Below are 57671 nucleotides of genomic sequence, written 5' to 3'. Positions count from 1 at the left end.
CGGATGCGGAATAGCGATTCCATTGTTATAGACGGTGGACAAGACCTCCTCACGCTGTTTCACCGAGGCCGCATAGCCATCCTCGCAATAGCCCTCCTGCTCCAGCCTGTTAGCCATAATTTGAACCATACTCTCATAGTCTCCTGTATGAAAGATATGGAAGGCATTTTTGCGAAACAAAGAGGTAAATGTTCGCTCCTGCAGCGTAAGGGAGGCATCGGTTTCCAGCAGATTTTTGATTTTTTGAATATCCGCATCATCCAGCAGCTCCTTAATGAGCACAATGGGAACATCAAATGCCTCATCCAGCGACTTAATGGTGAAGATAATATCCGGTTCATATGCTCTTACCTCCTCCATTTCCAGAAGTGAGAAGGTCTGAATATCGCTGGAGGAGAAAATCGTCTCCAGCTTCAGCTTGATCAGGAAGGCACTGCCTCCCCCGCTGGAGCATATGATGGCAATACGGTGATACAGGTTCAGCTTGTGATGCAGCTCCTTTTCCATATGCGCCGCAAAATGTGTGGCGATAAATCCGATTTCATCCTGCGTGGTCTTTACATGGTATTTCTCCTCCAGCATACCGGCAAAACGGATACAGATATTAAAGATTACCGGATATTTTACGCTGATTTCATGGACGAGCGGGTTAGAGAAGGATATACTCTGATGCAGACGGTCAAGCAAGAGAGAGACATGCGCAAGCAGACTCTTTTTAAATTCCGCATCGGTATTGAACTGTGTATGATACTGTTCATCCGCCTCCTGCAGGAATGTCTCGATATCAACAATCAGTCCCTCATCATACAAAAATACATCGCTCGGCTTTGTTTTCTGCTTGAGATAATTGGCGATATCATACTTGTCATATTCACTCAGCTGTACCTGACAGATCGACTGCATTCCCTCTGCGAGCGCATTCGCCATATGTCTGTGAACAGAGCTGTCTGGAATGGTACCCTTTGTTGAGGTGATTCCCTTTTCTGCCAGCAGCACCGTTACCTTTATAAACAGGTCAATTTTCTTTAACTCAACATAATTCGTATTGAGACGGTGCTGCTTTAACAGGGTAATCAGCTGCTTCTCCAGATGCTGTATATGCTGCTGGGAAAGCTGCTGCTCCATGATTTTTTTCACATAGGGATTATCCTTTTCCTGCAGCTCCAGCAGATACAGCTTGCGCAGCATCCCCTCACACTCTAATGTGATTCCATAATGCGCCTTTTTAATAAGGGAAATGCTATGTTCAAACAACGCCCGTTCCACCTTTGCCATATCCACCTTAATGATGGATTTGCTGACCTGCAGCATGTCCGCCATCGTTTCCTGCGTAATGAAATCCTTTTGCAGCAGAAGCAGGGCGATGATGGTATCAACGCGCTCCTTGCTGCTAAGTGCCACGCTGTCCTGATCCGTATGCATGTACTGCTTGAACGCCTCATGATCGATGATTTCCAGATAGTAGCCTGAACGCCGTTTGAGATGGATACGAAAGCCATACCGCTCACCGTCCTGCATGAGATATTTGATATCGTTGCTGATGGTTCTTGTTGACACCTGCAGCTGCTTGGAGAAGTATTCCAGACTGCAGTACTGCTTGCTGTTCATCAATTCTTCCAGTATTCGTTTTTCTCTCATATGCCTCCTCCTTTCTTTTCTATTTGTATTGCTGACAACCAGGTGAAAGCGTTATCAGCTTGCATGGTTAGTATATCGAAAGTTTTAAAAAATAAAAAGATTAACAATTTCACAGGAAACATGAAAAATTTATCCATAAACTGGAAACTGCCGAAAAAAAGCGGTAAATAAGCGCTTTTGCGTCTATTTACCGTCTGAATTTTTGTATCTGCTTTTGTAAAAGGAACGATTTTCCAATGCAAATACCCGCTGTGTGAACCCTCCATCCCGCACCGGCTCCAAAGCCTTGGACAGGGTATTCATGCGTGCATCAATATTGTCAATCATATGCAGCATCTCTGCTTCCGGCACCATCGGCAATACGGGAGACCCGTATTCGTATACCCCGTGATGCGACAGGATCATATGGCGAAGCAGCATCGTCTCCTCGCTGTCCTCAACACCCAGCTCCTTCGCTTTTGCCAGAACCTCAGCCTGCATGATGGAAATATGTCCCAGCAGCTTCCCCTGTGTCGTGTATTCACTGACAATGGCACCGCTCAGCTCCACGGTTTTCCCAACGTCATGCAGAATCACACCGCTGTACAGCAAATCCTTATCCAGCAGCGGATATAAATGACACAGCTGCTCTGCCAGCTGCAGCATTCCCAGCACATGCGTCGCAAGTCCGGAAAAGAAATCATGGTGATTTCGGGTTGCGGCCGGATATTCAAAGAAATCCTTCTCATGATCCTGCAGGATACCGCATACCAGCTGCTTCATTACCGTGTTGGTAATATCATCGATATACAGCTGGATATTTTCACGCAGCTCCTGCTGGGAAACAGGGCCTTCCTTGACATAATCAGCCACATCGGCAGTCTCATCCAGCTCCTTCATTTGCTGTACGCGAAACTGCAGCTGCTTTTGGTGGCACAGCACATCTCCGCTCATCACCACCAGCATCCCCGGCTCAAATCTGTGCAGCAGCTCCTCGCTCACATTCCAATATTTCGCATCGATACTGCCGCTTTTATCCTGAAATACAAAGGAAAGATACGGTGCACCCTTGGCTGTTACGCCACGGTTCACGCTGATGATCATCGCCTTCAGCTCCCCCTTGTATCCGTCGTATAGTTCTTTTATTTTACTGCTCATCACGCCACTCCATTTCGTTTAGACGGTTCATGATATCCTCATGCAGAAAGCCCTTCTGCATACAATAGACCAGAACCTTATTTTTCAGCGGCTGTCCGCTCAGCTTGCGGCTGTTGCTGCGAATTGCCTTCGCAATCGTCTTATTCAGCGCCTCGCTGTCATCCTCTTCTTCAAAATTCAAGCGCTCTGATGTACTTCTTGCTATATCACTGTCAAAGCCCAGGGATATCAGCTTCTGTACAATCGTCTGCTTTTTCATTTTCCTAGATTTATCCTTGATCGTCGCCATCAGCTTTTCCGCCATTTTCAGGGCGCGCAGACGCTCCTCCTCATCATCCAGCATGGACAATGCCTGATCGACATCCTCCGCAGGCAGTCCCTTATTGATCAGGGTCCGCCGAATATTGCCCTTTCCACTTAGGGAAAACTGCATTTTTTCAATTTTCTGCTGCATATACAAAGCATCGTTGATATAGCCCTTTTCCTCCAGCTCGGAAAGAATGCTTTCCACATCCTCCACGGATAAGCCCGGCTGACGATGCAGCCATGTCCCCATTTCCTTGCGGGTATAATCACGCATCCGCAGCTTGCGAATCGCTCCGCGATAAGCCTCGAGTACGATTTCCTTCTTCTGAAAATGGGCAACTGTATAGCGATCCAGCATCGTATGCAGCCGTATTTTATACGTAAAATAATCGTCCAGATCAATAAGCAGCTTTTGCGGCTGATCCTCTTTATCATTCTGCACATAGATACGCACATAATCATCCAGCGTTTTGATTTTGATAACCTCATAGGCGTCCTCAAAATCATTGATTGCCTGATAATACACACTGAGTACCTTGGAATAGAATACCTTGGAATCATATTTCACAATTTTCTCCAATGCCCGCTTGGAAAAGGCCTTGCGTTCCTCATCACTTCGGTGCATAAAATCCGTCAGCTTATCCGCAAACTCCTGCCCTGTTTCAAACAGAAAGCCGCTGTCCTCTTCAATCACGAGATCCTTTAATACATCATCATAACGGGCAAACACCGGCAGACCGCAGGCAAGCGCCTCGATATAGGTCATCCCCTGCGTTTCTGTCAGGGATGCGGATACAAAGCAGTCTGCACATGCATAATAGGCAGGAACCTCCTCCGGCAGCTTCTTGTCAGTGAAAATGACCTGCTGCTCCAGGTGATAGCGTTTCACCATCTCCTGCAGCTCCTCCAGCTGCGGACCGCCGCCAACGATCATCAGCTTGATTTTCGGATCTTTTACATAACGAAAGCCCTCAATGGGAATCTCGATGCTTTTTTCCTGTGCGATGCGCCCGACAAACACGATCAGCCGTTCATCCTCATGGATACCATACTGCTCGCGGATTGCCTGTACCTGCTGTGGATCAATATTATCCGGATGGAATTTATCAAAATTCAAGCCGGTCGGAATGACATAGATCGGTGTTTTCACACCGTATTTTAACAGTGTTTCCTTTGTCTTTTCACTGGGAGAAATCACCGCCTGCGCACTGTCGGAAATAGAGCGGGAAAACGTGGAAACCACCTTTTTCGTCACCTTGTCCACCTCGTCGATTTCAAAGCGGTTGACATAATGGGTATAGTCCTCATACATCGTATGATACGTGGTCACCACCGGTATATTCAGATATTTCGCTACAATGCGGCCAAACATCCCTACTCCGAATTCGGTGTGTACGTGAATCACATCCAGATGCATGTTTTTGATTTCATCCCTGGCACTGAAATGATACGGAGTTGACAGCTTATAGCCGTACAGCCATTTCAGCTCCAGCCCAGGCAGACGTAAAACGTTGCCTTCCTTTTTCATTGTCATCGCCTTATGATTGGTAATGACATAAACGTCATGTCCGTTTTTCTCCAGCTCCCTTTGCAGTGTTACAATACTGGAGACAACACCGTTGATATCCGGTGTATACGTATCGGTAAACAGCCCAATTCTCATGAATCCACCTCCCTGATATTCTTCGGTTTCTTCCTTCTGTATTTTTCATCATCATATTTCCGTTTCAGATGCAGGAATACGAATGCTCCCACAAGAATGACGATATGATAGGTGGAGAATCTCCACAAGATCATAATACCGCTTGCCTTCAGGCCACCGACCAGAAACCGGAACAGCTGAACAAATACCAGCTCGGTACCGCCACTTGCGCCAGGAATCGGAATAAAGGCATTGGTCATCAGCACAAAGCTTGCCAGTGCCAGACAGTCCACAAACTTATCCGGCCCAAGCTGTATCCCTAGGGCACGAGCGATGAAGAATGGAAGTGAAAACTGCACGGTCATACGAACCACATTCCACAGCACGGTCTTAACGATGATTTTCTTTTCATGCTTCATTTCATTGATTTCTTTGGTAAAGCCCTCCACCTGAATCGTCCAGGCGGCAAGTGTTTTTTCCTTATTTTTCACGATATGCAGCTTAGCCAAAAGGGTCACCGCATGCCCGCTTAATTTCACATAAACACGCGGAAACAACGCCATTGTCCACAGAATACTGATAACGCAGACATTTACGATATAACCAATCAGAATAGCCAGAAACCAGGTGCCGATAATGGACATATAATGGGTATAACGCAAAAAGAACAGAATCGTAACATACACCATCATGGTTGTCTGATATACGATAAAATCCGCCCACAAAATGCTTGCCCCGTCACTGTACTTGATTCCCTGCTTTTTAAACACATACGCCTGTCCAAACTGACCACCGGTGGCACTTGGTGTAATACCGCTGAAAAACGTTCCGACAAGTGCGTTGCTCAATCCCTGCCGGTAGGTGTAATTTTTTTGATACCGCCGGGCAAAAATCGTGATGATCTGCCCCAGCACCATGACATACATCATCCCCCACAGGAAAATGATAACCAGCCAGTACCAGGAGATACTGCTGATGAGATGCATGATTTCGTGATAGTTATCCTTCAGCGCAAACCACAGGGAAACAGCGGTCAGTCCGATGATGACTACAAAATTTAAAATATAATTCCGCAATGAATTTTTCATGAACCCTCAACTGCCTTCCTGCTCAAGCGCGGATTCTACGCACGTCCCTCTTTTTGCTTACGTTCCTGCAGCTCCTCGTACACCCGTGTATAAAATTCCTTCCAGATGCTCAGCACATTTTCCTTGGAATAATATTCACTGATATAGGCACTGTCTTCTGCACAGCGCTCATAATAGGCCCGATCCTCATGCAGCTTGCGAATCAGCCCGGCAAAGCTGTCATTGTCATCTGCCATCTGATATTTTTTAAACAGAATATCCTCGTACAGCTCCAAGGAACGAAGCACCATCGGTCTATGCAGATTCACAGCCTCTAGAATCGCCATCGGAAACAGCTCATTGTAGGATGGCATAAACAGTACATCCGCCATGTTATATACATCGTTCATATCACTGCGTGGAATGATTCCCGGAAACTGCACATTTTCCGGCGGATTTTCCACAACCTTTTTCAATTCCTCATAGCCGTCTGTAATTTTTCCAAACGAAAAGCCTCCGCACCAGACAAAGCGCACCTCTGGCAGCTTTTTCGCAACATCGACAAAATCCAGCACGCCCTTGCGTGTCTGTACCTGTCCCACGCCAATCACAACGAATTCATCCTCTTTGATTCCATAGCGTTCCCGTATGGCCTTACGTTCACTATCCGGCTTTACATAAAACTGTTCCTTGGATACATAGTTTGGAATATAGATCATTTTTTCTCTTGCTATTCCGTATTTCTCCAGCTCCTTCATAAAAATCGGATTTACAACAATCAAATAATCCGCTGTTTTATAAAAGCTGATTACATATTTTTTAAATACCGAAAACAGTGCCTTGGGAAGCTGAATACTTCCGTTCAGTGTATCCGGCAGAAAATGCACATAGCATACATTGGCATTTTTATTGTTCTTCATTTTCAGATAATTCTGCGGATCAATGGTATGAGAATGAATGATATCGGCTTTTTTACTGCTGTTGATTTCAACGGTAAACAAATCATCCGCTCCCTCCTTCACAAGATTCACCTGTTCCAGATAGGCACTCCCCACACCCTGTCCTTCCACCTTGTCGGCACTGGACAGCATATTGATTACGATTTTCTTATCCAAATCCATTCCTCCGCTTCCTGTTCACATGGTTTTCATAACCACCTTAAAATATTATACCATAAACCCAGGGGTGTTGTAACTCATATTGCAAGTATTACAAGTTTGTAACTAAGTGTGTGTAAGCAATACTTCCTGATGCAAAAGCACCGCCAGATGCAAACAGGCACGTCGCAGGCGTCTGTTTAATGTGCTTTCCACGATGTCTCCCTGATGGCGCAGCACCAGGCTTCGCTCCAGCCCGCGCACATACAAATCCAGTAAAAGCTCCTTTTCCAAATCCTTTAATTGCAGGATTCCCTGTAACAGCACATAGGCTTTCTGATCCTGCTTCTGCACCCTTTCCCTGGCCCTTCGCTGACGCTCCATCGCTTCCAGCACCGGATCCTTATGTACATAGCTGCTGTTTTTTGAAGTCTGTACAATGCTGCGTGTATAGTTCAGATAATCACTGAGCTCATCCTCGACCTGTAGCTGGACACTTTCCTCTCCATACAGCGCACTGTGCAGACGCAGGGAAGCCGTATACTGCTTTAAGAACAGCAGCTGTCTTTTCATATTATGAACCGTCTGATTCTCATCCACACACGGCTCATAAAAAAATTCAGTCTCCTTCATCCATTTACCTCCTATATACACTTATATACGAATGAAAAGTACCGAATTCCTAAATTTTTTTAAAATATTTTATTTTTTTCAAACAAACTGAAGACAATTTCCTTCTGTCGGCCATGTGATGCCCAGCCTGTCTCATTCCCACAATAGTCATAAGCATGCCCGTGTTCCATCTTGGACAGCACTGCTCCCAGCAGTATATCACGGATATTTCGGGTATCGGAGAAGTAAGCGAGGGCTTCCCCTTTCATACATGCCAGAATCGCATCAGGACAGCCCAGCTCCTTTGTACTGTCATCTATAACCTCAAAGCCGCGTGACTGCAGCTGCTGCACGAGATCCGCTGACAAGCGGCTGTTTTTGTATATGACTGAGGGAGCCTTTTCATAGCGGTTGTTCAGAATTTCACCATCCTCAACCTTGCTTAGCTTCAGCTGATGATATACTCTGCTTTCCTTCCCCTCCACATACGTATACATAATATCCCGTTTCGGAAAATATACGATTGCCAGGCGCACATCATGTTCATGAATGATGGCACTGCAGATTGACCAGGTATCCTTTTGGTGCAGATAATCCAGTGTGCCGTCAATCGGATCCAGAACCAGCGTATAGGCATAATCCTGTTTTGAAAAGCAGGTACGGCTTCCTGTTTCCTCTTCTACATCCAGACTCAGCACATCCTGATATTCGGGAAGCAGCGCCTGTAATAAAATTTCCTGAACGATTTCGTCCGCCCTGGTTTTTGCCTCACGCATGCGCTTATGACGTTCATCCTCACCATCCACCGTTTCCACCTGCTTGCCCTCATTGATAATCGTTGCCTGCATCATATCCGCAACGATTCCCGCTGTTTTGCTTGCGATAAACAGGCGTTCGTATATCTCCTGATAATCCATGCCACTGTTCCCTCCTAACAATTTTGTATTCCTGCAGCTATCTTTGTTTCATCATGCAGCTGTTATATTTTTAATCATTTCATGGTTTCTTTCCATACCATTTCCACATCCTTACCGCTGTGTGCAAGTGCGATATAGATTACATTCCCGCTAATCGCAATATCGTATCGATTCGCTTCTATCTGTTCAACAGCCTCTTTGCATTTTTCCTGTAGTAGCTCCGGTCGCTTTTCATATTCCTCTTTCTTCAGATATTTCAGCTCTATGATATACGATGGATATTTGTTCGTTTTACATTGCAGGATGATATCATATCTTCCTTTTCCCGCCTCCTGATTGCTTTTTACCTCATAATCTGCGTACAGACATGCACACATCCCCAATAACAGGGTGTGATAGCTGTTCTCATTGATCAGGTCATGGTAGCTTGTGGTTTTTAAGAGGAATTTTCTATAATTTTCCAAAAACATTTGCGGATTCTTACGTGTCAATCCCCGCATCATTTTTGTGAATCCGTCTGGGTCCTTTTTCATATAGTCAAGGGTCAGCGTTTTAAATGCCTCCATCACTTCCTCATTTGGTACAACCAAGGAGTACAAGCCATCATCCACACCTGTAATCGTCAAGTATCCGGCATTCACAAAAAGCCCCCACAGGCTGGCATTGCTGGAATACTCATAAAAGGATGTCTGCAGATCAACGACCGTTTCTAATTTTCTCGTCCTGATCAGTGTCTCATATTGTGCATGAAATTCCGCATCCGCTTCCTCCATTGCCTTTTTTATCATTCCCGATGAGCTGACATTCACCCAATAGGGAGCCAGTTGTTTCTCACTAACATAGTTAATAACTGACCATGGATTATAGATATCCTCATCACCGATATGATAACCGTCATACATCGCCTTTACTGCATCGCTATAAGGTAAGCCATAGTATTCCAGCATAGCTTTTACTTCTTCTTCCACAAAGCCAAAATAGCTAGCGTAATTACTACTGGCTACCGTATGCACTTTCAGATTATTTAATCCTAAAAATAGGCTAAAGTCCGCCTGTGGTGTATTTTCCTTCGCAACACGCTGAATCCCTGTCAGCATCGCATACTGCAAATAAGGGTTATCCTTCAATGCACTGCTCAGCATCCCTGCCAAAGCTCCATGCAATTCATCATAACAGTTATTTACATGTGCTTCGATAAACGGCGTGTCGTATTCATCTATAAACAGCATAATGCGCCTACCAGAAATCTTATATAATAACTCACACATTAGCATAATGCTAAATTGTACACGTGCAAAATCTTCCTCTTTTGCCAAGGAATCGTAAATCATCTGATAACGATTTACAAAGTCCTTATCAAGCTTTACATTATCTAGTAATGCCAAATATTCTCCCATTTTTTTTCGTAATACATAATAAATATTTATTTTTATATTTTCTTCATTACCCTTGCAATTCGCAAAGCTCAAAAAGATAGTAGGGTACTGATTTATCTCATTTGCATATGCTGTCTGCGTAATAGCTGTATCTTCAAATATCATTCTGGAATCCTTAGTATAATCGAAAAATTCTGCCAGCATACTCATATTTAATGTTTTTCCAAAACGGCGCGGACGTGTGATCAGTGTTACCTTCGCACCGCTATCCAAAAATTCTTTAATCATCAAGGATTTATCTACCACATAATACTTCTCTGTCTTCATTTCCTGATAATTGGATAAACCAACTGGTATTTTTTTCTTCTTTTGTTCCATGGCTTTCTCCTTTCCAAGAGTTTTATTATTATTATTTATTTTCATTCCATACCATTTCCACATCTTTCCCGCTGTGTGCCAGTGCGATATAGATTACATTCCCGCTAATCGCAATATCATATTGATTCGCTTCTATCTGTCTGACAGCCTCTTTGCATTTTTCCTGTAATAGCTCCGGTCGCTTTTCATATACCTCTTTCTTCAGATATTTCAGCTCTATGATATACGATGGATATTTGTTCGTTTTACATTGCAGGATGATATCATATCTTCCTTTTCCCGCCTCCTGATTGCTTTTTACCTCATAATCTGCATACAGACATGCACACATCCCCAACAACAGGGTGTGATAGCTGTTCTCATTGATCAGGTCATGATAGCTTGTGGTTTTTAAGAGAAATTTTCTATAGTTCTCCAAAAACATTTGCGGATTCTTACGTGTCAGTCCCCGCATCATTTTTGTGAATCCGTCTGGATCCTTTTTCATATAGTCAAGGGTCAGCGTTTTAAATGCCTCCATCACTTCCTCATTTGGTACAACCAAGGAGTACAAGCCATCATCCACACCTGTAATCGTCAAGTATCCGGCATTCACAAAAAGCCCCCACAGGCTGGCATTGCTGGAATACTCATAAAAGGATGTCTGTAGATCAACGACCGTTTCTAATTTTCTCGTCCTGATCAGTGTCTCATATTGTGCATGAAATTCCGCATCCGCTTCCTCCATCGCCTTTTTTATCATTCCCGATGAGCTGACATTCACCCAATAGGGAGCCAGTTGTTTCTCACTTACATAGTTAATAACTGACCATGGATTATAGATATCCTCATCACCGATATGATAACCGTCATACATCGCCTTTACTGCATCGCTATAAGGTAAGCCATAGTATTCCAGCATAGCTTTTACTTCTTCTTCCACAAAGCCAAAATAGCTAGCATAATTACTACTGGCTACCGTATGCACTTTCAGATTATTTAATCCTGAGAAAATGTTCTCTTTCGCAACACGCTGAATCCCTGTCAGCATCGCATACTGCAAATAAGGGTTATCCTTCAATGCACTGCTCAGCATCCCTGCCAAAGCTCCATGCAATTCATCATAACAGTTATTTACATGTGCTTCGATAAACGGCGTGTCGCACCAAAGGCGGGCTTTAGCCTATTCATCTATAAACAGCATAACGCGTTTTCCATAATACCGATAGCTTTTCTCGGTTAAGAAACTGATTGCATTCACTACCATATTCAATGATCCATCCTGCAGATTATTAAGTCCCTTCATAATCATATCAAAGCTCGGCTTTTCAAACATATCAATTTCATCGAAAATCTGTTTGAATTTTCTATATTCTTTCAATAATTGCATTTTTATCTGCATAACGATGTTTGTTTTATTTCCTTTTGCATTTGCAAAGCTCAGAAAAACAGTAGGATACTTATTTATTTCACTGGCATTTTCTGTTTTCATAATTTTCGTATCTTCAAAAATCGTCCTGGAATCCTTTGATAGGTCGAAAAATTCAGCCAGCATACTCATATTCAGTGTTTTTCCCGCTACTAGCGCGCCTCTTGTCGGATACCAAAGGTATCGACACTATTTCGGTGAAAACGGCGCGGACGTGTAATCAGTGTTACCTTCGCACCGCTATCCAGAAATTCTTTAATCATCAAGGATTTATCTACCACATAGTACTTCTCTGTCTTCATTTCCTGATAATTGGATAAACCAACTGGTATTTTTTTCTTCTTTTGCTCCATGTTATTCTCCTTTCCCATAGATATGTATCCTCCTTAATCTATTATTCCTTTATATTTTCATGATAAAACCTGTTTATATGCTTATTGAGCGGGAAACCTGATATTTATTTTTGAACTTCTCTTAATTATCCCAATATTCATATATTTCATCATGTTAATCACCTCTACCCTTATTTGCGTGTGGTATTGGCAACTAATGACACATTGTTTGTTTCATTATACCATACCGCGGCATGAGACTACATACAAATTAAAACAGATATTATAAGAATTCTTTCATTCACAAATGACCTTCCTTTGATGAAAAATAGCAGATGAACCAATCATATGCATACTTAGTAAAAAGCCTATAACTGATAAATACTTTCCTATTAAATCGCTGAAAACAGATACATAAATAAAATGCAGGATAAGCTTTCGAAGTCTCTAAAAAAAGCAAGGAATTGCAACCTTGCTTTGACTTCGTATATATAGGCAATATAATAGATCTATTTAATCTTTTATCAATCTGTCAGCACCTGTTTCATTTGTAATACTCATTGGCAAGCGCATGCTCCGCATCCAGATGCCGCAAAATATATATACTAACTGCAATTACAACGAAAAAGGAAATAATATCCGCAAGCGGCGCAGAATATAAGGTTCCTTCAACACCAAACATATTTGGCAGCAGTAACACAAAGGGAACACTTAACACAAAATCACGTAAAAGCGACAGGCCGATGGACAATACCGGCTTTCCCAGCGATTGCAGAAAGATACTGGTTGCCTTCTGTACGCAGCATAAAACAATCGTTCCCAGATATAACCGGAATGCCAGCACGGCAAATTCATTATACAAATCGTTCTCACTGCCGAAAATCTGGATAATCTGTAATGGGAAAAATTCAAAACAGACCATAGCGACAAGACCTACTGCTACCTCGGCAAGAAGCATCGTACGAAACAGCTTTTTCACGCGCTGCATCTGCTGTGCGCCATAGTTGTATCCAACAATAGGCTGTGCCCCTGCCGCAATTCCAACCACAAAGGAAATGACGATTTGAAAGACCTTCATAACGATGCCAACCACAGTCAACGGGATATCCGCACCATATTTTGACTGCGCACCGAAAATGACCAATACATTGTTCATAACCCCCATAATGACAACGATGGATATCTGTGTCAGAAAGCTGCTGATGCCCAGTGGCAGGATTTGCTTCAGCAATGAAAAGCGTAAGTGAAAGCTGCTTTTTGTAAGGGTGACGGATTTTAAATGCTTCACATAATACAATGCCAGTATAGCGGTGACAATCTGTCCGATGATCGTCGCAAGTGCGGCTCCCATCATACCCCAGCCTAATACAAAGATTGCAAGGGGGTCCAATATGACATTGATTAAGCAGCCTGCCAGTGTTGACAGCATTGCGAACTGCGGGCTTCCATCCGCACGAATTATGGAATTCATCATATTCGCAAACATAAAGAATGGGATACCGATCACAATATATGTGAAATATTCATCCGCATAGGCCAGGGTGTTCTCTGTTGCGCCAAAGCCCAGTAATACTTGATTCTTCATGAGGATGAAAAAGATTGTCAATACAATAGATACAAGTATTGTAAATAGAATGGCATTCCCCACACTGCGGTGTGCATTTTCATCATCCTTTTTTCCCTGACAGATGCTTAAAAAAGCAGCACAGCCATCTCCGATCAGTAGTGCCAGGGATAATGCAATGATCGTGATTGGAAACACAACATTGGTTGCCCCGTTTCCTAAATATCCTACACCTCTGCCGATAAATATCTGATCGACGATATTGTATAAAGCAGATACAAGCAGTGACATAATGCAGGGAATGGAAAATTTCAGCATCAGCCTTCCAATCGGCTCCTCCGCCAGATAACGATTAACATTTTGTTTCATAATAGCCTCCATTTCTGTTTTCGCATAATAAAAAGACCATAGCTGTAGCTTGCCACGCGATTGACCTTCACGTGTAAGCTACAGTCACAGTCTTTTACGTCCGTAAGTATAGCACAATAAAAAAATTCATGTAAGTGAAAATTTCAATTTATTTCAATCTCGTATATTTTTCCCTTACCCTCTGTACAGCCTTATAAAAGGTTGAGTTTTTCATTCCGATAAGCTCTTTATACGGACGTAGTGCCTCATGATTCTGCAATCGTTTTACGACCTCTGTTTCAAAATCAGGTGGTAGTGTGATGCGGGGTCTTCCATAGGCGCCCTCTCCTCTTTGCTTTCGTTCAAGAGCCTTCGCTATTCCCTGCTTCTGCCCCTTTTTCACCTGAAGCTGTCTTTTTTTCAATATCAGCTTATGTACTTCCAGCATCCACTGTGTATCCACAACTTTCCCTAAAACCTTTACCTGGATATTTCGCTTCTGACACAGGGTCAGTACCTGGTGAAAATCCATCTCCGTATAATCCAGATAACAGGATAACTCTATTTCATTTCCCTGCATGGCAGCGTCCCTAAGAATTGCTGCTTCCTCTACCTCAACATCATTTTTCATACCTGTCTCCTCGTATGTAACAAATTCAATAAAAGAGCAGGAGGAAACGTGCTGTACCTCCTTCCCTCCTGCTTTCTTTCATGAAATTCTCTGGATTCTCCTTTCCCCTATCATTCTTTTGTAGTCAATTGCTGAGATACTGTGTTGTTTTCCTTATCCATTTGTACCATCTGATCTATGGTATTGTCTGCGGCAGTATCCCTCTGCTTATTTTCATCATCCTCCTCAATGTCTTTTTTTATTTCAACATCGCTTTCTTTTGGAAGTGTCTGATCCTCCTTCGTATTGCTTACAGGCTGCTTTTGGGCAGTATCCTCTGGATCCGTTACCTTTACCTGTACATGCACACTGCTCTCTACAAGCTGCTTGGATGCATTGATTTTTGCATTCAGCAGATTCGTGCTTGTTGCCGCAGGTTTTGGAACCGGTGTAACTTTTCCATCAGGATTTTTTATTGCATCATAGAAATTATATTCTACAGGATTCTTTAACGCTTCCTGGATCACAGAATTGCTAGGATCATAATACATGACAATTGGTGTATAATACCCTGGCTGGTTCGTCGTAGCCTCGCTCCCTGCTAATCTGAATATTCCTCGCATTTCAGTTATTGTAGATGGCAGAGAAACAGTACCAGATAAGCTTGAACATTCCGCAAACATAGACTCTATATCAGTTACACCCTCGGGAATAATCAAATTGATATTTTTTAAAGAGCTGCAACCACTAAAGAAATATCTAGCGCCTAATTCCCCCTTCGGGTTACCGAAAAGATCTGTAGGAATAGTTTCTAATGAAATACACCCTAAAAACAATGAGCCTGCATCTGTAATATTCTCTGATAGCTGAAAGCCTTCCTCTATCATTGTAAGCTTTTCACATTGTGAAAATGAAGACAGTACAGTAGTCGCATTTTCAGGAAATCTATAGCTTGCAGGTATTTTTTCAATACCTGATCTAGTGAAAAGATAGGAAGCATTTACTATTTGTTCTCTAACCTTATCCGGTATGATGGCATCTTCAGGGGATTTAAGATTTTTTAAATCACTGAATGCATCCTCAAAGCTCGTCCAGTTATTACCATCTGTATCAGGACCTTCCTCATCAAACAATAACGTTTCAACTGTTGTTTTATCTAATTCAAAAAATTCATCAGTCATACGCTTTTCTCGGGAAATATATACATTTTTATAGCCATTTACCCTGGACATATTATTCTGCGTAATATACACATAAGGCGTTATGTTTTCATTCGTAAAGGTGATATCTGCCGGATCGCTGCTGCTCTCATAATCCTTGAATATAAGATTAACAGCCTGAGAAGTATTATCGAATATCGTCGCTTCAATACTATCTGCGGAGATTTCCTTTGGTATAAGTAATTGTCGGATGGATTGAACTCCCTCAAACATCTTATAGGTGCTCGTTATATCCTGACCAAGCAATTTCTTGTCCGGAGTTAAATGCTTCTCAAGATCTAAATCTGTTTCATCCCCGATATAATGTATATAATACGCACCCTTTCCACCATCGTAAGGTGCCCCTGTTTCATATACTTTTTTAAATTTCGAATTACATGCTGTAACTTTTCCATTTTCATTGGACATACTGTTATAAATATTAAAAAATTCCGGATCTTTTAATGCATCTTGAACAGCATTATTATCGATATCATATTCCATTACGATCGGTGTTGCGTAATCCTCATAGCATTCAGAAGCTGTTTCTCCAGTATTAGAAAAAGCATTGTGCATACTGATTAGAGAAGCAGGCATTCTTATTCTTCCCACCGCATCACTACAATCACTTAAAAATGAATTCATATTATCCACACTATCCGGAATCCTCATATCAATAGTTTTGATTCCTGAACTCATAAACATACCACCGATATCAGTTAAATGCCCCGTCTTTGGTAAGGTAAAGGTTGCTGTAGAAAAAGAGGAGCTGGAAAATGCATATGCTAGTGTTTCAACATTGTCTGCATATTCAAAAATATCTGTTGGTACATTTGTAAGCGTTGATGTTACTTCAAACAAGGCACTGCCGTCTTTTACACTTGCAGGTATAACGAAGCCATCTTCTATTGTTGTTAGTTCGCCGCATTCTGAAAACAAACCACTAATATCTTCAACATTTTCCGGCAGATAAAAATCACCATTTATTTTTTCAATCGATGAACCTGAAAAAGCACCAAACAAATTAAGAATATTATTTGATTTTTCAAATAAGTCTGCTGGTATATTCTTCAAGCCTGTATAGCTAAATATATAAGAGGCATTTACAACCGCTGGTGGTATTTGAAAGCCTTCCTCGATAGTTTCAAGACTATTACAGTCATAAAATATATTATCTATCGCTGTCACATTTTCCGGTAATGAAAATGATGCAGGTATACTCGTAATCCCGGTACCGGCAAAGGTAGAATCCATAGATGTGATATGCTCTGAGATTTCTGCGGGGATAATGATATCATCAAGGGATGTAATTCCCTGACAATAAGCAAAAGTACCGTCAAAAATCGCCCACTCCTCTCCGTTTTTTTCATATCCCGTTTCATCCACATACACCTTTTTTAAATTACTGAAATCACTACATCCATAAGCAGGTGCAGAATATTCGTTGGAAATAAATACATGCTTACACTCCCTTACATCATCTCGATTATCATCACTCAGATAGGCATACGGCACAACATCTCCAGCTAGTTCAAACTGCTTGTCTGAAATATCGTTTTTTACATCCTTGAATATCAGCTGTATATTCTGTGAGGTATTGATAAAGGTATTTAATTCAATCTTGGAAGTAGGTATGCTTTCCGGTACGACAACCCGTTTGATTTGTGATGCACTATCAAACATTTTGTATGTATTTGTAATCTCTGTCCCGTAAGTAACCATCTGGTTTTTCATTTCTTCCTCCAAATCTAACGTGTCATAGGAAGCAACATAATGCAGATAGTAATTTTCACCTTCTTCATTTACATAAGGAGCGTCTTCTTCATACACCTTGCTAAACTTCAGTTCCACTGGTGTTACACGTCCATCCGGATATTTCTCTGTATGTAAGTTGTTAAATGCATTAGCATACTCTATTTCCCTTTTGACCGTATCACTGTAATAGTACGTCATAACAAGAGGAGTACCATAGCCTTCATAAGCTTCATCAGTATCCGTACCGGCAAATTCAAATGTAGTATCCATCGAAGTGATACTCGAAGGAATTTCCAGTTTACCTCTTGCCTGATTACAGTATCGAAACATATTACTGATATTCTGGATGCCTTCTGGTAAAGTCATATCAATTAGTTTTAGAGAATCACAATATTCAAACATCCTTGATAAATTCACAAGATTTTTGGAAACAGGAAATTTAAATGTAGCTTCTTCTATACCTGAGTATTGGAAAGCTTCATTTAAATCTGTCAGACTGACAGCGTTATCAAACATTGTATTTGGAGCTGTGGCTAAAGAACTACAGCCATAAAAAATTTCACTTGCATCTGTAACTGATGCAGGTACTTTAAAATCAGCCGGTATGCTTTCAAGATCCTCACAATCTCCGAATATATTTTGAATCGTTGTTACGTTTTCAGGAAATTGAAAGGTTGAAGGAATTTCCTTGATTCCCGTACCAGAAAATGTATTTTTCATATTTGTTATAGTCTTATACATATTCGGTGAGAATATGATATTATCGAGACTTGTAATCGTCTTACATCCATAGAAAGCACTCTGTAAATTTGTCCATGTGCCTTTCTCATCAAACAAAACCTTTTCAACACTGTAATTTTCCATAAACAAATCATCTATCGTTTCCATAGATGAGGAAACAAATATATTTTTAAAGCCGTCGTAACTATCATATCCATAATCTATCATATTTACATAGGGTGTCACATGCGCATTGGTGAACACGCGATCAGATATATCGGTACTACCCTCATCCCCGTAAATAAGCTGTATCTCACTTGAAGGCTTTGCATTTTTGGCGTTTTGAAACGTATTTGTCTGAATTACATCAGAATTGATTTCAGACGGCATCAGAACACGTTCCAGCGTCTGATTTCCTTCGAATAATTTATATGTAGTTGTGAGCTTCGTTTTGGTTGTACCGATGACACCCTTTGCATCAAGGTCATTCGTCATATCCAGATATGTTCTGCTTTCCCCGCTTTTTTCTCCAATATAATGCACATAATAGTTTCCAAAACCGTCAGATTCCTCATAGGGAGCTGCTGTATCTCCATACACTCTTTCATAATCTGATACAGCTACCACCACTCTAGGCCCAGACTGATTCCTGCTCAATACATATTTTCCAAGCGTAAAGGCGCCTGCTGCTATAGCAACAAAGAATACCAATGCTCCCAATATGAAATACAGCTTCTGTTTGTTTATATTCTTCCATTCCATCTGCATTCCTCCTGTACTAATCCTTCTGCTCCGCTGTCACCTTTACCTGAAATCCGAATTCCCCGCTCTTGCTTGGATAAAATTTCAATAGATAATAATCAGTCTGTTCCTCTGTATGCTTTAATTCCATTCTGTTATCACTGATATTTGTAATTCCCGGTGTTTGATTCACTGCAACTTGTGCCTTTGTTTCATCCGTTGTAACCATACCGTCTGCGGCAATGTATTTTCCATCCTTATCACAGTGATACAAACTATACCGAACGGTCCCGGTATATCCGCTGTCTGTAAGTACTGTAATCCTGTACTTCATTGTGACATTGGATATGTCATCCCCTTCCTTATTCGTAACAGCAAACTGATAACTGCCAACCTGCCCATGATCGATTTCAATCTTTGAGCCTCCGGTAACAAGTGCTGTTTTAGGCTCGGCAATCTGTGCATAGGCAGTCCCTCCAAGTGTTGTACTATACTTTCCAAAGGTCACAAACAGCACGACAATGATCAGTGTCATTGCCGCCAATATGATTTTTGTTTTTCTTTCCATTGTTAATCCCTTATTCATCACTTTCATCCTCCTTCTTATCCGGCCACAGCGCAATCAGCATGGCTCCACCTGCCACACATGCCATCCCTGCAGGACTTTTCAGCTTCTGAATCAGTGTCCCTGCATAAGGGATTACAAACATGATTTTTCCTTCAATCATTTCCTGTGTGATCGGTTCATCCATACGGTTATTCGCATCTCCCTTCACAAGGATAACTTCTGCTTTTTTCTCTACGATGCGATGCGTAATCAGTGAGTTGTTTTTTCGATAGGTGATAATGTCCCCAACCTTGTAGGTTTTCTGCTCCTGTAAAAACGCCATACTTCCAGTTTCTATTGCCGGACTCATGCTTCCGGATAGAAAGATTACCTCCCCCCATCCGAAAAGCTTTGGTAACCGGGTGGACTTTGTTGTCTGTACTGCGAGATACAGCTGTGAAAAATACAGAATCAGCAAAATCCCCGGTATTACAAGCTTCAGAGGTTTTCTGATTCGCTTATTCATGCTTTTCTTTCTTCCTGCTTGCAGCTACAAGCATCAGAATTCCGATACTGAACAGGAACAGCGCCCCGTATAACAGGATATCGGAAGCATCCCCGGTATTTACAAAATCGGTATCTGCAGCATCCTCTGTGGGAATGACATAAGCTTCCTGTTTGCCAATTTGTCCGTTCTTATCGTTATTTTCAGATGCTGGAGGATCGGATGGCGCTGCAGGCTCGTTTTTATCGTTCTGTGAAGGGGTTTCTTCACTTCCAGGCGGTTGCGTAGCTCCGTTATCCTCAGGCTTTTCATGATCCGAAGGCTTCTGTATATCGTCATCCCCCTCGTCTTTTGGATCATCTGGATTCTCTGGCTTCTCAGGTGCTTCATCTATTTGTTCACCATCAATGCGCAGGTGCATGGTATAGGCTGCGCCGTCAGGAATATCCGCATAGCTTTTTCCTTCAGGAGACCATCGCCATTTTAAATGCAATTCCTCCTGTTCCTCTACCCCCAGTAATGCTCTGGTATATTGCAGCGGTGTTTCTGCTGTTTTCCATTCCCTTGTATCACCAATCAGATACTCTCCTTTGCTGTTCAGCAACTGATATTCCATTGGAATACCCTCCGCATTCGTTTCACTCAGGGTGAACAGATATGTCGATGTAAAATCCGCAGAATTATAAACAGTAAAGACATATTCGCCTTCTGCATCTGCCATAATCCGTTTTCTTCCATTCAGCAGTGTAAAGATATCCAGCGTACTGTTCTGCTTCCATTCTGTTTTTTCATCATATACCCTGATACTGGATTCCTTTTTCTGTGCATTCACCTTTAAAGGAAGTGCCAGTACAAACATGACTGCAGCAATCATGCATAGCATACTTCCTCTTTTCCGTAGCTTTCTTTTCCTGTCCATGATATCCTCCCTTAGCTTCTTTTTTCTATCCTTGTCAAAAGGCTTCATCTAACAGAAGCCCTTTGATAGAGACAGAAATCCATCTCTATTTTTGAAGCCTAATCTTTTTGTGAAAGCACAGCCTTAACAGTCAGCTTAGGACTTAGCGTCGTTGCATTTTCTGCTATACTGTTATCTTTTGAAATGCTGGCATCATCCTCGCCAAAAGCCCATCTCCAGTGTACATAGATTTTTTTCTTATTCGATCCAGAGCTCCAGTCCAGACTGGTAAGTGCATAGCTTTCCGGTGTTGGGGCATCAGCTGCTGTCCACTCGGAACTACTTGGTAACGTATCACTTTCTGTGATTGCCAGCTCGATTGGTACGGATGTATTTTCCATTTTTGCAGTAATCGTTCCTTCGACAGTCACCTCGGATGTATTCTCGATTTCGATTTCCTTTACACCAGCTGTTCCCGGTGCGATTTTATTTGTGGCTACATCGGCTTCTGCATTGGTACCGTCACTATCTTTTGGATTCTTAAATATACTTAAATCCGCGTTTAAATCTTTATTCAAATCTCCCGCTTTTACCTCAAATTTGGCGACAGAAGCAGTGTCTGTCCCCCCCAGCTCCGTCTGATACTTTGCGATTGTTCCTGCTGCCGCACATGTCAGCAGCAATGCGCCGGCCAGTGCCAGTCCTCCAATTTTGTTCTTCTTACTCATTTTCATTTCCTCCTTCTTTCCTTGTATGTCATGAGTTTCTTAAATCATCCATTCCCCCTATGTCCATGGGCTTCATCATTTGGATCCTTTTCATGCTTTCTCAATACACTTAAGTTTTTAAAATGCTTCCTGCATTCATATGCAGCAATCAGGATACAGCCGGCCCCTGCAATATGGAAGCCCTGCTCTGAAAGAAACACCAGTATTCCTGCGACTCTGGGTATCGTACATACAGAGACACTCCGTATTTGAGCGGGTGTAATATATCGCTTACCTGTATCATTTTCTATTTGATACCACGTTTTTCCCTGTTTTTTTATACAGCCAACCTGTAGCGAATCCCCATCCGAATAGATGATTACGTCCTGTTTCTGAAGGATGCCCGATGGCATATGTGCAATCATCAGGTCATCCTTATGCAATCCACAATATCGATCACCGCTTCCAATCAGATACGGTGTCCATCCAACGATGTTTGCCGGCTGGTTCGGTTGTGCAAGTCTGCTGATAATCAATGTGATATCCATCATCATCCATATGATCAGCAATATCCAAAGAAGCCGCTTTACATGCCGCATGGTTGCTTACCCACTCCCCCTATATGCTTTGAAGGTTCCCTTTCTTGCTCTCATCTTCCGGCTTCCTTTCCCTTCTTTGCCTGTGCCTGAAAGCATGCGACCTGCGCATCCGCCTCCTTACGACTGATCTGCTTTCCTTTGTAATAAAATTCTTCTACCTCATCCTGTAGCAATAAATGCGCAATACCCGCCATACGGTACTCCTGATGTGTATATTGTGTATCGTCTTTTCCAGTCTCCCGCATTATCTCTGCACCCACTCTCTGATTTCATTGTAATGCTGTTTTGATACCGGAACATGGTGGTTCCCCCTGATTGTAAGCTCATATCGTTTTAATGAAAGTACGTGATAACGGTTTACCAAATAGCTTTTATGGATCCTGCAGAACATTCCGTTCCCCTTCTCTTTCAGCTGCTCCTCCAGCTCGACCAATGTTATCCTCGCAAATATATCATTTTTCATATGAAGGATACTGTTCATATTGAATGCCTCACAATAAAGGATGTCACTGACCTGTACCACATGATAACGATTTTGTTGATCCTTCACAGTTATCGTTCCTTTTTTCTCTACCTCCCTGTTGACAAGCATATCCAGATATTCCTTCGTATAGGAAGCAAGCTGATTGGGAAACGCCTCTCCCTTGACTACATTGTTTAAGGGATTTGAAACATGCATATGAATTACAGAAAGTTTTCCTTTTTCCTCTTTCCACACAAAGGTTACCCTCTGCATATCGCGATATATTTCTCCGCTGGCTGCACTGGTCACCCCGATATAGCGCCCCATGATAATACATTCATGCGTATCATGACTTGCACACATATATTCCTGTGAGGTGAGCTGTATATGCGGAAGCTTCTCTGCATCTCTTTTCAACACGGCGATAATACTGTCCTTCCCCTGATAAAACTCATCCGCATTCGATCCGATCCACATACAGTTTTTATGAAGCTGCTCCGCTACAAAAGCAAGATTTCCCTGATAATGCCGATTCATAATTTCCTTTGTCAGCTCAATACAGCTATTGATCTGTTCCTTCTTCATCCCTACTACCGTCCCTTTACTGTAATACAACATAATTGATATTATGTTGTATTACTCTTTTTTATCGAAATAAAAAGCATGTAAAAGGATTACATGCTGAGATGTATATTTTTATATATAGTTCATATCATTGCCAGAGGCTCATGATATATTTTCAGTATGCTCGTACCTTTATAAATAGCAGGTAACCCTCCTAAACATCACACATAAATCACACAGAATATAGAAATCTGACTATTCACCAATATATTTTCCCATTCACAAATAAATGTTGAGTATTGCTTTCTGAAATGCTACTATAAGTCCATAAAACATAATATAATTATTTACATAGCTGATAGAAATCGTTTTTTTATTACATGAAGGTATAAAAAAAACACTGAATTTATCAGTTCACAAACATCTAACAACATAATATCAATTATGTTGTTGCTTTCCTTGTATGATATCCAATCGAAAATAACGCCATACGGTCAATCATTTTCTGACATGCCTGAATACTTGTCTTTGTATAGATTCTTGTTGTTTCAATACTCGAATGTCCCAATAGATCCGCAAGGCGTACAAGATCCTTTTCCATACGGTAAAAGGTATAGGCAAATAAATGACGTAGATTGTGGGGAAATACCTTTTCGGGATCAACGCTGGCATATGCACACAGGTTCTTCATCATTCTCCAAACATTGCTTCGATCCAGATGATTTCCCTGACTGGTCAAAAAGACAGCCCCATTTATGATATCCCTGTCTCTGCAATATCGAATCAGTGTCTGTTTCAGCTTCGCAGGAAACAGGATTTCTCTTATTTTACCTTTATTTCTAATCACTGCACTGCCCTTCTTTAACGCTTCCACCGTGATAAACCGGATTTCACTGACTCTGATTCCGGTAGAACAAATGGTCTGAAGCAGCATCACCAGCTGATCGTTCCCTTTCTTTTTCGCAGCCACAAGCAGGCGCTCATATTCCTTTCTTGTCAGATTGTGTTTATCGTCGTGAAAGATTTTTTTCTGAAGCTTATGGAGTTTGACTCTGCAATCTGCAAGTCCAATAGAGGAAAGCAGCAGATTCACAGATACCAGCATGCTATTTGCACTCGCCGGTTTGTAGGTATCCAGCAGGGATTGCTTATACAGCATGACAGCTTCCTTAGTGACAGCCTGTTCCTGGGGAAGATATTCATAAAAGCGACGGACATCGCGCATATACTTTTCAATCGTAGCCTTACTTTTTTCTTCCTGTATCAACTTTTTATGGAATCTGTTCAAATGATGTAATGTCAATATCGTTCTTTTCATAAATGGCGACCTCTTTTCATTATAGCAATAATAGCACAGTTATCTCTCTTAGCTATATGGTAAATATTGGTTATGATTATACAGCCTTCTTCAATGACTCATTAGAATTAAATTTATCTAGGTATTTTTATTTTGATACCAAGAAAAAAGCGAATGCATATCCTGGCAGATCGTTCATTCGCTTTTTCTGTAATATTATTTTATTTTATGAGGGTGTGCTAGGACTAGCTGCTGATACGGTAACGCTTCAAAAACTCTTTGGTACGCTCCTGCTTTGGATGCTCAAACAGCTGCTGCGGTGTACCCTCCTCAGCGATAACCCCCTTGTCCATAAATACGACACGGGTGCTGATATCATGGGCAAACTGCATTTCATGGGTAACGACGATCATGGTCAAACCCTCACTGGCCAGATCCTTCATGACATCCAGAACATCACCGACCATTTCTGGATCTAATGCACTCGTCGGCTCATCGAACAGCAGAACCTCCGGCTCCATGCACAGGGCACGGGCAATAGCCACACGCTGCTTCTGTCCGCCGGATAGCTGCATGGCACTCGCATTCGCAAAGGATTCCATACCGACCTTTTTCAGATACAGCATCGCCTTTTCCTTTGCATCTGCCTTGCTTCGCTTTAATACCTTGACCTGTCCGATCATACAATTTTCAAGCACACTTTTGTTGTTAAAGAGATTAAAGGACTGAAATACCATACCGACATGCGTACGGTGCTGATTGATATTGATTTCCCCCTTCAGGATATCCTTACCATGATACAGGATTTCTCCCGCATCCGGTGTTTCCAGCAGGTTGATACAGCGAAGCAGTGTAGACTTACCGCTGCCACTGGATCCGATAATGGTGATTACCTCCCCTTTATCGCAATGAAAATCAATGTCATTCAATACCTCCAGCGAACCGAAATGCTTTTTCAGATGTCTGATTTCTATGATCGTATTCATATTATTCACTCACCCTTTCTATCGGTACGCTCTGAGAGGACGGGCCTGACATTTTCGGCATATTCATACGTCCCTCAACAAAGGAGAGAAGCTGGGTTGCAAATGTCGTCAGCAGCAGATATAAAATTGCCGCAACGATAAACGTCGGAACATACAGCATCAGACTTCCGGCAACCGAGCTGGATTGGAAATACAGCTCAATAACACCGATGACATTCAGCATGGAGCTGTCCTTGATATTGACAATGAATTCATTTCCAATCGAAGGAAAGGAATTGCGGATTGCCTGGGGTAAAATGATACTCATCATCGTCTGCGTGGAGGTCATTCCCAGACTGCGGGCTGCCTCGTTCTGTCCCTTGTCAATTGACTGGATACCGGCACGGATGATCTCCGCCATATATGCACCTGTATTGATGGATATAATGGTAATACCTGCAGTAACCGGTGACCAGTTTAATATCGGACGAAGACCATGATAAATAATCAACGCCTGTACCATCATCGGTGTACCACGGAATATCCATACATACAGACCGACAAAGCCGTGTAATATCCGTTTTATGATGCGGGAGACTGCGGAATCGCGTTCTTCAATGCGCACAGCACGGATTCCTCCCAGCAGCAAACCAATCACCAGACCAATCAGTGTACCGCATACTGCCAGCAGCAGTGTAATTTTAATTCCATACCAGAACAAAGGAATATTGTCCTGGAAAATCCACCAGGCCTGGGCAAACATCCCATCCGGTTTTGCGGATGCTATCATCATGATTGTAATCTCCTATTCTATTCTGCTTTTGGCTGACTCTCTCTTGCTTCCTTCATCCACTGATCTCTTGTTTCCTTGGAAATACCGTCCAGTGATTTCTGTACAGCGTTGAACAGCTCAGAATCACGGCTTCCCTCCTTCAGACCGACAGATACGGAAGTATCAATATCAAAGCCCTTGCCCTTCGCAAAGTGTACGATTGTTAAATCCTTGTTTGCTTCCACGGCACCCTCGGCAACCGGAAGCTCTGCGGTGATTCCATCCACTTCTTTATTCTGCAGGGACAGGATCATTTCCGGATATGTCGCCTTCGGTGTGGCATGCTTTACACCCTTGATCTGATCGATGATCGTATCATAGTTTGTACTTTTCTGACCGATGATGGTCTTGCCCTTAAACTGCTGGATATCATTGAATTTCGCAGCCGCATCTCCTTTACGCACAATCATGACCATTTCAGACTCATAGTAAGGAGATGTGAAGTCAATTCCGTTTTCCCGTGTTTCATCCTTTGTCATACCGGCGATGATGGCATCGATTTCACCGGATTCCAGAGCCGGCTGCAAGCCGTCCCAGGATACCTTTTTGATGACGATTTCACGATCCAGATCCTTTGCAATCTGGCGTGCAACACGCACATCATAGCCGTCACAGAAACCGGCACCGCCGATGGAAACACTCGTTTTTGTCTGTTCCTTTGTCTGCCAGTTGAAGGGTGCATAGTTACACTCCATACCAACCGTAAAGGTTTCTTTTCCTGTGTTTTTTGATACATTTTTGTCATCATCACTGCTGCCGCAGCCTGCAAGTAAAAATGTCATAGCAAATGCTGCTGTTAATAATCTTTTCATAAATTTGTCCCTCTTTCCTTATATCTGGCGTATCGGATATATCTTCCCGCCATCATGCAAACAAAAAAGCCGTGCTATTACACGACTCACTCACACAAAGCAGAGTTGTTAATAGCTCCTCTTCTTAACGAAGGAGTGCCATGAGTATTTCCCATGACCCCAGAAGTGCATCCGCCAATGCAGCATCTTCGGCGATGATTACCTTTCAAAGCTATCTCCGTCTGCCGACTCCAGCTTTTACTCTGACGCATCGCTGCCTCTATACGATTTTTCTGTCCTATATACTTTAGCGTAAATTCCACTGTTTGTCAATGCTGTATGAAGAAATCAACCATATTTAACAGCTACTATGCACAGCCTTAGAAAATAAATATATGCATATGAGAGGTAACTGCCATATAATCTGTTACAGTAGCATCATATTTTATCCTTACATATCATATCACATATTGATGACTTGACTGTGCATAGTAACTTATGAATCCCACCTCTTATTTCATTGCTTTTCTTTTGCTTTATATCGGTTCTTCAGATACAGAATTAAAGCAAGCAATGCCAGTCCGATTGCCCCACCTGCGGTATCAATCAGAACATCCTTTAATTGTCCGCTTCTTCCAGGTACAAATAACTGATGAAATTCATCCGTTGCCGCATAAGCTGCTGTAGCAGCCAGAGCCAAAAGCAGCCACGGCTCTTTTTTATATCCCCGTATCGTTAATCCCAGCAAAATTGCCAGTACAGCATACTCACTCATATGTGCCGCCTTGCGTACCAGAAAGCTTGTCATATCCCGTATGATTTCATTTTTCATGATATCCAGAGAGAACAAAGCGTCAAGCAGACGCACAAAGACATCGCTCATTTCCTGGGAATCATCCGCCACCTGTGCAGAGAACCAGAAAATCACAAGCATCCACAGGATGCACAGGAGCGTATAGCAGTGTATCTTTTTCATGCTTCATCACCTGTGCATCATTATAAAATAAGATTTGTAAAAATACCAGTTTATTTTGCAGTGACAGCTTTTTTCATGCTTTCTTTGTATTATTTATCCTTTGCATCCGCAGGTATGGTATCCACTGTTTTAAAGCTGTAGCCAAGCTCCTTCATATTTTTGATAAAGGTATCCATCGCCTCATAATTCCCCTTATTGCTTGGATGAAGCAGATAGATTGCTCCCTCATGATAATGATCCATCATGGTTTTTAATGCCTCAGTGCCTGACACATCACTCGCATAATCGTAATAGGCATGACTCCAGAAATAATTGCTGTAGCCTAGATCCTTCACCAGCTTCATCGCACGCTCACTGCTTCCACCCTTTGGAAAACGGAAAACCTTTTTCATTGGCTGTCCGGTAACCTCCATATACGTCTTTTCTGTCTCGGTAATCTCTGCAACGAATGTATCAATGCTTGCGGCATTGGCCAGCGTTGTCATATCGTAATGATGCCAGCTGTGATTACCGATCACATTGCCATCCTTTACGAGCTGCCGTATGAAGTCTGCTTCTGTTTTAATATAATTTCTTGTCAGAAAATAGGTTGCCTGTACATTGTTCTTTTTCAGTACATCTGCAATCTGCTTAATATAGGTGATATCATTCCCGCCTTCGTCAAAGGTCAGATAAATCACCTTTTCTTTAGGACCCTGATAGTAGGCATCATATTTCTTTAACAGCTTTTCATCCTTGGCACCGGTTGTCCGCTGATGATCCTTGCTCTTATTGAACCACCATTCCTCCATCGTGTTGTCGTAGCTGTCATGATCGTAATATAGCTTTGTGGCCGTCGGATCGGCACATACCTGTACACTTCGCTTAACACTTGCCGCATTACCACTGTTATCCTTCACCGTATACGTCAGGGTATAGGTTCCCTGCTTCTTCATATTTACACTGCCAGTGCATTTCACCTTCTTGCTCAGATCTCCATCGTACGTATCGATTGCCTGAAATCCCGGCTCCTGATAGCTTCCGTTTTCAAACACACGAATGGAGCTTCCTCCCTTTAGCCTGATTTTTGGCGCTGTTGTATCGACAACGCGAACCTTGCGCTCTACTGTTTTCTGATATTTATCAAAGGTATAGGTCAGAGTATAGGTTCCCAGCTTCTTCATATTCAGACTTCCCTTTACCTTTACCTCATCACTGTAATCAGAGAAACGAAAGCGTGCCCTTGCACCGGGATCCTGAAAGGTTGTATGAACTTCCACCTCCATCGTTTTTGGGCCGTTTAATGCCAGCAGCGGTGTGAATAATCCACTGAAAAACAACAGCTTTATCAACAAGGCTGCCACGGCAACCCCAATCAATCCAAATATCCCGTATATAATACTTTTGCAGCGTTTGCTCACATGCATCACCTCTATCCTAACGATATGTAAAACGCCTGCAAATTATGCCGTATCCAAGAGATGGATCATCCCATAATCTCCTTTGACTGGCAAAACTTTCATACCATGTAAAGAATTATGAAAGCAGTGTAACTATGCTGCTGGATGATCTTTTACAAGGAAATCTGCAAAATTTTACTGTGTACTATCAATCCAATCTGGAAAATACGACCAGCTATTACGATCTTGTTAGTGAAAATTCATACCAGACCTATGGGCCCGCACTGCGCACGCTACTCTTAGGTATCCTCATGCCCTTAGAAAGAGCTATCATATCATCAGTAACCGCGAACAGGGACAAGGCAGATATGATATCTGTCTGGAAAGCAAAAAGCAGGAAAATCCATCCTTTCTGTTTGAATTGAAATATGCCAGAGATAAAGCTGTTGATTTAAAAAGATTAGCACAGCTTGGTTATCAACAGATCATTTCAAAGCAATATGATCAGGGCTTGCAGCCAGTCATACGCATCTATCTGGCTCATCGCGGTAAACAGGTAGAGGTATACACAAAGCAGAAACTAGGTAACTTAATAGGGTTTCTAAAATAATCTAAGGGAAGTGGAAGATCTCAAATAAGAAAAGGTGGGGAAAAAGAAACCCCCAAGAAGTTTAAATCGCAGTCCTGAATAAGGCTACATCAGAGTGTTGACAAACTATCTGTTTTGAAAAATTACCAGGAAAAGAATTTTAAAAGTTGGAAAAAACAGTCAAAAAAAGAGTGATTTTAGATATGAAAACCCTAAAATCGCTCTTTTTTTTTATCATTATGAGGAACATAAAAGGCCGTTGACAAAGTTGTTTTTCAAACCGGCTTTGTCATACAGCCTGACGCAGTTCTGAAGAAGGCTGCGTTTTTTATACACGATATGTGTACTTTTCATAATCGTGCTTATCTATGTGCAATAACTAACTGCAGGACTTCTCCTACAAAGATCAGATACAAGCTGCTTATTTCTTATATTGATACATCGCAATGATCTGTTCTGCACAGCGAATGCCATCAATCGCTGCCGATACGATTCCACCTGCATAGCCTGCCCCTTCACCACACGGATATAATCCAGAGACAGAAAGACTTTGCAGACACGCCTTATCCCGCTCCAGCCGGACTGGCGAGCTGCTTCTGGTTTCCACGCCGGTCAATACAGCATCATTCATCGCAAACCCCTTTAGTCTGCAATCCATGGCGATAATCGCCTCCTCCATTGCGGAGGTCACGTAATCTGGCAACAGCGCATGCAAATCACAGGGTGTAACACCCAACGCATAGCTTGGCTTCACACTTCCCATTGCCTGGCTTGCCTTATGCTTTAAAAAATCCTCTACCCGCTGTGCAGGGGCCCGATAGTTCCCCCCGCCCATCTGAAAGGCTTTTCTTTCCAGTGCTTCCTGATAAGCGATTCCATCGAGTGCATGTTCCCCATAATCCTCCGGGCGAATCTGTACCAGCAGGGCACTGTTGGCATTTTCCTGATCACGGGCATGCTCACTCATCCCGTTGACGACCACACCGCCCTCCATGGATGCCGAAGGAACGACACTGCCTCCCGGACACATACAGAAGGTATATACACCACGGCCGTTTGATGCTGTATGCGTTAGTCTGTATTCTGCCGCATGCAGCCGCGGATGTCCGGCATGTCCCTTATATTGTGCCTGATCGATCAATGTCTGCGGATGTTCTATTCTGGCACCGATGGCAAATGCTTTGGGATGCATCGTAACACCACGATTTTGCAGCATGCGGTAAGTATCTCTGGCACTGTGTCCGATGGAAAGAATCAGCTGCTCTGCCGGAATCTGCTCCCCATTGATAACAATACCGCATAATTCGCCCTTTTCAATAATCAAATCCTGCAGACAACTGGAAAAGCGTACCTCACCGCCCAGCGCGATAATTTCCTTACGCAGCTGTTTTACGATATCACGCAGCAAATCGGTACCGATATGCGGATGCGCCGTGTATAAGATATCCGCAGGCGCTCCAAAGCGTACCAGCTCCTCCAGCACCTTATGTACACGCAAATCCTTAGAGCGCGTCGTCAGCTTTCCATCAGAAAATGTTCCGGCACCGCCTTCTCCAAACTGCACATTGCTTTGCGGATGCAGGCTTCCGCTTTGCCAGAAATCTTCCACGCTTTTTACACGTTCCTCAACGCATTGTCCACGTTCGATGACCAATGGACAATACCCCATCTGTGCCAGCAGCAAAGCCGCAAACATACCGGCAGGGCCAAAGCCCACGACAACCGGACGATTCTGTAGTCCGACGATTCCCTTTTTCGGATATACATAATGATATTCCTGAACACGTGTGACATCCTTAATATGCTTGTTCAAGACAGCATCCTCGTGTCTGACCTTACAGTCTAGACAATATGTAAAATGCACATCCGTTTCCTTTCGGGCATCCAGACTTTCCTTATAGATTCGCCAGGAAAGAAGCTCCTCCTTCGGAATGCGAAGCTTTTTGATGAGCTTCAGCGGCAGCAGCTCCACAGATTCATCCAGCGACAGCTTAATTTGTTGTATACGCAGCATAGTACTCTCCTTTTCAGGCATACAGATGTTTTACTATATGCAGTTTTTTTGAACAAATAATAACAAGGCAGGATACAAAAAGTGTGAGTAGCATAACAAGTCCATACACAGCAAGAGAGTTCATCAGCGGCCATATACGCAAAAGCGTATTTACAAACATGATATGCATAACATAAATCAGCAGTGACAGAATACGCAGTGTTTTATATACCTTATTGTCCTTGAGATGGATACGCAGCAAGCCCAGAAACAGAAAGAACATGCACGGAAGAAGCATTGCATACATACTTGTCAAATCATGCATAAAGCCATTATCCTTCAAAGCAAAGCATTCTGCAAACAGCAGAAGCATACTCACAAGCAGACCCAGCAGCACGGTCCAGTTTTTCAGGTATAAGGTTCGCTGTGCAAAGAGCGCCCCCATAGCGACGAATATCACACCGAAGAACAGACCGTTGCGCGTCGTGGAAAACACCTGCAAATACATATGATAGACGGTTTGAATACCCGGAAGCTGCTGCAAATACCCACCGTACACATTGCCGGCCATACCAAGCAGATACAGAAGGATGCCGATGCCTATGGTTTTGGCAAGCCCCAGCTTAAAAAGAGCAAAATATACTAGTGGCACGGCAATGAGCAACGCAGGCAGAAACCAGAGATGGTAAAAGCTTCCGGTGAAAAAGAAATCACGCACATACAGCAGCATACTGTCTGCTGTAATTCCATCCTGCCCCTTTAACAGCATATAGGTAAAGGGCAGATACAAAATTGTCCATATGATATAAAGCTTACACAATCTCCATAAATAATGCTGCAGCTGTGCCTTATTCTCATAGTCATTCCATTCCCGTTTGAAATCCAGCTTTCTAAAAAACAGAAAGCCGCTTGCGACGAAAAAGAACGGTACTGCCAGTCTGGCCAGAATCTGAACCAGCACGAAGTTACCAGTGGCATTCACATCCAGCAGCGGCCCGGTATGTATACAAACCACCAGAAATGCACTGATAAATTTTGCGACATCCAGTGCGTAGTAATTCTTACGTTCCATGAAAATCAACCATCCCTTCTCTTGAAAAATAGCCACGCGATCTGTGGCTATTTATATATTCTTGGCACGCGCTGTGAAATCCAGCACAGTGTTTCGTTGTTTATGGTCTTTGCCAGTCTGCTGAGCTCATCCACCGGAAGTGTTTCTTCTCCATCGCTGCCAATCAGGGTAGCGACATCTCCTTCCTGCACAGCATCAAGCCCGGTGATATCCACCATCATCTGATCCATGCAAATATTTCCGATGATGGGAACACGTTTTCCATGCAGCAGCACGCACGCCCCCTTATTGGACACACTGCGCGGGAAACCGTCCGCATAGCCTACCGCAAGGGTAGCGACTCTTGTGCATTCCTTTGCCTTGAAGTGGCGGCCATAGCTGACTGTGACACCTGGCTGTATCTCTTTCACGAGGGAAACATTTGCCTTCCATTCCATAATTGGCTGAAACTGCGGTGCCGTACGGATTTCAACGGCATCATCGCTTGTGACCCCCATCCACAACAGCCCGGGGCGCACATAATCGTATTTCAGATTCGGATAATTTAAAATACCGTAGCTGTTTTGTAAATGCGTTGTTCCAGGATCAATGCCTGCAGCCCTTAAATCTGCCAGCACACGGTCAAACAATGCAATCTGATGATCCGTAAAGCGGCAGTTTTCCTCATCCAAACAGTCACTCACGCTGAAATGGGAAAAAATTCCGCACACAGCTATATGATCCATATGATACAGCGCCTTGATATCCTCGATATGATACGCATGCTCCTGCGCAACAATCCCGATTCTCGACATGCCGGTATCCACCTTGGCATGGCCTTTTATAACGATGTCATGCTTTCGACCGTATGCGTTCAGCTTCTGTGCATACTCCAGAGATACCAGTGTCTGTATCAGAGAAGCCTCATGCAGATAATGAAAATGAACAGGCGGTGTATAGCCAAGCACCAGAATCGGACTCTGAATGCCATGCTCACGCAGTCTAACTCCTTCATCTACACTGCTTACGCCGAAAAAATCAATGCCCTGCTGTTCCATTACCCGGGAGCATTCCACATCCCCATGCCCATAGCCGTTCGCCTTGACGATTGCCATGATTTTGCTGGTAGAGGGCAGCAGCTTCTGTACTTCTTTTATATTATGAGAGATCCTGGACAGATCGATTTCCAGCCAGGAACGCGTATTGCTCATCAGCACATTATCCACCTTCTTTGTTATTCCATTGCCAGTGCTACAAGTCTGTCAATCAGTTCCGGGAACGGAATACCGGCTTCCTTCATCATCGTCGGATAACGGGAGGTATCGGTAAAGCCCGGAATGGTATTCACTTCATTTAATATGATTTTTTCATCCGGCGTGACAAACATATCCACGCGTGTCATACCCTTGCAATTCATAGCGCGGTATGCCTTTTTTGCGATTTCGCGCGCCTGTGCAAACAGCTCCTTACTGATGCGGGCAGGACAGTAAATATGGGAATCCACCATCTCATACTTGCCCTCATAATCAAAGAACGGTGCAGCCGTTTCGATTTCATCCACACTGCCCGCAAACAATTCTTTGTTTCCCATCACCGCACAGCCGATTTCAAAGCCCTCAATGGTTGTTTCCAAAATGACCTTTCCCTTGCCATCATGATAGAATGCATCCTTCATCGCTTCCTCAAAGCCGTCAAAGGACTCCATCTTATGGATGCCAAAGCTGCTTCCGGCATTGGCTGGCTTGATAAAAATCGGCAGACCCAGCTGTTCCTTAGCATCTTCATATACTGCGCGATAATCAAGATCATCCTGCTCATAAACACATACAAACGGTGCACAGGAAATCCCGGCATGCTCCATGACAATATGTGCCATTTCCTTGTCCATGCAGATCGCACTGCTCATATGACCGCAGCCGACATAAGGAATTCCGCTGAGCTCAAACAATCCCTGAATCGTTCCATCCTCTCCGTTTTTTCCATGCAGGATCGGAAAGATGCAGTCAACCTCCATGCGTGTAAAGGTTCCATCCGCATGCAGCTTCAAAAAGCCCTTGCAGCCCTCGCTGCTGGATAGTACACAGGGTGTGCAGTGCTCGTCTTGCAGCCAGGTATCATGCTCGATTCCCTCTACATCACCATCATATGCATACCACTTTCCATCCTTGCTGATTCCGATGAAAATAAGCTCATAACGCTCCTTATTGATTTTGTGAATCAGGCTGCCTGCAGAATGCAGAGAAACCGGATATTCACTGGATTTTCCTCCAAATATAATCGCTAATTTTATTTTTTCCATATGTATGTGCTCCTTATTGTTGTTCCTGTACCAGTACATCTACAACCTCATCCAGCTTCATGCCGCGGCTTCCCTTTACCAGCAGCATGCACTCCTTATGCATGTACGGCTTCAGATAACTGATCAGCGCTTCCTTGTCTGTGAAATGACGCACCAGGGTATGCTCCATATTGTCTCTTGCCCCCTGTGCGATATAACAGGCCATATCTCCTATGGTTAAAACCTCCTGGATATGATACCTGCTGATATCCTTACCCAGTGTATAGTGAATCATATCACTCGTTTCTCCAAGCTCCAGCATATCCCCCAGTACCGCAAGCTTATACGGTATATCAAATTCCTCCATGGTATCCACAGCTGCCAGTGCACTTTGTGGATTGGATTTATAGGAATCATTCAAAATCAGACACTGATTCACTTTTACAAGCTCATTGCGCAATCCTGTTTTTTCAACACTTGCAAAGCCCTCTGCAATTTCTTCCTCGCTTAATCCCAGTGCCTTCGCTGCAATCCATGCGGCTGTGGCATTCATCGCCTGATGCTTTCCAATCATATCCAGATGATAGACCCAGTCATCCTCATTGATAGAAAAGCGCAGACCATCCTCTAGCTGATGCACATGTGACACAATAACATCATTATGCGCCTCTTTCCCAAAGGTGCGGATTTTGATATATCCGGGAATCTGCTTCTCTACTGCCGCATCGCGCAGCAGCTGCTGATCTCCGTTGTAAATCAATAAGCCGTGCTCATTGAGTCCCTCAACGATTTCCAGCTTTGCTTTTGCAATATTTTCCATGGTTCCCAGGTTTTCCAGATGTGCCGTTCCTACATTGGAGATAATAGCGATATCCGGTCGTACGATATGGGTCAGAAAGGAAAGCTCGTTCAAATTTTCCATTCCCATCTCCACAACTGCAGCTTCACAGTTTTCTGATAAGCTCAGCAGAGTTAAAGGTACACCGATTTCATTATTGAAATTCCCCAGTGTTTTCTGTGTGATAAAGTGCTTCGCCAGCACAGAGGCAAGAATATCCTTTGTGCTTGTTTTCCCATTGCTTCCGGTAATACCGACGACCTTTAAATTCAACTGATCGCGATATGCCTTTGCCAGCTGCTGTAAAGCAGTGGTGGTATCCTCCACAAGAATCACAACAACCTCATGCGGCGGATTCTGTTCTTTTCGCTCCCACAATACAGCCTTGGCCCCATGCTCGATGGCCTGCTGTACATAGGCATGTCCGTTGTTATTGACACCATGAATCGGTATGTACAGGTTTCCCTCCACTACCTTTCTGGAATCAATACAGACACCCTGAATCTTTTCTTCTATATCTGCATTTTCTATGTAATCCGCATCCAGCATGCGGATAATAGCATCAATTGACCGGATAATCATTTTGCTCATCCCTTCTGTTTCCTATTTCAACATTCCTTGTTATACTTGTGGAATGTATACACGTTAAATATTATAGCATAAGCATTAGAAGTTGAAGCAAAGAATTTCGTAAAATTCATCAGCTTATGTAAATCGTAAGAATGTAAGCCTTTTACAGAAAGCTATACTAAAAAAAACCGTAAGATATAACGGTTACTCTTACGGTCGGTGTTTAAGCTGTGAGATAAAAATCCATTCCCGTAGGATATGTGCTTTCATACAAGGGCAATGACTGTGAAAAACAGCCCCGTGTTTAGAAGTTAGCACCATGAAATTAAGTGATGAGTTTAATCTACTAGCTGATGAAAGTCCCTGTTTTAGCGGACTTTTTTTCTTTGAAATAATTTGATAAAAAAGTTTTTCTATGTTATAATAATGGTGTTACATAGTGCTATACACTTTGGAGGTTCCTATGGCTTATTTCCTTAAAAAATCTCATCTGAAGAAAGGTCTCTATCTTCAGATCTATGAAAGTTTCTATGACCACTCTAAAAAGAATACCTCTCACAAATCTTTCAGATCTCTAGGTTACGTCCATGATCTCATTGATTCCGGTATCGCTGATCCTATCTCCTTTTTTCTCTCAGGAAGTCAAAAAACTCAACGATGAGCTCAAAAGCAGGAAAGAACTTGAAAAAATCAGGCTTATCGAGGAATCCCCTGTCCGTTACCTCGGCTATTTCCCTATCAAAAATATTCTTGATGGTCTCAGGGTATCTGAACATATCAACCTGCTCCAGTATAATCGTGATTTCAGATTCTCCATCAGCGATATCATGGAGTGCCTCATCTATGCAAGATGTGTGAAGCCATGCTCCAAATACAAGACCTTTCATGAGGTGATCCCTTATCTTTATGGGGACATGACAGGTTTCAGCTATGACCAGCTGCTGACTGCACTTGGGATCATGGGTGACGAATATGAGAAGATCGTTGAGATCTTCACCAGCAGAGTTTCTGAACGTTATGGCATATCTACCTCGAAGACTTATTTTGACTGCACCAATTTCTACTTTGAAATTGATAGAGAAAGCGACATTCAGAAAAAGGGTCCCTCTAAAGAGAACCGTACTGATCCTATCATTGGTCTGGGCCTGCTTCTTGATACCAATCAGCTTCCTATCGCAATGAAACTTTATCCCGGCAATCAGTCCGAGAAGCCAGTATTAAGAAATATGATCGGGGCATTGAAGCAACAGAACAATATATCAGGAAAAACCGTTCAGGTGGCTGACAAAGGATTGAACTGCGCTGCCAATATCTATGCAGCCAGAAAAACAGGGATGGCTATATTTTTTTCGAAATCTGTAAAGTCGCTGAGTGACAGGGAACAGCAGTGGGTGCTGAATGAAAACAATCAGTTCACATGCGTGTATGATGAAAACAAAGAGCTGAAATATAAATATCTGAGCATTATCGATGAATTCAAATATGAATTCCAGGACGAGGATAAGAAGAAAAAAAAAGATTCACGGTAAAAGAAAAACGCATTCTGACATTTAATCCCTCCTTATGTGAAAAGCAACAATATGAACTGAAAAAGATGTATGAGAAAGCAAAGAAATTAAAAGCGTGTCAGGCAAAGAAAAGCGAGTATGGTGAATCATCGAGATATATGACATTCTCATCATCAGACAAGGATGGGAATGCCACAGATGAAAAGGTGATCGTCCAACTGAATGAGAAAAAATATAAAAAAAGACTGTCAATTGGCCGGATATAATATGCTGGTAACATCTGAGCTGGCAATGGATGATGAGGAAATCTATAATGTATATCATAATCTATGGCGGATAGAAGAGTCCTTTAAAATCATGAAATCCGAGCTGGATGCCCGTCCGGTTTTCTGCCGCAGCGAAAGCACGATCAAGGGGCATTTCCTGATCTGCTATCTGGCAGTGCTGCTGAGCAGAATCCTTGAGTTTAAAGTGCTGGGGAATAAGGTCTGCACTTCCAGACTCTATGAATTCATGCGAACTTATACAGTTCTGAGAGAGGAGAACAGCAGATACATCAATATTACTCCATCCTCACCGACCATCACAACACTGTCGGAACACTTCAATCTGCCGATACGGAACTTCTATTTATCACCACAACAAATAAAAATGATGCTTGATCAAGTGATTTAGCACCATTTTTTTCATTTTGCTTCTAAAGTCAGGTATTATAGCATAAGCATTAGAAGTTGAAGCAAAGAATTTCGTAAAATTCATCAGCTTATGTAAATCGTAAGAATGTAAGCCTTTTACAGAAAGCTATACTAAAAAAAACCGTAAGATATAACGGTTACTCTTACGGTCGGTGTTTAAGCTGTGAGATAAAAATCCATTCCCGTAGGATATGTGCTTTCATACAAGGGCAATGACTGTGAAAAACAGCCGTTGCTTGTATCAGCGTTTCACGATCGGCGAATAGATTTCTGTTATATTATCCTCCATGCAGGAAACCTCATCCGGATGTGTGATGTATACATCATAGGGAGGAAGCCGGTATGCATAGCCCTCCTGTTCCATCCATGCCTGATGGCGTGCATAGATAGACGGGATCTGGTGATAGGAGCCTTTGCATACTGTGCGGATACACAGCCCCGGTGAAAAATCACGGGTTCCTTTTACCCGTTCCTTTACCGGAATGGCAAATTCCATATCGAAGCCCTCCTCCTGATATTCCTTGCTGTGATACATAGACAGCGGCGCCCGGTATATAGTAAGCCGCTGCTGTTCTATCACATCAAACAGTGGTGCATAAAATTGCTGATAGCCCTTTGCGCAATCCTCCATATTTACCATACAGCGCGTGGATAATAAAAACATCATCGGCTCCTCTACCAGTTGTATATCAATGTCATCCAGATAGGACATAACATCCTTTTTATTTCGTAAGGACACCACATCCTCATCGAGCTCATGAAGCGTCTGCTGCATCCATTCGATCTGCTGCTGTAAAAGCTCTCTGCGGCTTTGCATCGCCTCACTAAGCAGCTCATGCTCCTGCAGCTCCTCCCATTTCAAAAGGGTACGGATTTCATCCAGAGAAAAGCCGTATGCTTTCATACGGTTGATGAACAGCATGCTCTTCAACTGATCAATCGTATAATACCGATAACCGCTATCCGCCTTGATACATGCCGGTTTCAAAAGATCAATCGCCTCATAATAACGCAGTGTCTTTGTTGATACCTTGCATATTTTTGAAAATTCACCTATCGTAAGCATACCAAATCCCCTTTCCTGATATTTCTTCTACGCAATCAGTTTACACTATTCCCCCAGGGACGAGTCAAGCCGTTTCTAACCCTTCATGATCCCGTATTCCGTTTTACTTTTATGAAAACAGCTTTCGTAATTGCAGTATCTATGAGCCTAACTGGCAATACAGAAATAAGAAATTCACTAGGTTGCCATAAGTGGCTTTCATGATAATTTTATATAACAGCGCTGTAAAAAATCTTATATCATAATAAAAACAGACTTAAACCATACCGAGATGATTTAAGCCATGCTTTTTTACCAGATTATACTCCAGGGAAACAGCATATGAAACATATGCCGCTTTGTAAGGCTACAAGTCGCTTAGAGTGCTTCCAGATAGGCTTTCAACAGCTGGAAGGTCGCATCAAAGGATGCCAGATCGAGTGCCTCCTGCGGTGTATGAATATCCTTCATTTTCGGCCCCATGGTTACGATGTCCATAGCTTCATCCATGGCTTTGAATACGCCGCATTCCAGGCCGCCATGCACTGCCACCAGCTGCAGCTCTTTGTTAAGAACCTTCTGGCACACCTCCTGCAGACATTCCCGCATAGGTGACTCTGCACGATAACTCCATGCCGGATAGCGTGCCTCCTGTTCACAGGAAAAGCCGAATACCTCCGCAAGTGCCTCCATTTCCATCGCCAGCGTATCTACATAGGATTCCATGGCACCACGCAGGGAAGCATTGATCAGTATCCAATCCTTTTGTGTAGCGACAACGCCAATATTGCTCGATGCCGTGCTCAATCCTTCTATATGCATGGAATGATGGCGCAGACCGTTTGGCAGTGTCATTAACAGGGTGATTACCTCCTCGCTATCCTCAATGCATAACACACCGTCAACAGCGACCTCCTGTACCTGTACATCCACACCAGCATCGCTGAATTCAAGCTCTGCCTGGAAAATCGTCTTCATTTCCTGCACACAAGCTGTCACCGTTTGCATATCCGCCTGGCAAATAAAGGCAGCAGCCGCTTCTCTTGGAATGGCGTTGTCCTTGATACCGCCATGAATCCAGCTAAGCTGTATACCGTATTTTCGATGTAAGGTATACAGTACTCTGGCAAGCAGCTTATTCGCATTTCCATGCTCCTTATCAATTTCTCCACCAGAATGTCCGCCATGCAGACCGGAAATACTGATCTGGTATCCACTACCGTTACATGGAACAAGTATACGTTCCTTTTTCATGATGACATTTACACCACCCGCACTTGTCGTACACGTTGCATTTTCTCCACCATCATCCAGATTGATCATCCGCTTTGCCTGAAAGTATTCCTTTTTCAAAGCCATCGCACCATACAGTCCAACCTCCTCCTGTACAGTGAATACACATTCCAAAGGTGGATGCTTGGCTGATGAATCCTCAAGCAGTGCAAGCATATAGGCTACACCGACTCCGTCATCAGCACCGAGTGTTGTCCCTTTCGCTTTCAAAAAGCCATCCTCTACATATAATTGCAGAGCATCCTTTTCAAAATCAAAAACCGTATCGTTGTTTTTTTCACAAACCATATCCATATGAGCCTGTAAAATGACTGGAGCATGATCCTCGTAGCCCGCTGCAGCTGCCTTATACATGATTACATTATACATATCATCCTGTATATACCTTAAATTATGCGCTTTCGCAAATTCCACCAGATAATTGCTGTATGCCTGCTCCTGATAAGAGCCGTGCGGAATTGCTGTCATTTCTTCAAAATACTTCTGATGTGCCAGTTCGTGATTCAAGATATGTTCCATTTTCATCTACCTCCATCGTTCTATGCTATTGTACCACATTTAGGAAGTTAAATCCCCCCTGCATGCTTGTAAAACGATCAGAATACAACACAAGTGAAGCGAATTGTAAAGATGTCTTTTACCATGCAGGGATAACACTCATGCATAAACAAGACTTCCAAGTAGACCGGAAAAAAGTATCAGCGTTACCGGGTTCACCTTCCATCTTCGTTCGATAATCAGAACTATCAGAAAGATGACAATCGCGGAAAGCTGCAGGGATGTCAGTGCCGCTTTCCCATTTTTGAAAAAAGCAAGGGATAATATAATTGCAGCAGCCGACATAATAAGCCCCAAGGATCCTGCCTTTAATCCTTTTAGGATCGGGTCTTTAACACTTGTAAAAATCATAGAAATCAAATTAGGCTTTAGTTAAAGTCTTTTTTTATAGATTTTTTGTCAATTTTTATGTATTTATATATAGTATTATATCGTATTCTATGATATAATATTATCAAGTAGGTGATATCATGCGTGTTACAACTTCTAAATCTAAAAACTCTGAATCCTTCTATATCAACTTCGCTTATATCGATGAAAATGGTAAGAGCACCTCTAGAATTTACAGAAAGTTAGGTACTTTGAAGGAGTTATCTCAAAAACTTGACACTGATCGTAACGGTGTCATGGCTTGGGCAAAAGAACAAGCTAGGTTAGATACCGAAAAATACAACAAGGAAAACGAGATCCTTTCTATCCCCTTTTCTCCTAATCAATTGATTGAAAAAGGCACTCAGCACTCCTTTAACTGCGGTTATCTCTTTCTTCAATCTATCCTCGCAGATCTACGCATTGACAATATGTGCAGAAATATCAAAAATCGCCATAAATATGAATTTGATCTAAAAGCTATCTTCTCTGATCTTATCTATTCTCGTATACTATATCCTTCCAGCAAACGAAGTTCTTATAACTTCGCTCAATCTCTCTTGGAGCAGCCCAAATATGATTTACACCACATTTACCGCTCTTTGCCCATCTTAGCTAGTGAATCTGATTATATTCAGGCCGAGGTATACCGCAATAGCAATTTCATCCACAAGCGGAATACAAAAATCCTCTATTATGATTGTACGAATTATTACTTTGAGATAACTCAGGAGGATGGTGATAAGAAATATGGTAAAGGGAAAGAACATCGTCCTAACCCTATCATTGCTATGGGGCTGTTCATGGATGCGGATGGTTTTCCTCTAGCCTTTGACCTTTATCCAGGAAATCAGAATGAACTAAAGACCCTAAACCCCCTTGAACAAAAGGTGATTCGTGAGTTTGGATGTAGTGAGTTCATTTACTGTTCTGATAGTGGTCTTGGATCACAAAACAATAAACTTTTAAATGATACAAATGGCAGAGCTTATATCATTACACAGTCTCTTAAGAAATTAAAGAAAGAAGTACGTTCCACTGCATTGGATCCAAATCAGTATAGAAAACTTGGCAGCAATCGGTTTATCAATCTGAACAGTCTGGATGAAACGGACAAAGAGGTGTACAATTCTATTTACTATAAATCGATACCTATCGAAGGTACCAAAATCTCAGAAACATTGATTGTGACGTATTCCCTAAATATAGGGCATATCAAGCTAAAATCAGACAAGCACAGATAGAACGTGCTATGAAAATGATCGGGAAAGGTGGTAAGCCAAAGAAGAACAGAAAAAATCCAAATGATCCAGCAAGATTCATAAGAACGACAGCAGTAACGGAGAATGGTGAAGCAGCGAGTGAAATCTTTTGTGAATTGAATCAAGAAATCATTGATCAGGAAGCGATGTATGACGGATTCTACGCAGTTACTACAGATTTAGATGGTGATGTATCTGAGATTATCGCAATCAATCAGCGAAGATGGCAGATCGAAGAATGTTTCAGGATCATGAAAACAGATTTTGAAGCTAGACCGGTATATGTTCGTTTAGAAGAATGTATCAAAGCACATTTTCTGACATGTTTCCTAGCACTTCTCGTCTATAGACTGTTAGAAAAAAAAGCTTGAGAACAAATATACGGTAGAAACAATACTAGATACCCTGAGACAAATGAATGTTTGCGAGTTAGAAGGATATGGTTATATCCCGACTTACAAGAGAACTGATCTAACAGATGAGCTACATAATCTATTCGGATTCCGCACAGATACTCAGATTATTAAGAAAACAAAAATGAGAAATATTATCAAGTGTAGTAAGATGAGAGATAAATTACGATAATTCGATACAATTAGAAAAATGTCCGAAACTCGCTTATTTAAAGCGTTTAGGGACATTTTTTTCTTTATCAAGTGTTAAAGACGGGATTGTACCACATTTAGGAAGTTAAATCCCCCCTGCATGCTTGTAAAACGATCAGAATACAACACAAGTGAAGCGAATTGTAAAGATGTCTTTTACCATGCAGGGATAACACTCATGCATAAACAAGACTTCCAAGTAGACCGGAAAAAAGTATCAGCGTTACCGGGTTCACCTTCCATCTTCGTTCGATAATCAGAACTATCAGAAAGATGACAATCGCGGAAAGCTGCAGGGATGTCAGTGCCGCTTTCCCATTTTTGAAAAAAGCAAGGGATAATATAATTGCAGCAGCCGACATAATAAGCCCCAAGGATCCTGCCTTTAATCCTTTTAGGATTTCTATAAATATTCGAGATGATGCAAAGCGTTGAAAGATATGATACAGGAAACAGGATATGAGAACTCCCATAAAAATACATCCAATGGTTGCCGCAAGAGCACCGAAAACACCAGCGACGCGCATACCAACAAAGGTTGAGGTATTGACCGCAAGTGGACCCGGTGTCATTTGTGATATGGTTATAATATCACGAAATTCCTGTACACTGAGCCAGTGATTTTGCATGACGACCTGATCACGTATCATGGGGATGATGGCATAACCGCCTCCGATACTGAATAGTCCTATCGTAAAGAAGGCATAGAACAATTTCCATAATATCATGCCGGTATCCTCCTTGTCTTCCAGTAAACGCGAAGCATACAGAACAGGGCACAAGCGATAATCAATATTGCCACATTGATTTCAAAGAAGAAATTCAACAGAAAGACACACGGTGTCATAAGTGTGAAAAAAAGCTCCTTTTCTTTCCATATCATTGCATACATATCCACAATCAAATTCACAATCAACGCAGCAACGCCTGCTTCCATACCATGCAGCGCAGCTTGAACAATCGTGTTGTCACGAATCACAGAGTACAGGGATGATACAGCAGCCAGAATTACCAACGGCGGCAGAATAGCTGCTATACAGCTAAGCAGCAGCCCGCGTTTTCCTTGAACGCGATAGCCGGCCAGGGCAGCCATGTTGATTGCGATTGCCCCTGGTGAGGATTGCGCAATCGCTGCTATTTTCATAAGCTCGTCTTCATCAAAGTACCCTTTTTTCTCCACATAATATTTTCTTATCATCGGTATAACCACATAACCGCCCCCAAAGGTAAAGGCACTGATAAACAGGTTGATACCAAACAGCCATACCAAATCGTTCTTTTTCTTCATATATATCACCTTGTTTATCATAGCATTTGACAATAGATAAATAAAATCATATTATTTTATAAGATAGATAACCATTTGGTTATGGAGGTGAATATGGATATTCGCAGATTCCGTATTTTTCAAACAGTGGCAGAAGAAAAGAGCTTTACACGTGCTGCACAGAAGCTGTTCATGACACAGCCTGCTGTTTCCAAAGCAATACAGGAGCTGGAGTTGGAGCTGCATCTTGCATTGTTTGAACGTTTTCCGAAAAAAACGATTCTAACCCCGGAGGGAGAGCAATTCCTTGACCAGGTGCAGCAGCTGTTGCAGCTGTACGATACTATGAAGCAGAAGGCTGCCATACTGCAGGAAAGCTCTGTTTTGCGAATCGGCTCCAGTATCACAATAGCAAATGAACAGCTATGTCCGCTGTTACAGCAGCTGCAAAGTAAGTATCCGCTGCTGCAGATCAGACTTTCTATAGCCAGTACCTCTGCAATTTTAGAACAGCTGCAGCAGCATGCCATCGATATTGCGTTTTTAGAAGGTGTTATTCAAAATGATCAGCTAATCGTCCAGAAAATTTCCTCTTATGAATTAAAAGCGGTCTGCAGTCCTGCATTTTACAAAGAGCACGCTGTTAATAGCTTGCAGGATATGGCGGTTCTTCCTTTGCTGTTACGGGAAAAAGGAAGTGCGATCCGGGAAACCTTCGACAGTGTCATGCTGCTGCATGATCTCTGTGTGGATGCAGCATGGACATCAACAAACTCCACTGTCCTCATGAAGGGAGCGCAGGAAGGCTTTGGTATCGCTATTCTGCCAGAGCATATGGTAAGAAAAAAGCTGTCGCAGCAGCTGTTATGTGAAATCAAGCTGCCACAATTACAGCTTATAAATGTAAATCATATTGTTTATAAGAAGCATAAGCACCTGAATGCCCCTATGCAGGAGCTGTTAAAGCTGGCAGAGAACAACGATATTTCTTGATATTTTGTTCAGGTATTCTTTTCTCTATTTAGATATCCGTATAGCCGTTCTATGCCATTATGGTATTTAAAACCTTACAAGTTCTTTCAAAAGCGTACTGCCTTTTCTTCCTTTTACATAATTTTTCACGCATATGAAGTGGTTTTATATGAGCTATCCTTTATCCTCCTATGCTTCTGATGAAGGTTACAGCAATACCGACTCACTTCCCGGCATATTCCAGCAAACATTAAAGGAGCCATCCGTATCGGACAAATTCTGTCCTGATGGTTGACTCCTTTTTTTATATTAAGTACTCAATTTCATCTTATATCATAGTGAACACAGTATTCAGATACCGCCAGCTATCAAAATTGCAGAACGGATAACAGAACCATAACTGCAACAACCATAATAACAACGATGCGGTAAATCGTCTTTTTCATGAAATCCACCTCTATTTCGCAATCTTCACCTTTGTCCAGTAATCTGAAATCAGCTTTTTCGTTTTTGCATTATATTCAAAGATTTCATCCTTTGGATAGCCGACACGCGGCAGATAAGCACTGTTGCCATAAAATTCCCCATCCTTACCGCTCAGCTCATCCAGAACCTCACCATTGCTGGAAGCATAGCCGACAAACAGTGAATTTTTCATACTCTGCTCATACTCCAGTACAAAATTGATATATTCATTCGCAAGCTTTGGATTTTTGGCATCCTTTGGAATCACCATAGCATCGCTCCATAAATTAGTACCTTCCTTCGGCATGAAATAATCCATATCCTCATTCTCTGATAAAATGAAGGCAGCATCTCCGCTGTACACGAGAGCCAAATCCTTATTGCCATTGATCATCGCATCAATAACCTCATCCGTCACAATTTCCGGATCCATGGTAGATACAGATTTCACAAGCCATTCATAGGCATCCTTTAATTCTTTTTCACTGGAGGTATTCATAGAATAGCCAAGTGCCTTCAATGCCATCATAAAGCTGTCACGCTCGGAATCGTACAGATACAGTCTTCCCTTATATTTCTGGTCCTGGAAGATGTTGAAGCCCTCTTTTTCCAGATCGGCCTTGTCCACATTCTTTTTATTATAGACAATTCCCACCGTTCCCCAGAAATACGGAGCGGAATACGTATTATCCGGATCATAGCTCAGTCCTTTCACTCCATCTGCCAGAACTGCTAGGTTGGTCACAACACTTTTATCCAGCGGCTGCAGCTTTTCTTCGCCCATCAGACGCTCAATCATATAATCACTCGGGACAATGACATCATAGCTTTCACCGCCCTGCAGCTTCGTATACATTAACTCATTGGAATCGAAGGTGTCATAAATTACCTTGACACCATACTGCTTTTCAAAGGCTGCATTGACATCCGGATCCATATATTCGCCCCAGTTATACACCTTCAGGGTATCACTGCCATACTTCGCAATCGCATCCTCTGTAGAGGTATTGCCGACACCGCCCTTTAACGCAAACAGCAGACCGCCGATTACCAGAACAAAGCACATGCCAATAATACCGCTCACCTTATAAGAGATTGGCTTGTTATTGCGGGCAGCCTTTTCCCGCACCATCGGTACAATGTTCACAATCAGCAGGGTGACCGTGATCATGATAACAATCAGCGTGGACAGAGAATTGATACTAGGATTGATCCGCTTGCTCATCGTCCATACCAGTGTGGAAATATTTTTTACACCGTTACCGGTCACAAAATAGGAAATGATGAAATCATCAAAGGACATGGTAAAGGCAATCAGTGCACCGGAAACAATGCCCGGCATGATCTGCGGTACGATGACCTTCCACATCGCCTGGGTCGGTCTTGCGCCCAAATCCATCGCCGCCTCTGCCAGATTGGGGTCTAATCCCCGCAGCTTCGGCATGACACTTAAAATCACATACGGCGTACAAAATGCAATATGTGCCAGCAGCATCGTCAAAAAGCCCTTTTCCATATGCAAAGACACATAAAACAGCATCAGTCCCACAGCCGTCACGATTTCCGGGTTCATAATCGGAAGATCATTGATCTGTTGGACAACCTCCCGCACAATGCGGCGGGATTTGCTTAAACCGATGGCAGTAATCGTTCCCACAATGGTAGAAACAAAGGTCGCCACCACTGCGGTAACGAGTGTGTAATAAATGGCCTCCATCATATTGCGGTCATTAAACATCTTGTGATACCACTGCAGGGAGAAGCCGTCAAAGCTGGTCAGGGAACGACTGCCATTAAAAGAGAAAATCAACATATATAAAATTGGGAAATAGAAGAACACCATCACCAAAGCGAGGATGACTCTTCTGGAGAGCTTGCTGTTTTTCATTGCACATTCCCTCCCCGTTTTGCACGTACGCTGTCATCTCCCTTATCCAGACGCCGCGTCACATACATACTGATCATGATGATCACTGCCATAATCATGGAAATCGCACTTCCGAAATTCCACTCACCAACGGTGATAAACTGGTTTTCAATGACATTTCCGATCATCATGTAACCACCGCCGCCCATCAGCTTGGGAATGACGAAGCTGGAAACAGAGGGCAGAAACACCAGGGTGATACCGGATATGACACCCGGCAGAGATAACGGAAAGGTGATTTTACGGAAACGCTCGAATCGGTTTGCGCCAAGATCGTTTGCCGCATCCAGCAGTGAGCGATCCATCTTAGCAAGTGAGGATTCAATTTGCAAAATCATGAACGGGATGAAATTGTACACCATTCCAAGCACCACCGCACCATCCGTATACAGCAGCTTTGCAGGCTCCATACCGAAATAGGTCAGGATGTGATTGATCAATCCGTTATCCGCAAGAATACCGATCCATGCATACGTACGTACCAGCATATTGATCCACATCGGCAGCGTTACAAGCAGAATCAATAAATTGCGCTTGCTGGACTGGGAGATCGCATAGGCTACCGGGTAGCCAATCAGCACACACAGAATCGTCGTCATAAGGGCAATCCGCAGGGACAGCCACAATGTTTTTAAGAAATCAGGGTCTGTAAAAAATTTTTTAAAATGCTCCAGCGTAAACTGCAGCGTAGCTACATCGTTTCCCTGCTTCGTGAAGGCATACACGATAATCAGAAGCATCGGAATGACAATCATAGCTATGATCCATATAATATATGGATACGTTAACCGCTTAAAGGTCTTCATTTCAGTAGCCCATCTTGCTCATGACATGGATATCCTCCGGATAGAAGCTCAGACCCACTTCGGCTCCTTCCTCAGCAATATCCGTTGTATGAACCTTGAATTCCCTACCCTGGGTAGAGAAGGTTACCTGATAGGTACCCGCAGTAATGTTATCCGGATCGAAATCATAATCCACACTGGAAATTTCCACATCACTTTCATCGCTCAGCTTCCAGCTCTGCGCATTTGCCCAGGTTTTCAAATCGGTATCAATAGCAGCACTTTCCTTTAATTCATCCACCGTTTTAAAGAAATTAAACGCGGAAATTGCTTCGTTCGCCTTAGGATTCTCCACATATTTCTGCTGCACGACAAACACCTTAATGGAAACACTCGTTCCAGAGCTGGTGGAGAAGGTTACCGGATACGTACCGATTTCCTCTGGTATATCGTATTCAATCTTGTTAATGGAAATATATTCATCATCCTGCGGACTCCAGGCCTGCGCATCGGCACGGGCGATGATTTCCGCATCGTTTAGCTCCTTTACATCCTCGATATCCACATAGAAGTCATTAGCGGAAATACGCTCCTTCGCATCACTGCTGGCAACATCATGCTCCTCTGTGACATTCATCCTGACAGTTACCGTCGTTCCGGGAACCGTTTCTACCATGATCTCATAATGCACGCCCTTAAACAGCACGCTTTTCACGATGCCTGTCATTTTTCCGTCCTCTTCCTTCACAATATCCAGATCCTCCGGACGAATGACAACATCCACCTTTTCATTTTTCTTGAAGCCGAAATCCACACAGTCAAAGCTGATATCGTCAAACATCACCTGATAATCATCCAGCATGACACCCGGTATAATATTGCTTTCTCCGATGAAATTTGCAACATAGCGGTTCTCCGGCTCATTGTAAATATCCGTCGGTGTTCCCACCTGCTGGATTTCTCCATCCTTCATGACGACGATTTTATCCGACATCGTCAGGGCTTCCTCCTGATCGTGAGTAACATAGATAAAGGTGATGCCTACCTCCTGCTGAATCTTCTTCAGCTCATACTGCATCTCCTTGCGCAGCTTCAGATCCAATGCCCCCAAAGGTTCATCCAGAAGCAGCACCTTTGGTTCGTTGACAAGCGCACGGGCAATCGCAATACGCTGCTGCTGACCACCGGATAACAGCGTAACATCCTTTTTCTCATAGCCCTCCAGACCGATCAGCTTCAGCATCTTCAATACCTTCTGCTCAATAACATCCTTACTCATCTTCTTGATTTTCAATCCGAAGGCGATATTGTCATATACATTCATATGCGGAAACAATGCATATTTCTGAAAGACGGTATTCAGCTCTCTTTTATATGGCGGTACATTGGTGATATCCTCCCCATCAAAGATCACATTCCCCTCGCTCTGGCTTAAAAAACCTCCCAGAATACGCAGAAGTGTTGTTTTTCCACAGCCGCTTGGGCCAAGCAGCGTCACAAATTCATTCTCGTAAATATCGAGATTGATTCCCTTCAGTACCAGTGTTCCGTCAAAATCCTTCACAATGTTCTGAAACTGAATCAGCTTTTTCTCTTCCATAGCTTACGCCTCCTTAAAACAGCGGCGGAGTGGTGATCCACAATACCCGCGCTTCATTTTTCCCGTTGTTTTTCAAATAATGCCGGTATTTTCCGTTGATATAAAAGGTTTCCCCTTTTTTGACCGGATATTCCTTATCTCCGTTCACCAGCGTGATTCTGCCTTCCAGCACATAGCCGAATTCCTCACCGTCATGCGGATCAAATTCCTTACTGCTTCCCTGCGGGGAAATTTCCAGCAGGATCGGCTCCATTTCATTTTTTTGTGCGTTGGGCACGATCCAGTGAATACAATATTCCTCATGCTCATCAACGAAATAATCTTCCTTTTTAAATACGACCTTGTTTTCCTTACTGTCTTTAAAAAAAGACGCCAGATCCGTACCCAGCGCCTCTAAAATATCTTCCAGAGTGGAAACTGAAGGGGATGTAAGGTTTCGTTCAACCTGCGATAAAAAGCCCTTCGTTAGTTCACTGCGCGACGCGAGTTCTTCCAAAGTTAGATCATTCTGTGTTCGTAACTGCCTTATCTTCTGACCGATATCCATACATACCTCCCTTTGTTTAGTAATACTAAACTTTGCGTATCATATTTGAAACAGGATGATTATAACATAAAATGAAGCATATGCAATAGTCTGCAGAAAAAAAGTTTAATATTTTAAACATTTTGTTTAGTAGATACAAAAAGCCAAAAGGTTTCCATTGGAAAACAGAAAATATTCCAATTCAATCACATATTTTCACACAATTTACATATCTTTTAACTATATCTTTTTATTATAGTAACTGTGGGCAAAGATATTCTTCGCCTAGATAGAAAATAACTCCCCTAATTATTTTCTATACATTCTATCCCCTTAATAATTTATTGTATTAAGAAAAAAGGCGTATCCCTAGCGCCTTTTTTCTTGTTCTGTTCTTACACCATAGACTTAATTTTGTAAGCAGCCTTCCTCCATATCCCCTATCAATTCCCGGTTATTTGAACCTTCAAATACTGCATTCTTGTTTTAACAGGTCCTTGCCCCCCGCAAAAGCTAAACAGCTATCTCTATATAGAAAATCCAACAGGGTTTATAAGCAATGCCGGTATTTCTGTATAGAAATTCTACAGAGTATAATGTTGTTTCCATGTGCAAGCCGCATAGGATCTAACCGATATAAATGATTCATGAATTTTTTCATAAGTGCAGATAAACTTATGCTGAACCGCTTTACAAAGCCCATAAATTCCATCTATAATGAACCTGTTGCCGCCCATGAAAAACGGAAAGATACCTAGGCAGTATATTTGCGGCATGCCACCATTGCGTGGCTTTTTTTATTCATGGGTGTAACAGCAGGTATTACAGAGGAAACTGCCGCAGCAGCTCCTCCTGCAGCTGTACGTACTCGTGATCACTCAATAAACCGCTTTTTCTCCTCACCTCAAGAATACGGCGTTCATACGCAATCACCTCATCGTCCAGCACCCTAACATCACTGGCATATTTGCCAAACCGGCAGACCCTCGCATATTCCTGCCGGTGTGCTTTCCAGAGCTTACAGCGATACATTGGATCCCCTTCCCATAATCTGTGTTGAAACCGATACCGCTTCCGTTCCATAAAATCCGGAAATGAAAGATATGCCATTTCTATCACCTCAAGGATAGTATAGGTCATATTGTTACAAAATATATGTAACAAGTAAAAACACTGCACAGTTAATCCTGTTGCAGTGCTTCCTTATACTGTTCATCTTCATCCTCCACCCGTTCGATATAGCCCTCCTGTATCAGAACCTCCTCCATATGATAATCCATCATAATCCCGATTCCGACATCCATCATTTTGCGCAGACACTTTAACAGCATGGCTCCACGGTTGGTAAGCGCATATTCAATCATGGTAGGCTTTTTCCGTACATGGACAACGCGGGAAACCAGACCCAAAGTAATCAGCTCATCCAACTGCTCCATGATACTGTGTTTTGTCATTGATGAAATTGCTGCACACAGCTCCTCCAGACGTTTTTTCCGCTTCTCCATTTCCCATAGAACAAGTGCCTTTTCTCTTTCCTGGGCAATATCAATGCTTAATGTCAACGGATCCATATATCCTGTAACCTTCATAGCTCAACACCTCTTGTGTACATCCTATCAAAAATGTGAAATTTACGCAACAATACAGCCATAACTTGACAGATTTAATAAAAAAACGGTTTCTGTACAGAAAAAATGGAAAAAGCCGGTTAAGGGGTTCCGGCTTTTCCAAAAATTATGTTATTTAAGGGGATAGAAAATTGTATGAATTATCATTAGGGAGAATGATGAGTACATACAAGCAAGGTTAACTTCCTTGCTCGTGTAATAGTATATGATATTTATTTGTATAAAAAATGTTTGAAATACGTGAAAATATGTGAAGCATTTTACTAGGAATTAGATAGCAGCTTTTGCTTAGTCATTTCCAGAAATTCCTCTAGATAGGCACGATTGAGAGAGTAGTACAATCGGTTGTTTTCCTTACGAAATTTTATAAAGCCGGCATTCATCAGGGACTGCATATGATAGGAAATTGTTGGTGTTGTAAGCTGAAGCTCCTTTGCAATCTGTGCTCCATAAGCACTTTGTCTGGATACAAAGCAAAGAATATCAAACTTGCTTTTATCACTGAGCAGCTTTAAGCTGCTGCAAATCGTATCTATAGAAATTCCAGCCTTTTTATGCTTGAGCAGCGGCAGTATATCCAGTCCCCAGATCAGTGTTGCCTGTCCGTCTTCACGAAGCTCCTGTGTGAGAAAAGACAATGATCGAAATCCGGCAAAGGTTGGTAATACAAGTATTTCCTCGGATTCTAAAACCGCATCCAATTTTATGCCGGTAAGCTCCATCAGCTCCTGAAGCTGTTCACCGTCATTGCCGCACATATCCTGAAACAAAGAGGCAGCCTCCGCATACTCTTTATGATACCGCTTCAAAATAGGAAGCAGATTCTGAAACAGGGCCTCCCATTCATCCAGCACTGTCATCATATTCTGTGCCCGCATCCAAAGCTCCCATTTATCCTCTACCTCCAGACCACTGGCGTCTAAATCTGTAAGAAGCTGCTGACTATCCGCAGCCTTGTAATCCTTATCCTCATCGAAGTTGCTGATATAGGATCGAATCAGACACAGTTTATCCTGTTCACATACCTTGCGCAAGTCCTGCAGCTGTATTTTCCAGTCTGTTTCCAGCATATTGAGATAACTGATCAGAAAGCTGTGAAAGGGTGTGATTTTACTCGCCTTTTTTTCCTGAAACAGAAATTGCATATGGGAAAATTCAGAGTTAAATACCGTCCGCATTTCTGTGCGTATGCGTATCAGCACAGTAATATGTGAACGCACCCGTTGTTCATCCGCAGCCGGTAAATGCTCCCCGCGCAAAGCATCCTCAAATCCTTCCTCACGCAGACTGTCCTCCAGCAGCTCACAGCATTCCAGCATTGGCTGAAACCAGTTTTTAAACAGGATTTTCACACGCGCCATCTCCTTTTTACAGCTCCCGCAGCTGTTTCAGGAATATCATACCAGTAAATATCAGGAAAGTAAACAAAGCAAAGGCTGCGAATATCACAGGGATAGACACATACAGGCAGATCGCACTCATCGCAAAGGAGGTCAGGGGCATAGCGATGGTGGCTACGGCATTAAAAATCGCACTGACTCTGGCCAGATAGGCCTGCTCCACATGCTTCATTAAAGAAATACTGATAATACTGATCAAAACGGCTATACAGCAGCCAAACAGAAAAGCGGCAATCGCCATAGCGATGTAAATGGGAATCGTTCCTGAAAGATGAATAATCTGTGTCAGAGCCAGATAATAAAAGCCTGTAGAAACACCGCCAAGCAGAAGAAGCGTGCGGTTGTGGATATGCTTTTGAAGATACGGATAGACAAAGGCACCGATGCCCATGCCGATGGACAGCGCCAGTGAGGAAACGGATAACAGATCTGCCCCCTGATGCAAAATACCGCTGATATACGGTGCCTGAAAGGAATTATATGGAACCAGCAGCATATTCATCAATGCAGCACAGCCGCAAATCACAAGCAGCAGTGGCAGGCCCTTTACATACTGAAAGCCCTCCCTCATGAGCAGCAGACTCTTTCGGTAATCGCTTTTTTCCGTTTGCGCTGTTTCCTTACTGTGAATACAGAAAATAATAGCAGCAGAGATGAAAAAGGAAGCTACATCTGTCAAGATTGCACCGGGCAGTCCGATTGCAGCGATCAGGATACCGCCGGCAGCAGTACCAACCAGCTCACAAATCCGGGAGGATGACTGTGAGAAGGAAAGGCCGAAATCATAATATTCCCGATCCAGAATAAGCGGGGTAAAGGCAGTGGATGCAGGATTGCGAAAGGATTCCAGTGTATTATTAAGAAACGTAATCAACAGCAGCATCCATGGCTGTAAAACAGAAAGCATATACAAGACAGCAATCGCAGCCGTAAGAATACCGCGCAAGCTATCGCACACAATCATCACCTTTTTTTTCTCCATCCGCTCTACAACTGCACCGGCAAACGGCTGTACAATGACATTGGGGATCATATTGACTCCCAGCATAACGGCAGACCAGCTGGCAGAGCCTGTCAGCTCATAGACAAGCCAGGTAAATGCAATCATATCAATCGAATCACCCAAACGGTTGATAAAGTTCGCCCCTGTCATTTTCATATATTCTTTCTGCTTAAATATCTGACGGTATCCTTGTTCCATGTATATCTATCTCCTTTATTAGATATATATATAATACAACTACAGTAGATAATTGTCAATCCATATATTAGATATATATCTAATAGTATATACCACATCCGTAGCGTAACGCTTTCATGACGCATTACGAACATCATTTGTCCGATTTCTATGCAGGCTTTCTATTAAGCAATATGGCTTCCTAATTAAAAAAGGATCTGAAATTCAGACCCTTATACCATAAACTGCAGAAAATAATCGATTTGTTTCTTCCACCAGTACCAGTCATGGGAAACATCATATCCCCAATAATCAATCCATGCATCAATATGCTTTTCTGCAAAAATCGCTTCCATCTGATGCATGCTGTTTTCCATTTCCTGCTCCCAGGCCCCCTGTCCGCAGCATAAAACGATTTCCGAATTGCGATACAGCTCCATATACGGATGATCACAAGGCGTATTTGGCAGATAATCACTTGGAGAATTGCGGTAGGTCAGCTCATCATGATAATCATGGAAGAAGTAGTCCGCATGATACAGCCCGCTCATTGATAACACACGGTTAAACAAGTCCGGTCTGCGCAGGAAGAAGTTCAATGCATGAAAGGCTCCCAGACTGCAGCCGCAGGTCATCATCCCCTGTCCATCCTTGCCGCCGTTGGCATAGACACTGATTTCCTGTATGCGGGGCACCAGTTCATCAATAATGTAATGATAATAGCGTTCGTGCTGTTCAATACGTTCTCTCGGATTTCCAGCTTCAAAGCTCCATGTTTCATGATCTATACTGTCACAGCAGAAAAACATAATTCTGCCGGCATCCACATATTCATGTGCGGCATCGATCATACCGAAGTTTTCAAAATCATAAAAGCGTCCATCCTGTGCCGGAAATACCAGGCAGGGAACCCCTGCGTGTCCAAACACCTTAAATTCCATGTCCCGATTCAGCTCATGGCTAAATTCCTTATAATACTCCACTTTCATAAACATACCCTCCTTGTTATCGCTCATCATCACTTCAATGCTCCTGTGTGTCTAATGCCTGTTCCATTTCTTCACATATGCAATCAGCCCACAGCTGGTATATATCCTGTGTTTCATGCAACAGATGACAGCAATCCGCGCCGGTGTGAATATCTAGGACTGCCCAGCTGTTTTGTTGCTTTACCAGCAGCATATGCACAAAGCTGCAGCTCCATCCCGCTTTTGTCAGGCGCAGACATGCCTGTTCAGCAAATACTGACAGCTCTTTTTTCTCCTCTTTCCGTATAACCAATCCATTGCATTGCATCGCCTCTATTCTGATATTCCCCTGATGATCCAGCAGTGCCTCCCATACATAAAGGGGTTCCTTTTCCGCTGGCAGCAGCATGTCGTGACACAGATTGACTGCCTGTAGCAGCTTATCTTTATCCTGATATACTCGCAGTCGTTCCTGCTCTGGTGTATACAGAGAGATTGACGTTGCAGACTCCATCAGCCGCATCAGCTGCTGCCTGGAGACAGCACGCTGTGCCGGAAATAAAGGAAGACCGCAAGCCTTCATCCATGCCCGCCGTGTACCGATGTCCAGATACCGCTGCACTTCACTAATCCTGCTGCCGCTGGTAACATGAAAATCTGTTCGCAGCCGTGCATCCACAAAGCAATTCGCCTCCTGAAAGGATTCTATGCCGTGAAGTCTGCCATAGCGATATATGAAAAACGCTGCCGCACGCAACATAGCATCATATGATTGGGATTGTTGTATTTGTATATAATCCTGCAAAGCATGTCTGACCTCGATCCGCAATTCCTCATACGGTACATAACCGATTCCCAGGGTATTGATACCGTTGAGCTTCAATCGGTCGCAGAAGTTCCAGTTTGTCGCAGGAAATTGCGGGGATATC

46 protein-coding genes and 5 pseudogenes (2 of these 51 running past the window's edge) are annotated in these 57671 nt (G+C 42.7%); 4 read left to right on the top strand and 47 right to left on the bottom strand.

Annotation, left to right across the window (positions count from 1 at the left end; all coding sequences use genetic code 11):
• From GKZ87_07855 to GKZ87_07725, 27 genes are all read right to left on the bottom strand, one after another.
• Nucleotides 1-1638, bottom strand: partial view of a PRD domain-containing protein gene (locus tag GKZ87_07855; GenBank protein QSI25399.1) — the 5' portion only. Its footprint begins 243 nt before the window's first position; the window shows 1638 of its 1881 coding nt (coding positions 1-1638); it begins with the start codon at nt 1636-1638; the stop codon falls past the left edge of the window.
• Between the two features lie 183 nt (nt 1639-1821).
• A complete protein-coding gene (locus GKZ87_07850) occupies nt 1822-2775 on the bottom strand; it encodes an HD domain-containing protein (protein QSI25398.1) in 954 nt (317 codons plus the stop codon).
• A complete protein-coding gene (locus GKZ87_07845) occupies nt 2765-4744 on the bottom strand; it encodes a glycosyltransferase (GenBank protein QSI25397.1) in 1980 nt (659 codons plus the stop codon). The genes GKZ87_07850 and GKZ87_07845 overlap by 11 nt, the downstream gene beginning before the upstream one ends.
• Nucleotides 4741-5811, bottom strand: coding sequence for a flippase-like domain-containing protein (locus tag GKZ87_07840; GenBank protein ID QSI25396.1), 1071 nt, complete (start codon nt 5809-5811; stop codon nt 4741-4743). Before GKZ87_07840 ends, GKZ87_07845 begins: the two co-directional genes overlap by 4 nt.
• Nucleotides 5812-5846: 35 nt before the next feature.
• Nucleotides 5847-6911 (bottom strand): glycosyltransferase, encoded by a 1065-nt coding sequence (locus tag GKZ87_07835; GenBank protein ID QSI25395.1) that lies wholly within the window; start codon nt 6909-6911, stop codon nt 5847-5849.
• A 102-nt stretch (nt 6912-7013) separates the two neighbouring features.
• Nucleotides 7014-7520 (bottom strand): elastin, encoded by a 507-nt coding sequence (locus tag GKZ87_07830; GenBank protein QSI25394.1) that lies wholly within the window; start codon nt 7518-7520, stop codon nt 7014-7016.
• 59 nt (nt 7521-7579) lie between these two features.
• Nucleotides 7580-8416 (bottom strand): inositol monophosphatase, encoded by an 837-nt coding sequence (locus GKZ87_07825; GenBank protein QSI25393.1) that lies wholly within the window; start codon nt 8414-8416, stop codon nt 7580-7582.
• A gap of 74 nt (nt 8417-8490) precedes the next feature.
• Nucleotides 8491-10170 (bottom strand): AAA family ATPase, encoded by a 1680-nt coding sequence (locus tag GKZ87_07820; GenBank protein ID QSI25392.1) that lies wholly within the window; start codon nt 10168-10170, stop codon nt 8491-8493.
• Between the two features lie 31 nt (nt 10171-10201).
• Nucleotides 10202-11299, bottom strand: a complete 1098-nt coding sequence (locus GKZ87_07815) for an AAA family ATPase (protein ID QSI25391.1) — start codon at nt 11297-11299, stop codon at nt 10202-10204.
• A 33-nt stretch (nt 11300-11332) separates the two neighbouring features.
• A complete protein-coding gene (locus tag GKZ87_07810; protein ID QSI27914.1) occupies nt 11333-11704 on the bottom strand; it encodes a hypothetical protein in 372 nt (123 codons plus the stop codon).
• A gap of 26 nt (nt 11705-11730) precedes the next feature.
• Nucleotides 11731-11931, bottom strand: a complete 201-nt coding sequence (locus tag GKZ87_07805) for an AAA family ATPase (GenBank protein ID QSI27913.1) — start codon at nt 11929-11931, stop codon at nt 11731-11733.
• A gap of 523 nt (nt 11932-12454) precedes the next feature.
• Entirely contained in the window at nt 12455-13843 is a 1389-nt protein-coding gene (locus GKZ87_07800) for an MATE family efflux transporter (protein QSI25390.1), read from the bottom strand.
• Nucleotides 13844-13991: 148 nt separating this feature from the next.
• Nucleotides 13992-14453, bottom strand: coding sequence for a hypothetical protein (locus GKZ87_07795; GenBank protein ID QSI25389.1), 462 nt, complete (start codon nt 14451-14453; stop codon nt 13992-13994).
• A 110-nt stretch (nt 14454-14563) separates the two neighbouring features.
• Nucleotides 14564-18874, bottom strand: coding sequence for a leucine-rich repeat protein (locus GKZ87_07790; protein ID QSI25388.1), 4311 nt, complete (start codon nt 18872-18874; stop codon nt 14564-14566).
• Between the two features lie 10 nt (nt 18875-18884).
• Nucleotides 18885-19394, bottom strand: coding sequence for a hypothetical protein (locus GKZ87_07785; GenBank protein QSI27912.1), 510 nt, complete (start codon nt 19392-19394; stop codon nt 18885-18887).
• Nucleotides 19395-19425: 31 nt separating this feature from the next.
• A complete protein-coding gene (locus GKZ87_07780; protein QSI25387.1) occupies nt 19426-19920 on the bottom strand; it encodes a signal peptidase I in 495 nt (164 codons plus the stop codon).
• The gene (locus tag GKZ87_07775; GenBank protein ID QSI25386.1) at nt 19913-20818 is read right to left on the bottom strand and encodes a hypothetical protein; all 906 of its coding nucleotides are present in this window, start codon (nt 20816-20818) and stop codon (nt 19913-19915) included. Before GKZ87_07775 ends, GKZ87_07780 begins: the two co-directional genes overlap by 8 nt.
• Nucleotides 20819-20916: 98 nt before the next feature.
• Nucleotides 20917-21525 carry a hypothetical protein gene (locus GKZ87_07770; GenBank protein ID QSI25385.1) on the bottom strand — a complete coding sequence of 203 codons (609 nt, stop codon included), beginning with the start codon at nt 21523-21525 and terminating at the stop codon, nt 20917-20919.
• 44 nt (nt 21526-21569) lie between these two features.
• Nucleotides 21570-22103, bottom strand: coding sequence for a hypothetical protein (locus GKZ87_07765; protein QSI25384.1), 534 nt, complete (start codon nt 22101-22103; stop codon nt 21570-21572).
• Between the two features lie 50 nt (nt 22104-22153).
• Nucleotides 22154-22348 (bottom strand): hypothetical protein, encoded by a 195-nt coding sequence (locus GKZ87_07760; protein ID QSI25383.1) that lies wholly within the window; start codon nt 22346-22348, stop codon nt 22154-22156.
• Nucleotides 22348-23184, bottom strand: a complete 837-nt coding sequence (locus tag GKZ87_07755; protein ID QSI25382.1) for a regulator — start codon at nt 23182-23184, stop codon at nt 22348-22350. Before GKZ87_07755 ends, GKZ87_07760 begins: the two co-directional genes overlap by 1 nt.
• A gap of 388 nt (nt 23185-23572) precedes the next feature.
• Nucleotides 23573-24448 carry a tyrosine-type recombinase/integrase gene (locus GKZ87_07750; protein QSI25381.1) on the bottom strand — a complete coding sequence of 292 codons (876 nt, stop codon included), beginning with the start codon at nt 24446-24448 and terminating at the stop codon, nt 23573-23575.
• A gap of 224 nt (nt 24449-24672) precedes the next feature.
• Nucleotides 24673-25413, bottom strand: coding sequence for an ATP-binding cassette domain-containing protein (locus tag GKZ87_07745; GenBank protein QSI25380.1), 741 nt, complete (start codon nt 25411-25413; stop codon nt 24673-24675).
• A gap of 1 nt (nt 25414) precedes the next feature.
• Nucleotides 25415-26188 carry an ABC transporter permease subunit gene (locus tag GKZ87_07740; GenBank protein ID QSI25379.1) on the bottom strand — a complete coding sequence of 258 codons (774 nt, stop codon included), beginning with the start codon at nt 26186-26188 and terminating at the stop codon, nt 25415-25417.
• Nucleotides 26189-26202: 14 nt separating this feature from the next.
• Nucleotides 26203-27036, bottom strand: a complete 834-nt coding sequence (locus GKZ87_07735) for a transporter substrate-binding domain-containing protein (protein QSI25378.1) — start codon at nt 27034-27036, stop codon at nt 26203-26205.
• 496 nt (nt 27037-27532) lie between these two features.
• On the bottom strand, nt 27533-27991 hold the full coding sequence (locus tag GKZ87_07730) for an acetobutylicum phosphotransbutyrylase (GenBank protein QSI25377.1): 459 nt from the start codon (nt 27989-27991) through the stop codon (nt 27533-27535).
• An 89-nt stretch (nt 27992-28080) separates the two neighbouring features.
• A complete protein-coding gene (locus GKZ87_07725) occupies nt 28081-29391 on the bottom strand; it encodes a DUF5011 domain-containing protein (protein QSI25376.1) in 1311 nt (436 codons plus the stop codon).
• A 134-nt stretch (nt 29392-29525) separates the two neighbouring features.
• Here GKZ87_07725 and GKZ87_07720 point away from each other — a divergent pair.
• Nucleotides 29526-29980 (top strand): annotated as a pseudogene (locus GKZ87_07720) (hypothetical protein).
• A gap of 400 nt (nt 29981-30380) precedes the next feature.
• On the opposite strand, the gene GKZ87_07715 reads toward GKZ87_07720, so the two are convergent.
• From GKZ87_07715 to murF, 5 genes are read right to left on the bottom strand one after another with little or no spacing between them, the layout of a single operon-like run.
• Entirely contained in the window at nt 30381-31973 is a 1593-nt protein-coding gene (locus GKZ87_07715) for a hypothetical protein (protein ID QSI25375.1), read from the bottom strand.
• 13 nt (nt 31974-31986) lie between these two features.
• On the bottom strand, nt 31987-33033 hold the full coding sequence (locus GKZ87_07710) for an acyltransferase family protein (GenBank protein QSI27911.1): 1047 nt from the start codon (nt 33031-33033) through the stop codon (nt 31987-31989).
• Nucleotides 33034-33071: 38 nt separating this feature from the next.
• Nucleotides 33072-34214 (bottom strand): alanine racemase, encoded by a 1143-nt coding sequence (alr, locus tag GKZ87_07705; GenBank protein QSI25374.1) that lies wholly within the window; start codon nt 34212-34214, stop codon nt 33072-33074.
• A 23-nt stretch (nt 34215-34237) separates the two neighbouring features.
• Complete coding sequence (locus GKZ87_07700) at nt 34238-35302, bottom strand: D-alanine--D-alanine ligase (protein QSI25373.1); 1065 nt, start codon at nt 35300-35302, stop codon at nt 34238-34240.
• A 13-nt stretch (nt 35303-35315) separates the two neighbouring features.
• Nucleotides 35316-36701, bottom strand: a complete 1386-nt coding sequence (gene murF, locus GKZ87_07695) for a UDP-N-acetylmuramoyl-tripeptide--D-alanyl-D-alanine ligase (GenBank protein ID QSI27910.1) — start codon at nt 36699-36701, stop codon at nt 35316-35318.
• 384 nt (nt 36702-37085) lie between these two features.
• Here murF and GKZ87_07690 point away from each other — a divergent pair.
• Nucleotides 37086-38872: pseudogene (locus GKZ87_07690) on the top strand (IS1634 family transposase).
• A 261-nt stretch (nt 38873-39133) separates the two neighbouring features.
• Here GKZ87_07690 and GKZ87_07685 read toward each other — a convergent pair.
• The 3 genes and pseudogenes from GKZ87_07685 to GKZ87_07675 form a co-directional block, all read right to left on the bottom strand.
• Entirely contained in the window at nt 39134-39958 is an 825-nt protein-coding gene (locus GKZ87_07685; GenBank protein ID QSI25372.1) for a MerR family transcriptional regulator, read from the bottom strand.
• Nucleotides 39959-40315: 357 nt separating this feature from the next.
• Entirely contained in the window at nt 40316-41749 is a 1434-nt protein-coding gene (gene pepD / locus GKZ87_07680) for a beta-Ala-His dipeptidase (protein QSI25371.1), read from the bottom strand.
• A 138-nt stretch (nt 41750-41887) separates the two neighbouring features.
• Nucleotides 41888-42112 (bottom strand): annotated as a pseudogene (locus GKZ87_07675) (chromate transporter).
• A gap of 146 nt (nt 42113-42258) precedes the next feature.
• Here GKZ87_07675 and GKZ87_07670 point away from each other — a divergent pair.
• A pseudogene (locus tag GKZ87_07670) lies at nt 42259-44004 on the top strand (IS1634 family transposase).
• A gap of 196 nt (nt 44005-44200) precedes the next feature.
• Here the strand turns inward: GKZ87_07670 and GKZ87_07665 are convergent.
• Entirely contained in the window at nt 44201-44752 is a 552-nt protein-coding gene (locus tag GKZ87_07665; GenBank protein ID QSI25370.1) for a chromate transporter, read from the bottom strand.
• Nucleotides 44749-45312: a chromate transporter gene (locus GKZ87_07660; protein QSI25369.1), complete on the bottom strand. Its 564-nt coding sequence runs from the start codon at nt 45310-45312 to the stop codon at nt 44749-44751. The genes GKZ87_07665 and GKZ87_07660 overlap by 4 nt, the downstream gene beginning before the upstream one ends.
• 93 nt (nt 45313-45405) lie before the next feature.
• Between GKZ87_07660 and GKZ87_07655 the strand changes: the two genes are divergently transcribed.
• Nucleotides 45406-46284: a LysR family transcriptional regulator gene (locus GKZ87_07655; GenBank protein QSI25368.1), complete on the top strand. Its 879-nt coding sequence runs from the start codon at nt 45406-45408 to the stop codon at nt 46282-46284.
• A gap of 436 nt (nt 46285-46720) precedes the next feature.
• On the opposite strand, the gene GKZ87_07650 is transcribed toward GKZ87_07655, so the two are convergent.
• The 10 genes and pseudogenes from GKZ87_07650 to GKZ87_07605 all read right to left on the bottom strand — a co-directional run.
• A complete protein-coding gene (locus GKZ87_07650; GenBank protein QSI25367.1) occupies nt 46721-48616 on the bottom strand; it encodes an extracellular solute-binding protein in 1896 nt (631 codons plus the stop codon).
• Complete coding sequence (locus tag GKZ87_07645; GenBank protein ID QSI25366.1) at nt 48613-49461, bottom strand: ABC transporter permease subunit; 849 nt, start codon at nt 49459-49461, stop codon at nt 48613-48615. The genes GKZ87_07650 and GKZ87_07645 overlap by 4 nt, the downstream gene beginning before the upstream one ends.
• Before the next feature lies 1 nt (nt 49462).
• Nucleotides 49463-51040: a polyamine ABC transporter ATP-binding protein gene (gene potA / locus GKZ87_07640; GenBank protein QSI25365.1), complete on the bottom strand. Its 1578-nt coding sequence runs from the start codon at nt 51038-51040 to the stop codon at nt 49463-49465.
• 13 nt (nt 51041-51053) lie between these two features.
• Nucleotides 51054-51587, bottom strand: a complete 534-nt coding sequence (locus tag GKZ87_07635; protein QSI25364.1) for a cupin domain-containing protein — start codon at nt 51585-51587, stop codon at nt 51054-51056.
• 801 nt (nt 51588-52388) lie between these two features.
• Complete coding sequence (locus GKZ87_07630; protein ID QSI25363.1) at nt 52389-52676, bottom strand: hypothetical protein; 288 nt, start codon at nt 52674-52676, stop codon at nt 52389-52391.
• A 71-nt stretch (nt 52677-52747) separates the two neighbouring features.
• A complete protein-coding gene (locus GKZ87_07625) occupies nt 52748-53155 on the bottom strand; it encodes a transcriptional regulator (protein QSI25362.1) in 408 nt (135 codons plus the stop codon).
• Between the two features lie 302 nt (nt 53156-53457).
• Nucleotides 53458-54546, bottom strand: coding sequence for an ArsR family transcriptional regulator (locus GKZ87_07620; GenBank protein ID QSI25361.1), 1089 nt, complete (start codon nt 54544-54546; stop codon nt 53458-53460).
• Nucleotides 54547-54562: 16 nt separating this feature from the next.
• Nucleotides 54563-55795, bottom strand: coding sequence for an MFS transporter (locus tag GKZ87_07615; protein QSI25360.1), 1233 nt, complete (start codon nt 55793-55795; stop codon nt 54563-54565).
• Between the two features lie 212 nt (nt 55796-56007).
• Nucleotides 56008-56763: an esterase gene (locus tag GKZ87_07610; GenBank protein QSI25359.1), complete on the bottom strand. Its 756-nt coding sequence runs from the start codon at nt 56761-56763 to the stop codon at nt 56008-56010.
• A gap of 670 nt (nt 56764-57433) precedes the next feature.
• Nucleotides 57434-57671 (bottom strand): annotated as a pseudogene (locus GKZ87_07605) (hypothetical protein); it runs 14 nt beyond the window's last position.

The sequence above is a fragment of the Erysipelotrichaceae bacterium 66202529 genome (genome assembly GCA_017161075.1).
In the GTDB taxonomy this organism is placed as follows: Bacteria; Bacillota_I; Bacilli_A; order Erysipelotrichales; family Erysipelotrichaceae; genus Clostridium_AQ.
Note: the sequence above shows the minus strand (reverse complement) of the source record. Positions and strands in the feature narration are given on the sequence as shown.

Excerpts from the sequence above, each read along its gene's own strand:
- GKZ87_07850 (QSI25398.1), bottom strand. The coding sequence starts at position 2,775 with ATGAGCAGTAAAATAAAAGAACTATACGACGGATACAAGGGGGAGCTG.
- GKZ87_07845 (QSI25397.1), bottom strand. The coding sequence starts at position 4,744 with ATGAGAATTGGGCTGTTTACCGATACGTATACACCGGATATCAACGGT.
- GKZ87_07840 (QSI25396.1), bottom strand. The coding sequence starts at position 5,811 with ATGAAAAATTCATTGCGGAATTATATTTTAAATTTTGTAGTCATCATC.
- GKZ87_07835 (QSI25395.1), bottom strand. The coding sequence starts at position 6,911 with ATGGATTTGGATAAGAAAATCGTAATCAATATGCTGTCCAGTGCCGAC.
- GKZ87_07830 (QSI25394.1), bottom strand. The coding sequence starts at position 7,520 with ATGAAGGAGACTGAATTTTTTTATGAGCCGTGTGTGGATGAGAATCAG.
- GKZ87_07825 (QSI25393.1), bottom strand. The coding sequence starts at position 8,416 with ATGGATTATCAGGAGATATACGAACGCCTGTTTATCGCAAGCAAAACA.
- GKZ87_07820 (QSI25392.1), bottom strand. The coding sequence starts at position 10,170 with ATGGAACAAAAGAAGAAAAAAATACCAGTTGGTTTATCCAATTATCAG.
- GKZ87_07810 (QSI27914.1), bottom strand. The coding sequence starts at position 11,704 with ATGCTGGCTGAATTTTTCGACCTATCAAAGGATTCCAGGACGATTTTT.
- GKZ87_07805 (QSI27913.1), bottom strand. The coding sequence starts at position 11,931 with ATGGAGCAAAAGAAGAAAAAAATACCAGTTGGTTTATCCAATTATCAG.
- GKZ87_07800 (QSI25390.1), bottom strand. The coding sequence starts at position 13,843 with ATGAAACAAAATGTTAATCGTTATCTGGCGGAGGAGCCGATTGGAAGG.
- GKZ87_07795 (QSI25389.1), bottom strand. The coding sequence starts at position 14,453 with ATGAAAAATGATGTTGAGGTAGAGGAAGCAGCAATTCTTAGGGACGCT.
- GKZ87_07790 (QSI25388.1), bottom strand. The coding sequence starts at position 18,874 with ATGCAGATGGAATGGAAGAATATAAACAAACAGAAGCTGTATTTCATA.
- GKZ87_07780 (QSI25387.1), bottom strand. The coding sequence starts at position 19,920 with ATGAATAAGCGAATCAGAAAACCTCTGAAGCTTGTAATACCGGGGATT.
- GKZ87_07775 (QSI25386.1), bottom strand. The coding sequence starts at position 20,818 with ATGGACAGGAAAAGAAAGCTACGGAAAAGAGGAAGTATGCTATGCATG.
- GKZ87_07770 (QSI25385.1), bottom strand. The coding sequence starts at position 21,525 with ATGAGTAAGAAGAACAAAATTGGAGGACTGGCACTGGCCGGCGCATTG.
- GKZ87_07765 (QSI25384.1), bottom strand. The coding sequence starts at position 22,103 with ATGCGGCATGTAAAGCGGCTTCTTTGGATATTGCTGATCATATGGATG.
- GKZ87_07760 (QSI25383.1), bottom strand. The coding sequence starts at position 22,348 with ATGCGGGAGACTGGAAAAGACGATACACAATATACACATCAGGAGTAC.
- GKZ87_07755 (QSI25382.1), bottom strand. The coding sequence starts at position 23,184 with ATGTTGTATTACAGTAAAGGGACGGTAGTAGGGATGAAGAAGGAACAG.
- GKZ87_07750 (QSI25381.1), bottom strand. The coding sequence starts at position 24,448 with ATGAAAAGAACGATATTGACATTACATCATTTGAACAGATTCCATAAA.
- GKZ87_07745 (QSI25380.1), bottom strand. The coding sequence starts at position 25,413 with ATGAATACGATCATAGAAATCAGACATCTGAAAAAGCATTTCGGTTCG.
- GKZ87_07735 (QSI25378.1), bottom strand. The coding sequence starts at position 27,036 with ATGAAAAGATTATTAACAGCAGCATTTGCTATGACATTTTTACTTGCA.
- GKZ87_07730 (QSI25377.1), bottom strand. The coding sequence starts at position 27,991 with ATGAAAAAGATACACTGCTATACGCTCCTGTGCATCCTGTGGATGCTT.
- GKZ87_07715 (QSI25375.1), bottom strand. The coding sequence starts at position 31,973 with ATGCTGCGTATACAACAAATTAAGCTGTCGCTGGATGAATCTGTGGAG.
- alr (QSI25374.1), bottom strand. The coding sequence starts at position 34,214 with ATGAGCAATACGCGTTCCTGGCTGGAAATCGATCTGTCCAGGATCTCT.
- GKZ87_07700 (QSI25373.1), bottom strand. The coding sequence starts at position 35,302 with ATGGAAAAAATAAAATTAGCGATTATATTTGGAGGAAAATCCAGTGAA.
- murF (QSI27910.1), bottom strand. The coding sequence starts at position 36,701 with ATGATTATCCGGTCAATTGATGCTATTATCCGCATGCTGGATGCGGAT.
- GKZ87_07685 (QSI25372.1), bottom strand. The coding sequence starts at position 39,958 with ATGCTTACGATAGGTGAATTTTCAAAAATATGCAAGGTATCAACAAAG.
- pepD (QSI25371.1), bottom strand. The coding sequence starts at position 41,749 with ATGGAACATATCTTGAATCACGAACTGGCACATCAGAAGTATTTTGAA.
- GKZ87_07665 (QSI25370.1), bottom strand. The coding sequence starts at position 44,752 with ATGATATTATGGAAATTGTTCTATGCCTTCTTTACGATAGGACTATTC.
- GKZ87_07660 (QSI25369.1), bottom strand. The coding sequence starts at position 45,312 with ATGAAGAAAAAGAACGATTTGGTATGGCTGTTTGGTATCAACCTGTTT.
- GKZ87_07655 (QSI25368.1), top strand. The coding sequence starts at position 45,406 with ATGGATATTCGCAGATTCCGTATTTTTCAAACAGTGGCAGAAGAAAAG.
- GKZ87_07650 (QSI25367.1), bottom strand. The coding sequence starts at position 48,616 with ATGAAAAACAGCAAGCTCTCCAGAAGAGTCATCCTCGCTTTGGTGATG.
- GKZ87_07645 (QSI25366.1), bottom strand. The coding sequence starts at position 49,461 with ATGAAGACCTTTAAGCGGTTAACGTATCCATATATTATATGGATCATA.
- potA (QSI25365.1), bottom strand. The coding sequence starts at position 51,040 with ATGGAAGAGAAAAAGCTGATTCAGTTTCAGAACATTGTGAAGGATTTT.
- GKZ87_07635 (QSI25364.1), bottom strand. The coding sequence starts at position 51,587 with ATGGATATCGGTCAGAAGATAAGGCAGTTACGAACACAGAATGATCTA.
- GKZ87_07630 (QSI25363.1), bottom strand. The coding sequence starts at position 52,676 with ATGGCATATCTTTCATTTCCGGATTTTATGGAACGGAAGCGGTATCGG.
- GKZ87_07625 (QSI25362.1), bottom strand. The coding sequence starts at position 53,155 with ATGAAGGTTACAGGATATATGGATCCGTTGACATTAAGCATTGATATT.
- GKZ87_07615 (QSI25360.1), bottom strand. The coding sequence starts at position 55,795 with ATGGAACAAGGATACCGTCAGATATTTAAGCAGAAAGAATATATGAAA.
- GKZ87_07610 (QSI25359.1), bottom strand. The coding sequence starts at position 56,763 with ATGAAAGTGGAGTATTATAAGGAATTTAGCCATGAGCTGAATCGGGAC.